Below are 56,401 nucleotides of genomic sequence, written 5' to 3'. Positions count from 1 at the left end.
CAGCGCTGACCGTGCCTCGTCGAGCCGGCCGAGCCTCCTCAACAGTTCGCCCAGGATGGCCGGCAACAAGTGCGACCCGTTCAGTTCGCCGTTGCGCGCCAAGGCCTCAACAAGTTCAAGCCCGGCGGCCGGACCCGTAGCCATGGCGACGGCAACAGCGCGGTTCAATTCGATAATGGGCGACGGTGTCAGGCGCCCGAGTGCTTCGTAGAGGATGACAATCCGCTGCCAGTCCGTTTCCGCCACTGACCGAGCCACAGCGTGGCATTCCGCAATAGACGCCTGGAGTCCATAGGCGCCCAGACCGCGCTTGGCCGCCACCGCCGTAGCAAGTGCAGCCCGGCCACGCCGAATCGCCGACTGGTCCCACCGTCGTCGATCTTGGTCTTCAAGAAGTACGGGCCGTCCGGCAGCGTCGAGCCTGGCCGGAAACCTGGCCGCCGTCAGCTCCATCAGGGCCAGCAGGCCAAACACTTCCGGCTCCGGCGCCAGCCGTACGAGCACACGGGCAAGCCGGCGTGCTTCGCCCGCCAAATCGGTGCGCATCCACGAGTCTCCCCCTGAGGCGAACGAACCTTCCGTGAAGATCAGGTAGATCACATTCAGGACCGAACCGAGTCGCTCAGGCACTTCGTGCGCCTCCGGGATGGCGAACGGTATATGGGCGGCAGCAAGCGTCTTCTTGGCTCTGGTGATGCGGGCCTGGATGGTGGGCACGGGCACGAGGAACGCTTTGGCGATCTCGTCCGTGCCGAGACCACCTACAACCCGCAGCGTCAACGCAATCCGCGCTTCCTTTGCCAGCACAGGGTGGCACGCGATGAACATCAGCGCCAGTACGTCGTCGTCGATTGCGTGGGGATCGAAAAGTGCATCCACGCCCGGGTCCTCCTCAGAAAGGTCACGGGCCAGCAGCGCATATTTCTCGTCGCGGGCGGCGCGCCGTCGGAAGGTATCGATCGCACGACGACGGCCGGCAGTCAGCAGCCAACCCACCGGTTCAGCGGGGACACCATTCACAGACCAGGAAACGAGGGCTTCAGCGAGGGCCTCCTGCGCGAGATCCTCGGCCAGCAGAAAATCGCCGGTGTAGCGGGCAAGGGCGCCGACGATGCGGGCGGATTCACTGCGCCACACCGCTTCGACGGCGGCCCTTGCCTCGTTGTTGCTCACGGACAGTCAGATTTTTGCCTGGCTCAGAGCTGGCCGGTCTGCTCGCGCCAGGCCCGTTCCTTCTGGATCCACTCATTGTCTTGCGGGAACTCGTCGATGCTGGTGACACGGCGGATTTCGGTCTTGGTGCCTGAGGTCATCGGAGCCCGTTTGGCCCACTCGATGGCTTCCTGCTTCGAGGCGACATCCAGGATGTAATAGCCAGCGAATAGTTCCTTGGTTTCTCCGTAGGGGCCGTCGGTTACAACGGGCGTTTCGCCAGTGAAGTCCACAACCACCCCGTCTTTGGCATCGTCGAGTCCTTCGGCCGCCAACAAGACCCCGGCGCGGATGAGCTCGTCGTTGAACTTGCCCATAGCCTCAAGGATTTCGTTGAAATCGATGTTCTCGAACTTGGCGAACGACTCGTCGGTTGCCCGCATGATCAACATGTACTTGGCCATTTCAATCAATCTCCTGTGTTGTGGAAGGTCGCCCTTCGACCTTCTCACCCACAGGTCGAACAGAGCGAGCAGAAATCGACAACCGTCCAAAAGAATTTTCCAAGCTCTTTCGAAAGGGTGTGGGCGTATCCTGAGGGGACGGTGGGAAACGATTCTGTTGATCCCCCTTGCATCTGGTTCGAGGCATCATGGCAGCACAACGCTCTTCCGACGAAAATTCTCCGGAACGCGGTGCCGCGGCCCGGACGGTTAACACCTACGCAACCCTGCTCAAGTCCGTGCGCACTGCAGGATTGCTCAAGCGGCGCCGGGGGTTCTACATCACGCTCTTCGTGTTGCTCATGGCCTCTTGGGCCGGTGTGTGGAGCGGGCTCCTTCTTCTGCAGGACACGTGGTTCCAGCTTCTGATAGCGGCGGGGATGGGGGTGGTCCTCACGCAGTTCGCGTTCCTGGCGCATGAGGCGGCGCACCGTCAGGTCTTCAAATCCAAGGGCATGAACGAATGGTCCGCCCGACTGATTGGCACTGGGCTGGTGGGCATCAGTTACGCGATGTGGGCGCAGAAGCACACGCGGCACCACAATTTCCCGAACGTTGTGGACAAGGATCCGGACATCCATACCGGCGCGATCGCGTTCCATCCGGACGCGGCGGCATCCAGACGCGGCGTCATGGTCAAGGTGACGCGCCAACAGGGGTGGCTGCTGTTCCCTTTGTTGTTCTTCCTGGGCATCAGCCTTCACGTTGACTCCGTGAAGTATCTGCTTCGTCAGCGGAAAGCCGATCACCGCTGGGTGGAGATACCTATCCTGGTGTTGCGCCTGGTGGCGGTGCCGCTACTGGTGTTCTCGCTGCTGCCCTTGGGCATGGCCTTCGCGTTCCTTGGCGTGCAGCTGGGCGTGTTCGGTTTCTACATGGGTGCTTCCTTCGCCCCGAACCATAAGGGCATGCCCATCCTGCCGGCCTCTGCCCGGACGGACTTCCTGAACCGTCAGGTGCTCACTGCACGCAATATTTCGGGCGGCCTGTTCATGGACACGCTCATGGGTGGCTTGAACCGTCAGATTGAGCATCACCTGTTCCCGGACATGCCCCGGCCCTATTTGCATCGGGCCGCTGGGATAGTGCAAGCCTGCTGCCGGGAGCTGGATATCCCTTACACAGAAACCTCGCTGACGAGGTCCTACGCGATCGTGGTGAGGTACTTGAACAGCGTGGGCCTGTTTGCGGGTGATCCCTTTGAATGTCCCGTCGTGGACCAATTCAGGCCGCATTGACTCGTTCAGATGTATCGCATTCAGATGTACGCAGCGAAAGAAAAGGGTCCCAGGACATGCCCTGGGACCCTTTCTTAGCCGTTTGCCGGCGTTGCCATCGTTGGCAACGTCATCGACACTGCAGGGTCATCGACACTGCCGGCGCCTCGACGCTGCCACCGCCTCGCCGCCGCCGGCGCCCCGACGCTAGCGGCCGCCTCCACCAATGACTCCGGCCTCAACAGCCTTGGTGACTGCATCAGCTTCAGCCTGGGTGAGCTTGCCGTCAGTGACGGCCTTGTCCAGTTTGGTCTTGAGGGCAGCGGCGCGCTCTTCTTGGGCTGCAGTGCGGATCTCTTCCAGGGCCGCGGTGACCTTGGCTTCATCGATGCCCAGCGCCGCAGCCAGAGACTTGGCCAAGGCGGCGTCTTGTGCAGTGCGGTCCGGCTTGGTGCCTTCCGTGCCTTCCGCAGGCGGGGTGGCGGGTTTGTTCGCTTCGCGGAACGCCTTCAGCGCTTCGGTCACTTTGGCTTCGTCGACGCCCAGCTTTGTGGCCAGCTCTGCGGCGATCTGGCCCCGGTCGCGGCCGTGGCCTCCGCCGAATTTGCCGTGCCCCTCAGCGGGAGCGGTAGATTCGGCCGAAGACGTAGCGCTCGGCGTCGGCGTCGTGGTTGCGGAGGCAACGGTGGTGATCCCGAGCCCCGCGCCCAACGCCAGAGCTCCGGCCGTGACGCACAGCGTGATCTTCTTGGTCTTTGACATGGTGCCTCTCCTGAATCCGCCGTTGGAACGGCTGCTGCGCCGAACGAACGGCTGGTGTCGTGGGGACGGCCAGAAACACCGCCCTGTTACTACCATGAGTCAGCGACCCCAGCCCACGCTGTCGGAAACCTGTCATTCACCTGTGAAAGCGGGGCTGAAGCTGTGAGACACGGAAAGCGCGTTTCACTCAATGAAACCGGCAGGTTCTTCGCTCCTTGAATGCGCCAAGCTGATTTGCAGCAAGTCCGTACGACGATGAACAGGAAAGAAGGAACCATATGTCCCTCAGCGTCGAGGAAATCAGCCAGCAACTCCCTGTAGCCAACTCGCTGCCGGGCGAAGCTGTCCCCTATTACATGGCCTCCGGCGAAGGTGCCCGCTACGAGATCAACGGCCAACTGGTGACGGTTATTGCCCGGGCGGCAGACACCGGAGGCATCTTCAGCGCTGCCTACATCTCTGGCGGCATGGGTGCTGAATCGCCGTTCGTTGCGCACGCGATTGAGCACAAGACCTTGTACGTCTTCGACGGCATCCTGCACGTCTGGCTGCCCGGCGAGAGCCGCATCTTGACTCCAGGGGACTCGGTGGTCATTCCGCCGGGAACTCCCCACGCATACCGGATGGCCGCCCACTATACCCGCTTCCTGAACTGGATGACCCCGGGTGGGGCGGAGGCCTACTATGAGCGCGCGGGTACACCTATCGACTCACATGTGCACCCCGCTCGCGGCAGCCACACACTGACCCTTCAGGAGCAGGCGGAAGTTGGCGCCCAATTCGGCATCACTTTCCCCGACGTCGAACGTGTCCAGCCGAGCCTGCAGCAGAACGCCGGATTGCCGACGTCGCTCAGCCCTTACTTCCTCTCCGCCGGGGAGGGCGAGCGCCTGGTGAGCTATCAGACGATGTTCACGTACCTTTCCCACCCGGCGAACACAGGTTCCAACTACTTCGCCGTGCACACCAAAGGCGCCAAATCCCCATACATCCCTTTGCACTTCCACTCCGAGCACACCGAGAATTTCCTGTGCACTGAAGGCCGCATGTGGCTGTATGCCAACGGGCGCGAAATGCTGCTGACGAAGGGCGATTTCGTTCATGCCCCGGCCGGCACCATCCACTCCTTTGCGTTCGATTCCCACAACACGCAAATGGTCGGCTTCCTGACACCGTCAGTGTTCAATGGATTCTTTGAATACTTCAACAAGCCCACCGATGACTACATCTACACAGAGGGCGGCGAACCCTATATGGATATGGAAGGCTTTGGTCGCGCGCAGGCCGAGATGGACCTGACGGTGGTGGGTCCTCCCCCGCAGCGGCGAACAGCGTTGGACCTCTAGCTCAGCTGCGAAGGCCCGGACTCCGTGAAAGGGGTCCGGGCCTTCTGTCTGTGGTCACTGTTGAGACGCGTTCGATTCAGGACAGGCCCGACGGCGGTTACCTCGCCTGCCGTAGCAGCGCCCGGCCGTAGTCGTTGCCATTGGGTGTCCGCACCACGGTGTGCATGTGGAATGGCGCCGGTGTGTGGTTGTTGAGGAAAACTCCCGTGTGGTGGTCGAGTTCCAGGATGACCACTGGGCTTTGGATCCGGAAGTAGAAGGCATCCTCTCCCTGCCAACCGCCGATCCACGAGAACCACGTTTCGGCGTAGTGTTCCCGGATTTCCCGAAAGCGTGCGGCACGGGGCCCCGACGGCAAGTAGGCAATGGAGTCGTTCACGATCTCGTCCAGGAGCGCTACCGCTGCGGCAGGCAGTGAACTGACCGGGATGCCTTCGTAAGGAATCACCCGGTTGTCCTGGAAACACCCGGCCAGGTGCCGTTCGTCCCCGGGGTGGAGCCGGCCCTCGGGCATGGCGGGGTCTTGCATGTGTTCAAAGACCACGGCGTCAGCGCGGAGCATGTCCGGTAAAGCGGCCATCAGTTCGCGTGCCCATTGGATGCGTTCCTTGAAGACCTTCACGCCTCGGTGGGGGCCGTGGTCGATGACGTCCGGTTCGGCACCAAGAAACACCGGGGTGACCACCAGCTGGCTCCCCGCGACCAAGCAATTCAACGCCACGTGGTGCCCGAACAGCTGCCACCCCCACGGTTCCGACTCGGAGGGAACGCCATACATTGCGAAGTTGTAGCTATATTCATTCATGAGCAAGGGCAGGTCCACCAGGTCACCCAGGAAGCCGTTGATACGCATCAGGTTTCTGGCCAGCGCATAACCTTCCGGGCTGAGGCTTGCCTCCACCACGGCCAGGGCGGCATCGCGGACTGGGGGTTCGAGTTCATCCAGCCGTAGCCCCGTATCGTGCTGCATGAATTCCGGGTTGGCCCAGCTTTGCCACTCATGGGCGTCCACTGCGTAGCTCAGCCGCTCCACCTGCTCAGCGGTCATGAGTGCCAGCAGCTTTTCGGCGGCGGCAACCATGTCCGACGTCGGAGCTTCCTCGCCCGGGCGGGCTGCGGCCAGGGGGAACAAACCGTCGCGAAGCACGCCATCGCTGGTCACACCTACGAAGGGCTCCGGGTAAAGCTTCTTCCAGCCCTCGATCATGGGCCCAGCAAAGGAATCGTCCTTGGCGGCTTCGGCATAGGACCGCGCATCCAGGCCGCGCAGCTTCGCTACCCGAGGATGGTCGGGCGCGTAAAGGTAATCACGAAATGACGGCGTCGACATGTGCGGGCTCCTTTGCTTCCTTCGATTCACTTGTTTCCTTTGCTCCAGTGACGGCCCATCCAGCGGCGACGCGGAGGGCATGCGCGGCGGCTTCGGCGGAACCACCCCGCCACGCCACGTGCTGATCCGGCCGGACCAGCACAGCTTCGGCGGCCCAGAGGTCCGCCATGGAGCGGCCATTGCCGTCAAAGCCAACCGCGGTGACGGTCAGCGGAATTCGCGTGGCAGCTGCCGCCTCCAGAACGGGTGCGTAGGCACGTTCCACGTCGGCTCCCGTCAGGGCTCCAGCGTCCACCAGCAACGTGAAGCCTTCGCCCAGGACGTCGTAGACCGATGTTGATTCGTCCATCCACGTATGCGGAAGAACGGCCCCCGGATTTGCCGACGGCGTGTAGCGGATGGGATCTTCGCCGGGAACGGTTGCACCGTCAGGGACCACCACGGGAGAACCGGCGTAGCTGTATCCGAGAACGAGCCCCAGTGAATCGAATTCACTGAGCTTCACCCCCAGGGCTTCGTGGGCGACGGCACGGGCAGTGGTGCCCTCCGGGCCGTCCGAGGCCAATGCGGGATCGGCAAAGTGGAAAGCCAATGCCTTGCCGTTGGCCGCGGCATCGTTGATGGTGCGTTCTGCAACGGGGCGCCGTTCCAGTTCGTAGCTTCCCAGGAGTGAAGGGCCGGCCCACCCGTCCAGCACAGCGGCGATCTTCCAAGCGAGGTTGGCGGCGTCACCGATGCATGTGTTGAACCCATGCCCACCCCACGGCGGGTTCTGGTGCGCCGCATCGCCCACGAGGTAAACCCCGTCCCGCCCGTACGACGGCGCCAGGAGCATGCGGGCTGTCCACGGATCCGTGGCGATGACGTCAACCTCGACGTCGACTCCCACCAAAGAGCGCACAAGTGCCACAGGATCGACGTCCTGACCGTCATCGGAACTATCGACGTCGATGCCCTGGATGATGGCCCACCACGTCCGGTCCAAGTCCATGCGGCCGACCATGCCGGCCGCACCTGGGCCGAGCACCCAGTACTGGACAGCAGGGTCGAGCCTGATGGTGTCGGCGAGATCGCCGGATCGGAACAGGATGCTGATGTTGGACAGTGCAGCGGACCCTCCCTCGAGCCGGAGCCCCAAGCCACGGCGGACGGTGGACGAACCGCCGTCGGCTCCGGCCAGGAACCTGCAATTAACCGTGCGGTGGTTACCTTCAGCGTCAGCAACGGTCACCCTCTGCAAGGCGCCGTCCGCCGAGAAAGCCTCCACCCGCAAACCGGTCATCAGCGTGGCCTGAGTCGATGCTGTCACTGCCTCACGAAGCACTGTTTCGAGCACCGGCTGGGGCACTTGCTGACCGCATTCGGGCTGTGGTTCGTATCGTCCGGTTTCCAACTGGAAGGCGTTGGGGAACCTTCGGATCTCCCGGCCCGTGAGGGACGAACAGAAAATGACGTCCTGTGCGAAGTCCACCGGAAGCGGTGCTGCGGACCGCAGACCATCGGCAAGGCCCAGGCGCCGCAAGTGCGTCATGGTTCGCGCATTGGTGGTCTTGGCGCGCGGCCTGTCGTGGTCGATGGACGTGCGTGGCTCGATGATGAGGCTGCGGATCCCGCGCTGGGCCAGATCCAGCGCAAGGAACAATCCGCTGGGACCGCCCCCTGAAATCAGGACAGGGACCTGACTGGGAAGGTCCTCGAGGCGGGCATCTGAAATCGCAGTCATCAGGCACTCGCCCGCAGCGAAGGTCCGCCAATGGGGGTCACCAACGTGCCGAGCTTTTCGATCTCGACCTCCACGGTGTCCCCGGCGTGCAACAGCCATTGCGGGGTCCGGGCGTAGCCGACGCCCTCTGGGGTACCGGAAGCGATCACGTCGCCCGGGTGAAGTGTAAAAGTCTGGCTGATCAGCGAAATGATGGCCGGCACGGAGAAGATCATGTCCCGGGTGTTGCCATTCTGGACTTCCATGCCGTTCACCAGGGTTCGCACCTGGAGGCCATCGCGGAGGTCGCCCACCTCGTCGCGGCTGACCAGTGGACCCATGGGTCCAGTTAAATCGCCGTTCTTTCCCAGCGTCCACTGCGATGTGAGCTTTTGGGCTCGGCGCGCAGTGAGGTCGTTGAAAGTGGAGTAACCGAAAACGGCATCCGCGGCAGTGGCCTCGTCAGCTGACTCCACGCGCTTTCCGATGTAGGCAGCCACTTCGCCTTCCCAATCCAAGCCGGCCTCGCCGCCAGGGACCGGAACCGGGACGTTGCCGACAGACAAGGATGCTGTCCAGCGGCCAAACAGCGTGGGATACGGCGGGAGCTCCTGATCCTTGTAGCTGCCTTCAGCCGCATGCGCCTTGTAGTTCAGTCCGACACAGATGACCCGTGCCGATGCCGGAACCAATGGAACTTCGGTGACGTCCGAGCGGTCATGGCCGCCCGACACACCTGCAACCATGGAGGACGCTTTCTCCTGCCACCGAGCGGCGCTGGCCCAAAAATCCGTGACGGACGCCAGCGGGAAGACCCTGGTGCCGCTCAGGGCTGCTACCCAGGTGCCGCCGTCGTGGTTGATGCCTATGTACTGCATGTTGGGGCCTTTCAGCTTCGCCCGAGGGCGGTTATCGGTAGGGGGCACGGCAAATAGACCCCCTGGGGGTGACGCCGATGCAGGGTGCCTCGGAAATTTATGGGAGTCCGGGCTGCTGGCGGAAGAACGAGACCGTGGCGGCCAGTGCTTTCTCAGCCGCCGCGGAACTGCCGTCCGGCAGGGACCACATGTGGTCTGCGTCGTCGATGAGAAGGAGTTCGACGTCGGCACCCACCTTCTCAAGTTTGGTCGCCAAGGATTGGGACTGGGCTGCGGGAACGAACCGGTCTACAGTTCCGTGGACCAGCAGGAACGGTGGGGCTGCCGGGGTGACATAACTGATGGGGCTGGCTGCAGCTGCCTTCTCGGGGTCTTCGGAAAGGACCGCGCCCACCAGCAGCTCTTCGCGGGAGCCGGGATCGCTGGAACGGGCAACGGCGTTGTCCAAGGCCTGCTCCCCCATGTGGATCAAATCAGTGGGCGGGTACCAGGCCGCCACCGCTGCGACACTGTTGCCGCTGGTTCCAGTGAGCCCGACGAGGCTCGCCAAATGCCCGCCTGCTGAGTCGCCCCAGGCGTAGATGCGCCCGGCGTCCACGCCGTACATTGCCGCATGCGCTCGCAGCCACACGACAGCGGCCTGTGCGTCATACAACTGCGCAGGGAACTGCGCCTCGTCGCTGAGCCGGTAATCGGCCGAGACAACCACGAACCCGGCATCGGTGAGGACATCAAACGGCTTCAGGCCAAAGCCGTCGCACACCGGCCCCAACGACGACCGCTCACCGACGCGCCAACCGCCGCCATGAAAGTGGACGACGGCGGGGCGCAGCGATTCGTCCTTGCCCTGAAGCTGCGCTGGTTCCGGCAGATACAAGTCCAGCAACAGTGGGCGCGAGCCGTCGCCGCCGGTGTGGGCGAACTCGATGCCCTTGAACACGCGACCCTCGGTCATCGTTGACTCCTTGTTTGTTGCTGCTTGTCTGTTGCTGCTTGCCGGACCATCAACGGCCCCCGCCTTCCCTACAAGATTGTCGGATGTGGGCCCTGCGCTGAACCGAGTATTTCAATCATTGACATGGCTTCGCCGATGCCAGCTCCCCGGCCAGAAACGATAATCCACGTTGAACGATGCCCATTGCCGCCGAGTGGTCGAGGTATCCATGCGTTGCGCCTTCCTCCATCCGAAACGAAACGGCGACCCCGGCTTCTCTGAGGCTGTTCACGTAGAGCTCAGCGGAGCCTCGCAAATCATCGAGTTCGCACGCCAAAACAGCAGTGGACGGCATCCCGGAAGGGTCCGCATTTCCGGGTACAGCGTAGGAGGAGGCCATGCCCACGGGACCCCCAACATAGTTCTCCACCATGCCTCGGCAATCATCGGCCGTGAATCGCAACAAGCGTGGAAGGGCGGAGAGCACGGGATGTGCATTCGCCAGGACGGGAAGCTCGGCGTGAAGGAAGGGGTAGGCCAGGAGCATCTTGGCAGGCAACGGCTCCCCAATATCGTTCAAGTACATGGCCGCCCCCACCGCAAGGTTCGCGCCGGCACTCGCCCCGCCGAGACACAGCCTCTCCGGATCCACGCCAAAATCTCTTGCGTGCTTAGCCGCCCAAAGCCAAGCCGCCAGCGCGTCTTCATGCGGCACGGGAAAATGCACGCCATCCCGCGCCAAGCGGTAATCCACGGAGAAGACCACCCCGCCGGAACGCTGCACCAGTTCGCGGGCCAACTGATCTGCTTCGCGCATGTCCAGATCGCCGCCCGCAAATCCGCCGCCATGCAGCCACACCAAACCGGGCACGCCGTCGTCGGCGTTTCCCGCGTCGGACGCGTCAGGTTCGAATGATCCGTCGGTTCCGTAGACCCGAAGAGGCACCGCGCCGTTGGGTCCCGGCGCGTTGACTGAGGTGACACGGACGTCGGGAGGCGAATACGAAAGGTGGCTGCCGCTGAACGCTTCGAGCCGCTCGGGCCCGGCAGGATCAGCGAGCAACTCGGCGAAGGACCCTGCTCCGGCCACATGCTCCATGACAGCGAGGAGTTCTGGATCGAGGCTCATTGCTGCGTCCTGAGTGTCATGCTTTGCTCCTGGAATGTTGGCGATGCTGTTCAGGCGTCGATGCTGTTCAGATGTTGTGAGGCGCCGGTCAGGCGTAATGGCAGGCGACGTCGGATGGGCCGACCCGGCGCAATGCGGGCCGTTCAGTGGCGCACAATTCGGTGGCCAGCGGGCAGCGTTGCTGGAAGGGGCAACCGCCCGGTGTTGCCGCTACGGCCGAGGCCGTGCGTACTCCCAACGACTCCCGGACTGCCCGGCGCTCGGCCTGTTCAGCCGGGCGGGGCACCGGAGATGCTGCCACCAGCGCCTGGGTGAACGGATGCTTCGGCGATTCCGTGACCGCGGCGGCCGGACCCGACTCCATGACCTGCCCGCGGTAGAGAACTACGACGCGTTGGGCCAGGAACTGGACCACAGAGATGTCGTGGGCGATGAACAGGTAGCTCAGGCCGCGCTCGTCCCGCAGGTCGGCCAGGAGGTTCAGGACTTGAGCCTGCGTTGAAAGGTCCAGGGCGCTCACGGCTTCGTCGCACACCACGAGTTGCGGTTCGCAGATGAGGGCTCGGGCCACGGAGATCCGCTGGCGTTGGCCGCCGGAGAACTGGCTGGGATACCGGTCCACGGCTTCCCTGGGGAGGCCTACGCGTTCCAGCATGTCCTCCGCTTTGGTACGGGATTCTGCGGCGGAGATGCCGCGTACTCGCAGTGGTTCGGAGAGCGAAGCTCCGATGGTCTTGCGGGGGTTCAGCGAGGAATTGGGATCCTGGAAGACAGCCCGCAACTGCTTGCCGATGGCCCGGCGGTTGCCCGCTTTGGCGGCTGTGATGTCCTCGCCTTGGAAACCAACGGAACCACTCGAGACCTTCTGCAGTCCCAGGATCGCCTTGCCAATAGTGGATTTACCCGAACCGGACTCCCCCACCAGGCCAACAGTCTCACCTGCCTGGATCGTGAAGCTAACGCCGTCGACGGCGGGTGGTGCTGCGGCTGCCTTACGCCCGCGGCCGTAACGGACCACCAGGTCCTTGACCTCGAGCATGGGCTGCTGCTGCACAGTGTGGTCTTGCTCGAGCCGAAGCGGGGTTTCGATGCTCATGCCATGTCCTTTTCAGTGATGTCCAGCAGGTGCCGGGCAGGGACTTCCGCCGGAACTGTGTGCTGCAAGGAGGTGGGAACGTCCGTAGGTAGCCAGGCGAGGCCTTCCACGGCCAACTCGTCGGCCTTGACGCAACGAACCAGCCCCACATCAGAACCGGAAGGCAGCAGCGGTACCGGCACAAGGCACGCAGAGCCGGCGAACTGGCAGCGTGCGGCAAACCGGCACCCGATGGGCCAGTCCTTGGGTTGCGGCACCTGGCCCTTGATGGTGGCAAGGCGCTCGGGCATTTCGTGGGCCGTGGTGGCGTGCGGATCCGCAGCAAGCAGAGCCAGCGTATACGGATGCCTCGGGTCGTCCAGGATGCTGGCGGTGCCGCCGTTCTCCACCACCTGGCCGGCGTACATGACGGCGACCTGGTCGCAGATGTCGGCTACGACGCCGAGGTCGTGGGTCACCATGACCACGGACATGCCGGTGTCTTTCACCAACGATCGCAGCAAAGAAAGGATTTCGGCCTGGACCGTTACGTCGAGAGCCGTGGTGGGCTCATCGGCGACCAAGAGGCGCGGCTTACCGGACAGGGCCAGGGCGATGGCCACTCGCTGGGCCATGCCGCCGGAAATCTGGTGCGGGTAGGCCTTCAGGATGCGCCCGCCGTCAACAATGCCGACCTTCTCCAACAGGCTCAACGCCTCGTGGTTGGCTTCGGTTTTCCCCACTGAGCGCAGCCGCCTGATGGCCGAGGTGAGCTGATAGCCCACGGTGAACATGGGATCCAACGCCCGCATCGGCTCTTGCGATATCAGGGCAATGTCCCGCCCGCGGATGGCTTCCATGTCCGTGTCCGTGGCGGCAGCCAGATTCTTGCCGTTCCACAGGATCTGGCCATCGGTGACGGCGACGCCTGAGGGCAGCAGTCCCATGAGCGAAAGCGCGGTCATCGTCTTACCGCAGCCTGATTCGCCCACCAGTCCCAGGACTGTGCCGGGTTCGACGTCGAACGAGACGTCCGTGACCAGGGGCGTTCCGCCGTCGACCCCTACTGAGAGTCCGCGAACGCTGAGCTTGCCTGCCATGGGAGGATCCCCGACGACGGGAGTAGCCGTGGCAGCGGCCGCAGCCTGCGCGGCCCGCTTGCGTCGGATAGCGGCCGATGGCAGATGCGAGGCTGTGGCGTTGGGTGCTTTGCCCAGGGCGTTGCCGATGGCGTTGGCGGCAAGGACCGTGAGTGCCAGGACCACGCCCGTGGGAACCATGAGCCACGGGGCGTCGTAGACGTGCTGCGAGGCGCTCTGGATCATGCCGCCCCAGCTCGGCTGCGGCAACGGCGGACCGAAACCGATGAAGGCCAGGCCTGCCTGGATCAAGAGGCCGACGGCGAAAATCAGCGCGGACTGCACCACGATAGTGGTAGCCAGGCCCGGCAGGACGTGGCGCACACTGATCGCCAACGGACTCAGGCCGTCCACCTTGGCGGCATCCACGTACAGCTGGGACTGCAGAGACTTGGCCTGTCCAAGCATGACGCGATAGATTCCTGCGGAAATGAGCACGCCCAGGATCGCCATGATCAGCGGGATGTTCGTGCCAACAGCGCCAATGACGGCCAGGATGATGACCGTGCCTGGCAGCGACATCATGATCTCGGTACCGCGGCTGATGATTCCTTCGGCGCGTTGGCTGTTGGCCGCTGCCATGGCCAGGACGGTACCGAGCCCGACGCCGACCATCACCGTAATGAACGAGGTCCCCAGGGTTTCGGCTGCTGAGGAGAAGATCCGGCTGAGGATGTCCCGGCCCAATTCGTCCGTTCCCAGCCAGTGGGCAGCGGTGGGACCGGACAGGACCGCGGTAAAGTCCTGGTCTTCAGTTTTGAAGGGCAGCCACCACGGCGCGGTGAGGGACGCCGCGACAATGACGGCCAGCCACAGGGTTCCGGCCAGGCCAGCCGAAGAGGAGACCAGACGGTGCCCGGAAAGTTTGGTGAGCGCAGTTTTTCGTGGGGTTGCGGGGAGTGTGGGAATCATGAGGCACGCAACTTCGGGTCAAGGAATGTGGTGGCGAGTTCGAGCACCAGATTCACGGCGACCACTACAACCGTGGCGATAACCACTACGCCTTGGACTGCGGGGGCATCGTGCGTGCTGACTGAGATCTGGACGGCCTGGCCGAGTCCGGGCATGGCGAAGAGTTGCTCTGCGATGACCGATCCGCCGAACAGGCCAATGAACTGCAGTGCGATGCCGGCCACGATCGGCAGGCTGGCATATCGCAGCGCGTGGATGTACAGAATCTTCCAGGTGGGAGTCGCTGTGGCCCGCAGGGTCCGGATGTGCTCCTGCTGCAAGGCTTCGAGCATGGAGGCCCGGGTTTGCCGGGCGATGAACGCAGCACCGCCGACGGCGAGGGTGATGACCGGCAGGGCAAGGGACATCGCCCAATCCTGCGGAGAAACCTCAAACGGCACGTATCCGGTGGCGGGGAAAACGGATGACTGGACAGCGAACAAGTAGACGAAGATGACGCCGATCCAGAAGGCCGGGAGAGCCACGAGGAGTCCCACGAATCCTCCAATTAACTGATCGAGGAACCCTCCGCGAACAGCGGCCGTGACGCCCAGGAAGATGCCGAAGACCGCGCTGAGTAGTGTGGCACCAGCGGCAAGGGATGCTGTGACCGGAAGCCTGGTGGCAAGGTCGGAGCTGACGGAGCGCCCGTCGATGAGTGAGTTGCCGAAGTTGCCTTGCACGGCCTCGCCCAGCCAGCGGAAAAACTGGACCAGGAGCGGATCGTTCCAGCCGAGCTTGTGGTTGAGCTCATCGATGGCCTCCTGCGAAGCGCCTGCGCCGAGCGACACCGCGCCCGGGCTGCCGGGCATGGCGTGGACCAGCAGGAATGCCAGCACCGCCACCACCAACACGGTGGCAAGCGCCATCAGCAGGCGCTTGGTGACGAACATTGCCATGGTGACCTCCATTGGTCGGGGGCCGGACGCCAATCCTTGAGGAATGGCGTCCGGCCTCTGTGGATCAGTTGGTGGGTGCGTAGGAGGAGAGCAGCGGGTACACGTTGGTACCGGCGAACGTCACCTGCTGGACCTTCTTGGTGTTGTAGCCCTGGTTGGTGAGTGACTCGTACAACGGGATCATCCAGCCGGACTCCACCAAGCGGGTGTTGACTTTGGTCAGCGCGGCCTTCTTGGCGGCGTCATCCTTGGCTGCTGCGGCTTCGGCAGTTGCGGCATTGAGTTGCTCATCCGTGGCCTTCTGGACATTGGTGAAGCCGCTCAGGATCGCTCCGTACATCAGTCCAACCGGGTTGTCCCAACCCAGCGGGGCGTACCCCAGCGGAGTGGTTGCCACCGCGGCGAATGCTTCATCAGTGGAGGCCGCCAGCTTGACGTTCATGGTGATGCCGACGGCGGCCAGGTCCTTCTGGACTGCCTGCAGATCCGTTTGGGTCTGCGTACTGGCGATGATGGTGAACTCGAAGCCATCCGCGTAGCCGGCCTCGGTCAGGAGGCTCTTCGCTTTGGCGGGATCGTAGGCGTACGTCGTGTTCAGTTCTTCTGAGTAGCCAGCCGAATCCTTGGGCAAGGCATTCCATGCCGGGATATCGCCCTTGTGAAGGGCATCCACCAGTGCCTGCCGGTTAATGGCGTACTGGAATGCCTGGCGGACCTTCTCGCTGGCAAATGCCGGCGCAGTCTTGCCGATCTTGTCGAACGAGATCATGGTCTGGACGGTGCCGCCGATCTGTGACACACCGACACCCTTGGACTTGGCGAAGTCAACGGTAGGCGAGGTCAGCGAGGCTACATCTGCCTGGCCGGACACCAGCGCATTGGCGCGGGCCTGCGGGTCCATGATGACGCTGAACGTAATCTTGTTGTACGGGTACTTGGAAGCATCCGCGCTCTTATCGTTCTTGGTGAAGACGTACTTATTGCCCTTGACCGTTGCTCCGCTGTCCAAGGTGTAAGGTCCCGAGCCGTCCGGTGTGGTCGCAAGGCTGGCGCTGTCCGTCACCGCGTTCTTGCCGACAATCATGCCCAAGGTGGAGGTGAGATTCTTTTCGAAGCCCGGCTGTGCCTTCGCGAACGTGATGGCTACCTGGGTGGGACTGACAACGTCCACGGACGTGACTTCCTGTGCCCCGCCCTTGGCGATTGCCGAGTAGGCGCTGAGCGCGGTATCGCTGCGGCGGTCAAGGTTCGCTTTGACCAGTGCGGCATCCAAGGTGGAGCCGTCCGTGAACGTGACCCCTTCCTTGAGCGTGAGCGTCAGGACGGTGTTGTCGGCGTTGTAGCTGAACTCCTTGGCAAGGCCCGGGCCCACGGTGCCGTCTGGCTGAAGCGTCATCAGGTTCTCGTACAGGCCTTCGAAGAACTGCCGCTGCGCATCCGAAACGCGTAACGGGTCGTAGCCGAAGGAAGCACTGTCGCTGTCGGTGGCGATGGTCAGTGTGGTCTTGTCCGCAGTGGATGCTGCGGTGCTGCCGCCACCGCAAGCGGTCAAGGAGCCGAGGATGAGGGCCCCGGCCAGGACGGCCGCGCTGCGTCGTGCAGGGGAGGTCAGGAATTTCATGTGCTGCGCCTTCGCATGTGTAAGGGAATCGGAGTCGAGATAGGGACCGGCGGCCTGAACGTGGGTCGGCTGTGACCCGTCCGGGCCGATCCGTCGGCGCCCTCTCGTCAGATGGCTTCCGGTAACCGGCTCCCTCAAGAATCGTCGGCACGCGTCCCGCGGCCACCTGCGAATTTCATTGGTTGAAACAGTATTGTGGTGGGGATCACTCCGTAGGAATCGAAAAGGAGCCCTCCGATGGCGCCCGAACAAGGCAACGACGCCGATAAACCGCAGCGTGGCAAGCGGCCCAAACAGGGCGAACCGGTCATTGACCGCGCCTTGAGCCTGCTCGCCGTGTTCACCGACCGTCGTCGGGCGTTAACTTTGTCCGAGATGGCCCGGCTGGCCGACATGCCCGCCCCCACGGCCCTGCGGCTGATCGCCCGGCTTGTTGCGTGGGGCGCCCTGGAGCGCCTGGAAGACGGCCGATATGTGGTGGGTGTTCGGCTCTGGGAAGTCGCTTCGCTGTCACCGCGTGGCCACGGCGTCCGCGAAATCGCGCTGCCCTACCTCGAGGACCTGTTCGCCGTCACCCGCCACCACGTTCTCCTGGCGGTCCGCGACAAGCAGGAGGCGGTCCTCATCGAGCGTCTTTCGTCCAAGGAAGCCACGGAAGTGGCCTACCGGGTGGGCGGACGAGCCCCTTTGAGGTCGACGGCGGTGGGACTGGTTCTGCTGGCCGGAGCAGACGTGGAATTCCAGGAAGCCGTCATTAACCAACCACCCGACATCGAAGCGGGCGTGGATTCCATGCCGGAAGGTCAGCTGCGGCGAACCCTGTCCGATGTGCGGCGTACCGGGGTGGCCATGATCCGGCGCTCTGCGCCTTCTCGCACCGTGTCAGTCGCGTCGCCGATTTACGGCGCCGAGGGCACGGTGGTGGCCGCGTTGTCCATCGTGGTCCCGGACGGCGCCACGCCTCCCAACGTTCTGGCCCCGGCTGTGCAGGCCACGGCAAGGGCGGTATCGCGAAACCTCGGCTACAACGCCGGGCCGAGCGAAAGCGTGCGGATGCGCTGAGCACGCTCTCCCACATCCCGCCGCGTTCCCCGGAACGCTCTCCCACATCCCGCCGCGCTCCCCGGAACGCTCTCCCACGTCCCGCCGCGCTCCCCGGAACGCTCTTTCACGTCCCGCCGGGCTCAGAGCCTTTCAGCCTCGGCCGCATGTTCGGAGGCCAAGAGTGACCGCGCCAAACGGCGGGCGTAGTCCCGGATTCCTTCCACCAAATCCAACTCCCCAGCGGAGATCGCCCACTGAAGCTGCAGTCCATCGCTCACGGCAATGATTTCGCGGGCGCACCCGTCCACATTGGTGTCGCGCCGAAGGTATCCGCGCTCGACGCCGGCAGCCAGCAGCTGAGCGGTCTCCCCCACAGCGCGTTCGTACCACGCTGCGTACAGCTGATGGGCCGGAGTTGATGCATCGGCCGCCTCGGCGGAGATCAGCACGAACAGCTCAATGAGCCCCGGCTCGCGGACGAGCTCACGCGTGGACTCCACCATGTTCCTGAAAACTTCAAGGGGATCCTCGGCGCTATCCTGACCCTGCGAACTCCACCACAACGCCGTCTGCTCAAGCCGCCGCTCCGCCACGCCCAGCAAGAGGTGCTTCTTGGAGCGGAAATGATGCATGAGGCCACTTTCGCTGAGTCCAACGTCCGCTGCGATCTGCGACAGCGGCACCTTGTGGTAGCCGGACGCGGCAAACAGCCGGGTGGCCGCATCCAGGATTTCAGCACGCTTGGCGCGCCCTACTTCATAGCTTCCAGTGGTTCGCCGCGTTCGCACGTACTCAGGGTAGCTTCGCATCCCAGCAATAAAAACAGTGCGTCCGTTGTTTTTATGATCTACCATGGGCCCATGACCCACCACCCTCACATGACGCCACAAGATGCGCTGCGCCTGGCCTCGTGGATCTCGCCCGCGGAGGAACAACCAAGGGAGCCAGGCCACCGACCGGCCTACTGGCTTCGTGGATCCTTTACGTGGACCCCGGCCGACGGCGTGGCAACCGTTCATGCCACAGCCCACGGCGTCTATGAGCTCTTCGTCAACAGCAAACGGGTGGGCGAGGAAGAGCTGACACCCGGATTCACCTCGTACCGCAAGCGCCTTCAGGTGCAGGAGTGGGACATCACGGAACACCTTGTGAGTGGTATGAACGTGGTATCCGTGCTGCTTTCAGACGGCTGGTTCCGCGGCCGTCACGGATTCGAACGCCGAGCCAACGGCTTTGGTACGGAGACGGCCTTCCTCGCATCAATCTCCGCCGACCACGCACCATTGCTGACCACCAATGAGGCATGGCAGTCGCGCGAAAGCCACATCACGCGGGCCGATCTGATGGACGGGCAAGCGGTCGACTTTCGTCGTTGCGAGTCGCGGGAACAAGCCGCACCAAGGGCAGAAACCACGACGGCGGATGGCTGGCGTCCAGTTGTCACGCGCCAAGGCGGGCTCTACGACAATCGGGAAAGACTGGCCTGCCCTGTTGCACCGCCCGTGCGGCGAATCCAGGAGCTGGTACCCGTCAGCATTAACACACCAAAGCCGGGGATCACCGTGGTGGACTTCGGGCAGAACATCAATGGCTGGATCCGGCTGGGCAAACTCGGCCCCGAAGGTACTCGCATCACGCTCCGACACGGCGAGATCCTGGACGCTTCCGGGCTGGTGGCAACGGAAAACATCCAGGCCTTTGACTTCGCCACCAAGACGCCCCTGCCTGCAGGCCAGGTAGACGAAGTAATTTCAGCGGGACGCGAAGGCGACGTTTTCGAGCCCCGGCACACCACACACGGCTTCCGATACGTGCAGCTTGAGGGCAGCGCTGACGTGCTCCCGCACGGTGACATCACCGCCGTCGTAGTTCACACAGACCTGAACCGGACCGGCCACTTCGAGTGCAGCGATAAGCGACTGAACGCCCTGCATGACGCCATCATGTGGAGCTTCCGCGGCAACGCCTGCGACGTACCCACGGATTGCCCGCAACGGGAGAGGTCAGGATTCACTGGCGACTGGCAAGTCTTCGTCGACACTGCGGCCCTGATGTTTGATGTCTCCGGCTTCAGCGCAAAATGGCTGCGGGACCTGGCGGCTGATCAGTGGCCGGACGGCCGTGTGCCAACGGTGGTTCCGAACCCGGCCGGCGACGGCCCGTCAGGAAGCGTCTTCGAGGACCTCGCCACTGGATCTGCCGGCTGGGGAGATGCGGCCGTTTTCGTTCCGTGGTCGCTATGGCGGGCTTACGGTGACAAGCCAGCGTTGGCGGAGGCCTATCCCTCCATGCGGGCTTGGGTTGACTACGCCGCCACCACGGCGGCCGTTGGCCGACATCCTGACAGGGCAGTCGAGCGCCCGTCTCCCCTGCCCCACGAGCAGTATCTGTGGGACACCGGGTTCCACTTTGGCGAATGGCTTGAACCGGACACCCCACCGAACCCCGACCCTGCACGGGATCACGGCATCGTGGCCACGGCCTACCTGTACCGCTCGGCCTCACTGCTGGCGAGGACAGCCGCCGTCCTCGGTGATGAGCAAAACGCTGCACGGTATGAGTCGTTTGCCGCCAACGTTCGCCATGGGTGGCAAACAGAGTATCTGGGCAGTGAAGGGCGGCTGAGGGAAGAATCCCAAGGGCACTATGTGCGCGCCTTGGCCTTCGGATTGGTGCCAGAGGGGCTCACGCAGCAAACAGCCGCCCGGCTGGTGGAGCTCATTCGCCTCAACGGAAACCGCTTGGGTACCGGATTCCTCGCCACCGGAATGTTGCTGCCGACGCTCGCCGACCACGGATACCTCGATGTCGCCTTTGAACTGTTGCTCTCCACGGGTGCGCCTTCCTGGCTGGGAATGCTCGACGCCGGCGCAACCACCATGTGGGAATGGTGGGATGGCGTGACCACCACAGGCGCCCGAGGCTCACTCAACCACTACAGCAAGGGCGCCGTGGGCTCATTCCTCTACACGCATCTGGCCGGCATCCGCCTTCCTGCGAACCCCGATGACCAACAGGCCGCTTATCGCACCGTGACCATTGCCCCGCAACCTGGCGGCGGCATCACCTCGGCGAGTGCCGCCGTCAAGACCGCCCACGGCCTCATCAGCACGGACTGGACGGTGGAACGCGGAAAGTTCACCCTTCACGTCGACATCCCGGATGGCGTTCGAGCCACCGTTGAATTGCCGGACGGGACCAGCCGAACGGCAACACAGGGGTCACACGACTTCACTGCAGCCATTTCCTGAGGCAAAACTCCAGCGACCGCTATTGCAAAGTCAGCGAGTCATCTCCAAGGCATCCAGCAGTCGCTTCACGGACCCGCCAAGGTTCCACTCCGTGGCGAGCTGCTCGAGCTCGGCGCGGGCCTCCACCGTGACGGGGCGCAGCTCAGCACCGGCCTCTTCCAGTGTCGGAACGGTCAGGTCCCGCACAACTTTCACGACGGCGGGGGCCACCTTGAGGTAGTCGGCCGCGGCGGCCAGCTTGGCCCGCACGGAAGCGGATAATCCGCCGTCGGGATCTGCTGCCGCAGCGAGCAATCCGTCCAGTGAACCGTGCTCCGCAAGCAACGAGGCGGCCGTCTTTTCACCAATGCCGGCGACGCCGGGCAGGCCATCGGAGGCGTCGCCGCGCAGGGTAGCGAAATCAGCATATTGCTGGGGCAGCACGCGGTACTTGCCGACAACCACGACGTCGGTGAGCACCTCCAGGTTCTTCATCCCGCGGGCAGTGTAGATGACGCGGATCTGGCGCTCGTCGTCGACCAGCTGGAAGAGGTCGCGATCCCCTGTGACCACGTCCACCGGGAAATCAGTGTGGCTGGCGTAGGTACCGATGACGTCATCGGCTTCATGATCGTCAACGCCCACGACGGCGATCCCTGCGAGGTTCAGCACCCGCAGGATCATCGGAATCTGCGCTTCAAGCGGGTCGGGAACGATCTCGACGTCGGCTCCTCCAGGAACGATCTCGGCTACCCGGTGGGACTTGTAGCTCGGGATCAGCTCCACACGCCAGTTGGGGCGCCAGTTGTTGTCCCAGCAAGCGACAACATGAGTCGCTTCGTAGTCGGTGGTGAGCCGCGTGATCATGTCCATGAGTCCGCGAACGGCATTGACCGGCGTGCCGTCAGACCGCCTGATTGAATCCGGAATGCCGTAGAAAGCACGGAAATACAACGAGGCGGTGTCCAGAAGCATCAATCGAGGCATACCTGATCCTGACATGAAACCGCCTGGATCCGGAGCGTGAGCAACTACGACGCGCCATGCTCCGCCGAAGGCGCGTTGTTCTGGACCCACGCCGATGGCCCCTTGAACACGGATGTGAGCGGCATTACGATGATGTGAGCGATAGTTGAACTGTGTGTTCTATTATCGAACAACATCAACGGCGATATACAGCCGCACAACGAAGTGAGGAAAGCCCGTGCAGTTCCACCATCACGGTTACGTATCCGGTGACCCGCGAATCGAGCCGGCTGCCGGCGTCGGCATCGACCGCCCCAGCGAACTCCCCGACGAAGTCGACGTCCTCATTGTGGGCACCGGCCCGGCCGGCATGCTCGCCGCGGCACAGCTCGCCCAGTTCCCCGACGTCACCACCCGCATTGTCGAGCGACGCCCCGGCCGGCTCGCCATCGGCCAGGCGGACGGCATCCAGGCACGCAGCGTGGAAACCTTCCAGGCGTTTGGTTTCGCTGAGCGCATCATTGCGGAGGCCTACCGCATCACGGAGATGGCATTCTGGAAGCCGGATCCCGCGGACCACTCGCGCATCGTCCGTAGTGCCCGGGCCGTGGACGACGCCACCGGCATCAGCGAGTTCCCGCACCTGATCGTCAACCAAGCACGCGTTCTGGACTACTTCGCCGAGTTCATGGCCAACTCCCCCACCCGCATGACACCGGACTACGGCTACGAATTCCATGGCCTCAACGTCAAAGGTGAGGGCGACTACCCCGTCACGGTGACTCTCGCCCACACCTCCGGTCCGCACGAAGGCCAGGAGCGCACCATTCGGGCCAAGTACGTCGTCGGTGCAGACGGTGCACGCAGTAAAGTCCGCGAATCGATCGGCTGCCATCTCGCCGGCGACCAAGCCAACCACGCCTGGGGTGTCATGGACGTGCTCGCAGTCACCGACTTCCCGGACATTCGCACCAAGTGTGCCATCCAGTCCGGTTCCGGCGGCAGCATCCTGTTGATACCGCGCGAGGGCGGCCACCTCTTCCGGATGTACGTGGACCTCGGCGAAGTTGCTGCGGACGATCACGGAGCCGTGCGCAAGACCACCATTGAGCAGATCATCCAGAAGGCCAACGACATCCTGCACCCGTACACGCTGGACGTTCGCAACGTCGCCTGGCACAGCGTCTACGAGGTCGGCCACCGCCTCACGGACAGGTTCGACGACGTCCTTCCGGAGGAACGTGGAACGCGGACTCCACGTGTGTTCATCACCGGCGACGCCTGCCACACACACAGCGCCAAAGCAGGCCAAGGCATGAACGTCTCGATGCAGGACGGCTTCAACATCGGCTGGAAGCTCGGGCATGTCCTGGAAGGCCGCAGTCCCGAAAGCCTGCTGGACACCTACTCGGCGGAGCGCCAGGTTGTAGCGAAAAACCTCATCGACTTCGACAAAGAATGGTCCACCCTCATGGCCAAGAAGCCCGAGGAGTTCGAGGATCCCACCGAACTGGAGAACTTCTACGTCAGCACCGCGGAGTTCCCGGCCGGCTTCATGACCCAGTACGCACCATCCATGCTGGTCTCCGAGCCGAAATACCAGGACCTGGCCACCGGATTCCCGATTGGCAAGCGCTTCAAGTCCGCACCCGTCCTCAGGGTCTGCGATACCAACCCGATGCACCTCGGACACCATGCCAAGGCTGATGGCCGCTGGCGCATCTACGTCTTCGCCGACGCGGCAGCCGCAGGCGCGGCGTCACCGGTAGCCGACTTCGCCGAGTGGATCGCGAACTCGCCGGACTCGCCGCTGGCCGCGACGCCGTCGGGCGCTGATATCGACGCGTGGTTTGACGTGAAGGTGATCTACCAGCAGGACCACACGAACGTCGACATCAATGCTGTTCCGGTGGCGTTCAAGCCGACGGTCGGACCGTTCAAGCTGACCTACTTGGAGAAGGTCTTCGGCACCGACCCAAACGCGGACATCTTTGACCTTCGCGGCCTCAGCCGCGACGGCGTAGTGGTTGTGGTGCGCCCCGACCAGTACGTTGCGAACGTCCTGCCATTGAGTGCGACGGCGGAACTCGGCTCATTCTTCGCGGGACTCCGTCCCGCGCGGCGACCTGAGCCGGTCACCGCAGAGGCCGGATTGGTCAGCAACCAAGCCTGATAAGAAGGCAAAAGTGCCGGGGAGTCCTTCGCAGGGCTCCCCGGCACTTTGTTCTTTTGCATCTGGTATTCGCCACAGTCTGAGCGTAGAACAGCCGTATGGGCCATCGTGGAATGGGGTGGCGGGCCGCTGTCCTGGCCGTGGTCGTTGGCGGGTGCAGCGCCCTTTCCGGGTGCACCGGCGAACCCTCTCCTGCACCCACGAAGACTCCAACCCAGGTGCCCACCGCTTCGCTCGAGCGCACCATCCAACACTTCATGGACGTCGGTGCCGTTTCGGTTGTGGTCCAGATCCGCTGGCCTGGTGGTCAATGGTCCAAGGCCTACGGCGTCCGCAGCGTTGATACGGAAGACCGGGCGTTGCCCCAGGACAGGTTCTCGATTGGGGACATTACCGAGTCCATGGTGGCAGTTTCGGTGCTGAAGCTCGTAGACGATGGCCTGATCGGCCTCGACGATCCGGTCAACCCCATCCTGGAGAGCTTCTCCTCTACCCTGCACCCACCCGGGCCCATCACCGTCCGTCAATTGCTGAACCAAACGTCCGGCCTCCAGGACTTCGGCGACGAACGTGATGCCACGGGAACTCCCGCCCTGGTGGTGAATACACGGCTCAGCACGCAACACGGGCTTGAATTGGCTGCCAAACTTCCTTGGGTTTCCCGACGCGTCGGGACGTTCTCCGACTCCAGTTCGAACTATCTCGCGTTGGGGCAACTGATCGAAAAACTGCGCGGCAAGCCCCTTGGCGAGGTCCTGAGGCATGACATCTTCGAGCCGCTGGAACTGGAACGGACGTCGTTCGCAGTTCTCGACCGGGAGGCGCCGGACAACCTCCGCGCGTACATTCTGGACGGCAAGGCAAGCGTCGATGTCACCCAGGCGGAGTACCTCTTCGGCTCACCGGCCGAAGGCGTCATCTCCACCACCAGGGACATCAACGATTTCTACTGGGGGCTTCTCTCCGGTCGTCTCCTGACACGGACGGCCACCGATGAGATGAAGAAGACGTTGTCGGCCCGCAATGGGTTGGGATTGTTTCGCTGGCGCGACGGCTGTTCCTCGGACGGTTTCCGGTTTGGTCACAGCGGAAAGGTCTACGGTTACCTCACCACCTCCATTTCGAGCGCCGACGGCAGAAGCCAGCTGACCATGGCCATGTCACTGCCGCTTCTGCAACCCGAGTCCGAGGCGCCTTACGTGGGGCGCATCGTCGGGCTCTATGCGTCCCAAATGGAATCGGCCGCGCAGGAGACCCTGGACCGACTCTGCGGTTGACCCGGGGGTCCTCAGATTGGAGCCGCTTCTACGACGCAGCCAGCTGCAGGTCAACCACTCCCCTGATCCACGCATTCAATTCGGCCCGCTCTGCCGCTTGCCGAACCAGCGCTTCCTGGAACTGCGCCGGATCGTTGAGCTCCACGGCGTCCAGGAACAGCAGCACCTTCTTCTCGCAAAGCCGCATCGCCTCAACGAAGTGGGAATGGACTGCTTGGACGTCGCCCGTACGTGGCTTGTAGGCCTCGGCTTTGGTGCGGAGATCGTGGACGGCTGGGATGGTCACGGACCGCATGGACCGGGAAAACGCATCGAGGTCACTGCCGACCGTTTGGCCGGCCATTTTGAGCTGGCTGTCCATTTCCTCATAGTCGGCCAGGAATTCCTGCGCGACTCCCAGGGCGTAGAGCTGTGCTTGGTCGTCGTTGAGCCGGCCCGCGGACGTGGGCGACGTTGTGGGAATGGATACCAATCCAGGTGCGGTAACCACGATGCCCGCTGCGAAGCTCAGCGCCACTGCACCGGTGACCAACGGCATCAGGAAGTGTGGCCATTGTGAACGTTTCGGCGCGGATAGCTCCGGTATGGCAAACAGCGCCGATGTGGCCAGAACCAGCACGAATCCAAGGCTGACGGCAGGCCACAGTATCAGGGCGATAAAGCCAGCGGAGAAGTCGCCTCCCCGGACCGTGTTCAGGACGGCGAACCCCAGGACGCTCACGACCACGGCCACCGGTCCAGCGACGAGCGACCATGCAGCGCCCGCAGCCGGCCGCACCAAGGCCGCAGCAACGTTCACTGCGGCCCACGATCCTGCGGCGATCCACACAACGGTAAAGAACAACATTTCCTTGTCCGTATCGGTCTCGGCAGGACCGCTCACTACGCGCCACACAACGATGACCGCTGTCGTGAGGATTCCCACCAGCGACCCCACTGCCACGGCATGCAGCCCGCCCTGCCTCAACCTGCCCGGATCCACCGGCGGGGTTGCGGCTGGCCAGTGGTCTGCGCCCGCCAACCAGGATGGAAGCGGCCGACGCCCCGCCGACGAAGCAAGGAAAAGACCGACGACGGCGGTCAGCAGCACGAGTCCGACTGTCACCACTAGTGGAGGCCAAGCCAGCGCAGTCACCAGCCAGAGGCGAGTGCCCTCCCACCCCAGTTTCTCCACGGAGAACTGCAATGAAATCCATACCCACGCGGACATGGTGAACAGCACCGTGTTGGCCATGAGCCCAAGCACCCAGGCTGGCCGAGCCGTCCCCGCCAGCCGGACCAGGCGCGCGTAGAGGCCCGACAGTCCCACAACCAAGCCAGTGGCGCCCATGCCGAACAGGGCGGGTACAAGGACGGCGGGACCGGCGTCCAGGCCGGTCAGATCAATTCCGGTCTGTGCAAGCGACGCCAGCTCTCCCACCGTCAGGCCACATCCGACACCCAGGATCACAACCCACGGCCTCATCCGCGACTTTGCGGATCCAGCAGCCTCGCTCATAAGTCTTTCCCGCCACACAGCGAAGCCCACAGTGAAAGCCAAGACCGGTCCGATAAGCAGTGCACCCACCACGAACGATGCGAGCCCTTGCCCGAGCCCCGTGGTGATTGTGGTGACGATCGTGACCACCAGTGGGACCGCAATTGACGCCAGGAAGGCGGGGGCCGCCGCGTCAGTGAACCGCACTATGGCCGCTGTTGCCGGCGCATGGATGACGCTGATCCGTTCCGCTGGCTGTGGATGCCTGGCAACCCACGTCCGCCATCCCGACGACGGCACAGCCGGCCGGATTCGCATTAAGCAGTTTTCGAGGTCAGCCAGGTCCGAAGGCCGTTTCGCGGCCGCGAGATCCGCATCGCGTTCGCGCGAACGCAACAGCGCCGCCGTCGTGAGTTCGATAACCAGGGCCAGCAGAACCGCACGCCACACATACGTCGGCAGCAGCGAAAAGTCGCCTTGGAGGAGGGCCCACAGGATGGGAAGGAGCAAGAGAGGGCCGGCGACGAACCAGACGCTTCTGGCAAGCCACGCCAAGGCAACATCGTGGTGCCGGATGTGGGCAAGCTCGTGCCGAAGTAGGGCCTCAAAGATGCTCGGGCGCTGGGCCAACGCGACGAGCTTGCGCGGCATCGCCACCGTGTAGCCTCCCGGCGCGCCAAAACAGAATGGATCGCGCATCCCGCTTGGCCCCACCATGACCCGGGGCGGCTCCACCAAACCCGCTTCACTGGAAAGCAGCGAGAATCGCTCCAAGGAAACAGCCATCAGCGGCGTCGGCTGGCTCAGTCCGCGCCGCTTTCGCACCAGCAGCGGCCGCACAAACACCAGCACCAGGGCCGCCATGGCCACGGTCGCCGCTCCTGCCACAGACCACACGACCCGTACCAGTTCCGCTGGGTACTGACAGAGTTGCACGGCGCTAAGGCGGGCGAAGATCGCGGTGTCTCCTGCCCCGGCATCCTCCGAGGGGACGTTCACTTCACATTGCAATACTGCCTGTGTCCAGGCCGCGCCAACTACCTCATTGTGCAGCCAGTTCCCCACGAAGGAGCCAGCAGTCAGCAGGGCAAGGATGAACGCCACATAGTGACCTGTGGAAGGCGGCGGGAACGCCAGTACCTGAACCCGGGAAAGGCCGTTGCCCTGCCGTGCTGCCGGGGTTTCCATGATTCTGGCTCATTCAAGGCGGAGCGTGGGTTCAGCTGGTCTGAACATCGAGGGCGCCCACCACCGCGTGTGCCAACAAGGTGGCGGTCGAGGTCTCGAGGCCGAGCCGCTGACCTTCTGCCACCGCGGCCTCGTAGACGCGCTGCCGCTGTTCGCGCGTGAGGTCCTGCCCGGTGGCAACGTCCTTGGACGAGGTCGCCGGCATGAGCTTGCTGAGCACAGCAGCTATCCGCGGGTTGGCGACGTCTTTCACGGCATCGGCTACGAGATCGCCAATGAGCCCCACAACGTACTCGGCCACAGCCAACGCAAAGGGAGCCAGCAGGGCCAACTCGATGCCAAACCCCAATGTTTCATCGCGTTTCCCGGCACTCAACGCCTTGCCACGATCCGCGAAGTACTCAGCCGCGGCGTCGTCGAAGAACATCAGTTCGTCCGGGGCGGCACGTTCCAACGCGCGCCGGGCAAGCGACGCGCTGAGGGCATGTTCGTCCTCCTGCCCGGAACGTGCGGCCGAAAATGCCATCCGGTGCTCCTCTCGCCCTTGAGCACACTGCGCCAAAACGCCAGATCAAATCATTGGAATTATGGACCCGGTGGGATCGGGCGGCAAGGTTTTCCGGAAGATTGGTGCACCCCGCGGGTGGGGGCGTCGCCACGCCGCCCGCCTCCTCTACAGCAGCCCGTGCCACGTCAGCTGGCGCGGCCGGGCTGTAGTGCCGGAGCGACTTCCCGGCCATGATGGCAGCTGCGATCGAACGCAGGGATGTCATCGATTGGGCGGCATCGCAGGACATCCCTACCAGCCACGAAACCTGAGGCCTTCATTCAGGTCTCAGGTTCCTCTGGTTTGCACACTCGAACGGGGCGAGAATGGGCACGTGGTCCATCCTCGCAGTGGCGGGGGCGGCGACACCATGAACGACGCCGCCCGAAAGATCCAACGCGTCTACCTCACCTTGACGCTGGGCAATACCGTTGCGGCCTCCTTCATCTGGGGTATCAACACCCTCTTCCTGCTGGACGCCGGACTGAGCAACCTCGAGGCCTTCGCGGCGAACGCTTTCTTCACGGCCGGCATGGTTCTTTTCGAAGTGCCAACCGGGGTGATCGCTGACGGCTGGGGACGCAGGGTGTCCTTCCTGCTCGGCACGGTGACCCTGGCGGCCTCGACGTATCTCTATTACGTGCTCTGGCAGATTTCGGCACCGTTCTGGATGTGGGCGGTCGTCTCGGTTCTCCTTGGCCTCGGCTTCACGTTCTTCTCCGGCGCCGTGGAGGCGTGGCTCGTGGACGCCCTGCGGTATTCCGGATATGAGGGCGGGCTGGAATCTGTCCTGGGCCGCGGTCAGATGGTGTCCGGAGTGGCAATGCTCGTGGGGTCGGTGGCCGGCGGCGTGATAGCCCAGGCAACGAATCTGGGTTTGCCATTCCTGCTGCGCGTCATCGTATTGGTTGCCATGTTCGCCGTGGCCTTCGCTCTCATGCACGACGTCGGGTTCACGCCTGAGCGTTCCACGCACCCCCTTCGCGCCACGCGCACGGTGTTGTCGGCGTCGATCGAAAACGGTTTGAAAAACCCGCCCGTCCGGTACGTGATGCTGGCCGCGCCCTTCAGTGCCGGCGTCGGGATCTATGTTTTCTACGCCCTCCAGCCGTACCTGCTGGACCTGTTCGGCGACCCGAAGGCCTACTCCATTGCGGGCTTGGCTGCGGCCATCGTTGCAGGCTCCCAGGTTCTGGGCGGGTGGCTTGCGCCGCACGCCCGGCAACTGTTCCACAAGCGGACGTCGGTGTTGATCCTGGGCGGCGTCGTGGGCGGAGTGATTCTGCTGATCCTCGGCGTCACGCGCGTGTTCTGGGTTGCCCTGTTGCTGCTGGCGGTCTGGGGCGTGGTCGGTTCCGCGGCCATGCCGGTGCGGCAGGCGTATGTGAACGACATGATCCCCTCAAAGCAGCGGGCAACGGTACTGAGCTTCGACTCACTGATGGGATCCAGCGGCGGCGTGGTGGTGCAGCCCCTCCTCGGCCGGAGCGCGGACCTCTACGGTTACCCGGCCTCGCTGGCAATCGCCGGCATCATAGAGTTGATTTCCGTTCCGTTCCTGTTCGCCAGCCGAAAACAGGGCGCAACAGCGGACCGAGCCAACGCACCAACGGACGCCGCCAGCGACGAACCCAAACTGTGATCGGACCGAGTGTCCACGGCGGCCCGTGGAATGACGGCCGTAAATGCGCCAGGGCTAAAACGATGGGACGGTGACTCCGAGCCGTAGCAGGGTGCACTCAACATAGGCAAGACTGGAGGCTACCAACTTTGAAAGCGCAGACTCGCAATGATCTCTCTTCAGCAGGACACCCAAGGCTTCATCCGCATGAAACGGCATTTCCCGGCCAGTGTTTCAGTGGCCGTCACGTTCAACGACGGCACCCAAGAGATCTTCTCCGGGCAGCGCCTCAACGAAATCTATGACCAAGCCCTCGCGGCGTATCGAGCGGGTAATCATCTTGATGCCAAGGGATATGAGCGGGGACCGAAGAAAAAGGTCCAGCAAGCCATCGAATTTGTACCGGTGCAGCCCGGAATGGCGAACTAGCGGCAGGGGATCATGCCCTGCGTGAGGCGTGCTTGACGCAGAATGGCGTCCAGGGCCTTGCCTCCAACCGGCCTTCCGGAATGTCGATTCCGCACTCGGCACAAGTACCGTAACTTCCGTCGGAAATCCGCTGCAGCGCCGCTTCAATGTGCTCCAAGCCCGAGCGGCTTTGTTCAAAGAGCGCCGACGCTTGGGAAAGTTCGAAGGCAATGGTGCTGCCCTCAGGATCGTGCTCGTCATCCACGTTGGAGTCCTGCCGGGCCAGGTTCACTGACGTGATGTCGCTGCGCAGCGCCCTCAGCAGGGCAACCTTTCGGTCGCGCTCCACCTCGAGCAGGGTACGGAACCGCTCCACGTCAACCATGGTCTGAAGGCTACTGCACCAGTAGGATTACGGCGGCCTTGAGGGCTCGTTGGCCTTCGCGGCTGGCCGCCGTAGACCTTACCTGCGCTTGGTTTCACTGTGCCGGGTTTCACTGTGCCTGGTTTCACTGTGCCGGGTCAGCGGCCAGGTTCCGCGCCACAACTGCCAGAGTGCGCTCGAGTTCCTCCGTGGGGCTGAACTCCACCAGCACCGTCCTGGGCTCGAGCTCATCCGTGTGGCCCGGTGGCGTGTAATACGCCTCTCCGGCTTCAACAACTTCGTCCCCCGCGGGCATATGCATGATGAGCCGGCCCTTCACGACGTAACCCCAGTGGTGGCTTTGGCACAGGTCATCGGGCAATCCTTTGTAGTAGGGAGTGAAGTCGCCACCTTCTTCGAATTGCTCGAAGGCGATGGTGTAACCGTCTGCGTCCCGGTATCGGCCCTCGTAGCCTGTCATGCGCTCCACACGCGCAGTTTCGTCACTTATCGACAGCTTTGCCATGGTCTTCTTCCTTCTCTTTCACTGGCACAGGTTCGCCCTGCGCCATGGTTTCTGCTGCGGCGATGAGCCGCCGTAGCCCCGAGCGGCTGGCCCTGGCCCACACATACGTGGCCAGTGATCTCAGCACGGGGAATCGCAATATCGTCAGTGCTCCCGGCAGTCCGGTCGCGCTGATCAAACGGCACGTGTAGCTGATGTCGCCCTGGTGCCCATGTTCGGAAATATCGTAGTGATGCACCAGCAGCCAGTCCGCCGTCGCTCCGTTCTTCGTCTGCTCCACAGTGGAATCCGTGACGCATTCGAACCTCAACGGACGAATTGCTTCTGTAATCACGGACGAATCCCGCAATCTCCAGATTCGGACTTCGGCGGTGGACGTAAACTCCGATCCAACCGTGAGCTGCCCCTCGGGAGCCTCCACGGACAGCAGAACAGCGGCCTCTGCGCCGCCCCAGCGGAGCCGGCCAGTCACGTTGGAAAGGACGTCATAAACAGTGAGGACAGGTGCCATAGTGTGTTCGCGGACGCTGATCATCGCTTCCCTGGGAAGGACGTTGCCCGGCGCTTTGTGCATCTTCATTCCGCACCTCCTGACGTTGTTCCCTCCGGACAACTCAAGGATGCGGCGGCGAGAGGCGGAAAGGATGGGGGGATCCCCCTATTTCCGGCCTTGTTCTGAGGGCCTGCCCTGGTCCGGGTGCAGGCTGCGCAGGTCCGAGTGCAGGCTGCGCAGACCGAACGCTGCTGCTTCGCCGCGGGTACGAAGGTGGAGCTTGCTGAGAATGCTGCTGACGTGGTGCTCCACCGTCTTGGCACTGATGAACAGTCGCTCACCGATTTCGGCGTTGGACTTGGCTTCGGTCAAGAGCTCCATCACTTCGCGCTCCCGCCGCGACAACAAACCGAGAGCCTTTGGACCGGTGCGCGCTGGACCGCCGAGCACGCGAACCAGAGCGGCCGCCCTGTCGGCCATCCCGGCCGCACCTGCTTCCTCGAACGCAGCCAAGGCGACCCCGGCCTCGTAGGCAGCAACGTTGCCGTTTGAATCGCGGAGCGCTTCGGCCAGCGAGAGGTGTGCACGGGCTGCCGCAAGAGGCATGTTGAGTTCCGAAAAGACCGCGATCGCCGAATCGAGCCGATCGTGGGCTGAGGCGAGGTTCCCGCCAAAGGCGGCCACCCGGCCCGCAGTCAGGTGCGAGGAACCGATGGCCGGCTGCCATTGCGTCCCGGCAGCAATCTCGTCCAAGCGCCTGGCTGTTTCGAACGCTTCCGCTGCGTCCCCTTGCGTCATCTGTACCTCGGCGAGCAGCGCGAGCAACGGGACAGCGAGCAGGCCGCCGGTGACGTGATTGATACGCCGGTGCAGGAGCGAAGCCGCCACGGCTGTGTCACCTGCGGCGAGGCGAACCGCCGCCGTCGCGAGTAAGGCGTCCGGGCGATCCTCAAAGCCGTCCAATAGTCGGCCAGCCTCCTCCACGCGACCTTGTAGAAGGCGCAGTTCGGCAAGTTTGGCTGCCGGGTGGACGCATCGCGCCCGGTGGCCGGACCGGCTCAGTTCCTGCAGCGTGCCGGTGAGCCACCCCTCGGCACCAGCAAGATCACCCGCCGCCAGAGAAATCTCGGCGCAGCACGTGCCGCAGAATTGAAGCAGTGCGGGGTGCCCTGTGCGTTGCATGAAGCGCTGCAGGATCTTATTCCACTGGCTGAGCCGGGAGGCATCGCAGGCCTCTTCGCTGGCACGCGTCACCATGCAGCACACGTCGCCGAAAACCATGGCGTCGCTGGCTTCCCCTGCAGTGACGACCACCATTGCCTCGTCCACCAGCCTCATGCCGTCCTGGACGGCGCCCGCGGAAATCGTGCCGAGCCCCAGGAGCGCCAAGGCAGTCGCCTCGAGGTCGCCGTCGCCATGGGCTTGGGCAGCTTCGCGCGCAATCCGGGCGTCCTGACGTGCCGCTGATGGGTCCGGCCGCAGCAGTCCCCGCGTCACCGCCAACCAGCCGCCCTCCACGCCGTCAGGAAGCCTGGCGGCAATTCCTTCGGCACGGGCCAACCAACCCCGGCTGACCGGGTCACTGCCCAAAGCCTCGGCGTACTCTCGCGCCAGCCACAGCGCGGACCGGAAGGCGAGAGCGTCTTGTCCGGAGCGCCGGTAACCTGCGTAAGCTGCGGTCCGCTCGGCAAGGGCCCGGTCCACATCGCGAAGCCACCAGGACGCCCGACCCAAACCATCGTGGGCCGCCGGTTCGTCGCGGAGCTTCAAGACAGACTCGAACGTCGAAGCTGCCGCCGCCCATTCAGTAGCAGCGAGGAGACGCTCACCCTCGGCAAGACGTTCAGACACAGCCGCATCCACCATGAGTTCATTCTGCTCTTCCCGCCGACGGCAACCCATAGCACCGGAGAGATCAGCGGGCTGGCCTTCCACTGAGTCAACTCCGCCAACAGCCCGCTATCCGCCGCCTTTGCGGGGGCAAGCGCCGGCACACTGATCGGCACTGTGGATTGCCGCCACTGCCATCGGGATGGGTGCCGGCAGCGCCCTGGATGCCGGCGTCAAGGAACCGTCGACGTCGGTGGGCGCCTTGGCCGCGGTCGACGGTGATGATCCTGCCAATGACGCAGTCCACATCACACCCGGAGCACCCGGGTGATCTGGACAAAGGCCACTGTCCAGTGACCTAATAATTTGATGGGCAACTACACGCGGCACCCCGGCGTTGACGCCTACCTGGAGGTGCTCCCCGAATGGCAACGCACCATATGTGCCGAGCTTCGCGACCTCATCCACGAAGCTGAACCTGGCATCGAAGAAACCATCAAGCGGACCGTACAGCCCTACTTCGTGCTTGAGGGCAACGTCTGCGCGCTCCTCGCCACCAAGGATCACGTCAACCTGTTCCTCTACGACGGCGCGATCGTCCCGGATCCGTCCGGGATCATCACTGCAGGGCACAACAACAAGACCGGCCGAATGATCAGTTTCTATCTCAACGACCCCATACCGTCGGGGCCACTGGTCGCCATGCTGCGACACATCGCCTCGAACAACCGCGCCGGAGGCTGGCGGAAGATCAAGGCCGCAAGCGGGAACAATGCCGGCCCGCTGCCCGTTTCCCCAGATGACGACCTGCCTCCTGCAGGCACCTGAAAACGACAGCAAGTTTGGGGACTGGCCATGACGTTGAACGAAACAATTGCGCGCTTACGGGCCGGACATCTTATGGTCCGGGAGGCACATGAATGGGACGAACTTTCCGGTGACCTCGCCCAGGCCTACGCCAGCAATGACGATGACCTCATTGAACAGTTGAGGCCCCCGTTCCTCCAGTCATGGCGGACAGTGACCAGATACGTGCTCCGCGATACTTTTGACGCAGCAGGCATCTCAGTCACCGAGCCCGGACACCCGTGGGGAATCGCAACACTCACCGCGAACGGTGCCAGCTGCGAACCGCTCCTCTGCGGCGCAGACACCCTCAGCCCGTTGGCGCCTGAACCTGGGGGCCTTCAACTGCTCACCTTTGCAGAAGCCATGACGCACTACGCCGATTGCCTGGGTCAGTTGCTCGACGAGGGGAAGTGACGGATTCTGATGGCCGGCTGGTTCGGCCTTGGCATGGCTAGGTCCTTCTGCTCCCCGGAGGTCCGCTGAGCAGCGTGGGGATGTATTCGAGCAACTGACTCCTGCCGTCAAAGACCCTGCTGTTGATCATCTCGAGTGCGACATCCGGGTAGCCGTCGTAGATTCGTTCGCTGCCCGTCTTCCCGGTGATCACAGGGAAGACCACCAAGCGGAACCTGTCCACGAGGCCGGCGGCCAGCAATGACCTGGAGAGGCTGATGCTGCCGAGGGTGCTCAAAGTTCCTGTCCTGGTCCGCTTCATCTCCCGTACGGCCTCTACAGCGTCTCCGGCAACCAATTCCGAATTCGGCCAGGCCAGGGGTTCCCGGAGTGTGGACGAGAAGATCACTTTGGGCATGGCGGCCAAGCCGGTCAGGCTGGCTCCCTCCTCCTCGGAGAACCCCGAGTCTTCACCTGCGGCCTGATCGGACAGGCTGGCCATCACCCGGTAGGTATTTGCGCCCATCAGCATGGTGAGCTCTTTCTTTCCCTCTTCCTCAAGCCACGCCAAATATTCCGGCCCCTCCAACCCCCACCAACCGGGCCAACCCTCTGCCGAGGCATACCCATCCAGGGAAATGATCAGGTCGATCATCAGTTCAGCAGACGACGCTTCAGTATTTGTCCCGCCCATGGCAATCTCCTCGATTCGGCTGTGCGGGCCCATGCTAGACCCGGAGCAATCGGAGGTTCAAGGGTGTGCGCGTTCAAGGGTCCGGCACTAAAGGACCAGCAAGACCAATCCGCCAAGGGTGCTGAGAATGCCAACCGATGTCAGGATCCAGCCCAGGATCAGGACCGTGTGGTCGTGCCTCGGTGGGCCCAGCGAATAGCGTGAAGAATGACAGACGTCGTAGTGAACGGTCACGGCTCCGGCAACGGGGCAGCCCTCAACGGCTGCGGGACTCAGCAGGACCTGACGTTGCACGTCTTCCTGATCAGTCCAGCGAAGCCCGGCGTAACGGCCGGCTTGAAAGAGCTCGCCGTCTGCAGCCGCCCATACGCATCGTCGTTTGGCAATGACCCAAGCCCACACCAACAAAGGGACGCCCGGAACGAACCCCACCCAGGTCATCATTTCCAGGATGGGGCCAAGTACGTCCACAGAGCCGGCCATGCACACGATCCTAACCTCCAACTCGTGCGAGGCTGGACCCATGGATCTGGAAGTATCGCGTTCCCTGAAGATTCCCGCGGCGGAGCTCGGGTGGCGTTTTTCGCGGTCTTCCGGGCCTGGCGGCCAACACGTCAATACCTCGGACAGCCGCGTCGAGCTGTTGTGGAATATCGCCGACTCGGCAGCACTGACGGACGGCCAACGGCTGACACTGCTCAGCGGTCTGCAGCATCGTCTTGTTGGCGGTGTCATTACCATTACGTCTTCGGAGCAGCGCTCGCAACTGCGCAATCGCGAAATCGCCTTGGCCAAGCTCGCTCAACTTGTGGCTCAGGCGCTAACCCCGGAAAGACCCCGCCGCGCGACCAAGCCCACCCGGGGATCGACCCACCGGCACCGCACAGCAAAGGAACAGCGGTCTGTGACAAAACAGCAACGACGCCGGCCGCCCGCCGACTGAGTCCGCTCTACAGCTCGAGGCAATGCAGCACTTTCTTGTCAAGGCTCGCCGGGGGCCGCTGGCAGTGGCATCATGCAGGGATGGCAAACATAGAGCGAATCCGCCCCGAGGGGCTCATCTCCAGCCCGGCCTTCAGCCACGTCGCCATCGTGCCGCCCGGCGCGACCACCATCTATGTAGGTGGGCAGAATGCCGTAGACGTTGACGGCAAACTCGTCGGAGCAGGAGACGTTGGCGTGCAGTCGGTCCGCGCCCTTGAAAATGTGGGGACGGCGCTTGCCGCTGCGGGCGCGAGCCTCAGCGACGTCGTTCAATGGACCGTCCTCTTCGTCGACGGCGTAGACCTCAACGCCGCCTATGGTGCGATCGCATCGCAACTCGTCGCGGACGAACCAGCCCTGGTGACCGGGGCACGCGTTTCCGGGCTAGGCGTGCCAGGCGCGCTGGTGGAGATCAGTGCGGTAGCCGCCGTCGTGAGATGACTTTGTTGAGGGGCAGCATTGGTCTCAGAACGTCCAAGGATCATGGGGACGATGCGGACTTTACGGCTGTCGCAGGATTCTTGGCAGCGGTCTCCGCGTAGGTGGCCGAGACCCGGCGGTACACGGGTGTCAGGAACGCTAACAGCGCGGCCGCCATCATGACGATGCCCGCGATCAGGAACACCAAGGCAATACCGCGGGAAATGCCTTCGCCCAGCAGTGGCTCCAGCTGAGCGGCGCCTTCCGCGGACCGCGCGTAGGGGATGATCCAGAACTGGGCCAGCGGGGCGATGAGGAAGGCGGTAATGGGGGCTGCCGCGGACTCGAACGCCATGGCGAAGCCGAAGACCCTCCCCTGCCGGTGCAGGGGCACTACCTGTTGAATCACTGTCTGCTCAGCTGCCTCAACCACCGGCACAAGGACCAGGTACAACCAAATCCCGACGATATAAAGCCACGCCCATTCCCTGATGGTGAACAGTGCCCCAAGGGCGCCCATCAGCATCACCGCGAACAGCAAGGTTCGCAGCGGGTTGGCTCCGAGTCCGAACTTTCCTACCAATGCGCCGCCAATAATGAACCCGGTGGAACCGACCGCAAAAACGGTCCCCCAGATCTCCACGGAGAACATCTCCAGACCATAGGGGTCCATCAGCGCCATGTAGACGCCGCCGACAAAGTTATTGAACGTAGAGAAGAGAATCAGCGCAAACAATCCGGAAATGGCCAGCACTGCGGCCAGCGAGCCACGAAGGTCGAATCCACCGTGGGCATCCGTGGCAGCTGCACGGACCTCTTCCGGCATCCGCAGCGTGAGGAGGTGCACGAAGGCCAGCGCCGTGAGCGCAATCGCTACCACAATGGTCCAGCCCATGCCCAGGAGGCCCACCGACAACCCTGAGAGCACCGAGGTGACGATGAACGTCAGCCCCTGCACCATGCCTACCATCCCGTTGGCGTTGGCGCGCCTGTCCGGCTCGATCAGGATGGTCACCGTGGTGGACAGGGCGATGTTACGCATGTTCTCCACCACTGCGCCGATCAGTATGACCAACGTGAAGATCCAGAACCACGGCTGGCCCAGGTCCAGGAGCCAGGGGGTGGGGGTCAACAGGAACATGACCCCGGCCAGGATGAACATCACCAAGGTAAAGGCGGCGGCGAACCTCATGACGGCAAGTTTGCGGTAACGGTCCACAAAAGTGCCAAAGCTGATGCTGGACAGGGCAATCAGCAGCATGTAGGCACCGCCGACCACCCCGGTGGCAATCACGTTGCGCGTCTGGAGATACACCCAGAACGTCAGCGCAAACCACAAGTAGCTGGTGGTGATGTTCGCTGCAGCAGTATTGACCAGGATCCCGGTGAACGTCCGCGACCGTTGTACAGGACTTCGCAACGACTGCTCGGTCATGCGTCCCAGTTTACTGAAAAGCAGGGCAGCGGCCACCTCTAAAATCCTCGTCAGGACCCGCCTTATGGCGCCATGGCGATGGTGGCGGTAGCTTTGGACTACTTTTTCTTCGAAGCGGCCTAGGTACCGGAGGTACCGCTGATGCAGGGCTTGTCCACGTCCTTGGTTCTGATCGCGCTCCTTGCCATCGCTGCGCCCCTTGCGGTCCGATTCCTTGATCGGGTGGTCAAGGTACCAATCGTGGTGTTTGAGATCGTCCTTGGAATCGTGCTCGGCCCCAGCTTGTTGGGATGGATCCAGTCCACCGACTTCACGGATACGCTGGCCGATTTCGGGTTGGCCATGCTGTTCTTCGTTGCCGGCAACGAGATCGATTTCGCCGCCATCCGCGGCCGCCCCGCCATCCGCGCATCCGCCGGCTGGCTGATCTCTTTGGCGGCAGGGATCGGCGCCGGGCTTCTCCTGGCGCCCACACCAGAGGCCGGGGTGATTATCGGCGTCGCGTTGTGCTCTACTGCGCTGGGTACGTTGCTGCCGATCCTTCGTGACGCCGGGGAATCGAAATCGCCACTGGGTATTGCAGTCACCGCGCTGGGCGCCGTTGGAGAGTTCGGGCCGCTGATTGCCATCTCGTTGTTCTTCAGCGGCAGGCAGTTGGGACCGGCAACAGCGATACTCCTCGGATTTGTCCTCTTGGCCGGTCTGGCCATCTATCTCGCGTCCCGGGCACGGCACACACTGTTCCACTCCCAAGTCACCAGAACACTCCACACCAGCGGTCAGTTCGCCGTCCGGTCCATCATGTTCATCCTCACGGTGCTCGTGGTCCTCAGCATGGTGTTGGGGCTCGACATGCTGTTGGGTGCCTTCGCTGCCGGAGTGCTATGGAAAGTTGCCATCGCCCGCGCTCCTGAAGAAGACCGAAAGGTCATCGAGACGAAAATCGATGCGCTCGCGTTCGGTTTCCTGGTGCCGATCTTCTTCATCGATACAGGCATCGACTTCGATCTTGCCGCGCTGACTGCCAGTCCGATGGTTCTCGCGCTGGTCCCGCTGTTCCTGTTCCTCCTGTTCATCGTCCGCGGAGTGCCATCCTTGCTCGCTGCTCCGGCCAGGTCCTCCCCCGCCGACAAATGGGCGGTCATGCTGTTTGGCGCCACCGGGTTGCCGATCATTGTTGCAGTGACGGGAATCGGCCAGGATCAGGGGCTCATCTCCGACGGATTCGCATCGGCTCTTGTTGGGGCGGGAATGCTATCGGTACTGCTGTTTCCCCTGCTCGCATTGCATCAACGTCAGCGCACAGGATCACGGCCGACGGCGGTCCCTGAGTGAATGTGCCTGATCGGGTCTGGTTGCGTCATCCGATCATTGCTAGCGTGGCCGCATGAACCCGTCCAAGACTCCGGCCGAGATCATCGATGCAGGCGGCGCGGAGGTTCGCATTTCGAATCCGGACAAGGTGATATTCGCTGAGCCCGGGCTGACCAAACTCGATCTCGTGCGCTACTACCTCGCAGTGGCCGATGGCGCGCTCCGCGGCGCAGGTGGCCGTCCCATGGTGCTCAAGCGGTTCCCCAAAGGCATCAACGCTGAGCCCTTCTTTCAAAAACGCGTTCCCGAAAACCACCCCGACTTCATCGACACAGCAACGTTGCATTACTCATCAGGAACCTCGGCCGAAGAGGCCGTCATCCGGAATGCTGCGGGCTTGGCATGGGTGGTGAACCTCGGATGCCTCGACCTCAACCCGCACCCCGTACGCGCGGAGGACCTGGACCACCCGGACGAGCTCCGGGTGGACCTCGACCCGATGCCAGGGGTCGACTGGTCCCAGATCGTGGATGTCGCCTACGTCGCGCGCGAGGTGCTCGACGACGTCGGGCTGGTGGGGTGGCCGAAGACAAGCGGCTCTCGCGGACTCCACATCCTGGTGCGCATCGCACCTCAATGGTCGTACAGGGATCTGCGGCTCGCCGCCGAAACCCTTGCCCGCGAGGTCGAAAACCGCGCTCCCGGACTCGCCACCGCACGGTGGCGGAAGGAGGAACGTGGCGAGAGCGTTTTCGTCGATTTCAACCAGAACGCCAAGGACCGCACCGTGGCCTCCGCGTACTCGATCCGGGCCCTGGCCGATGCCCGGGTCTCCGCTCCGCTCACGTGGGATGAGCTGGCCTCAACCCGTCCCGAACACTTCACGGTGCGCACAGTGCCTGGACGTTTCGCCGATATCGGCGATCCCCATGTCGGAATCGATGACGCGGTAGGCTCCCTCACCGGGCTCCTCGATCTGGCCGCTGAGCTCGGTCCTGCCGAGAAGGCGCCGCGGGCCGGAGACGGCTCAGGCCGCCGGATGTCCTCGATGCCGCTCATCGAGGTAGCCCGCACCAAGACCAAGCCTGAGGCACTCGCCGCACTCGAGGACTGGAAGACCCGGCATGCGGACCTCGCCCCGGCCCTGCACCCGGCCGATGTGCTGGTGGACGGGATGCGCGGATCGAGTTCCCTCTGGTACAGGGTTCGCGTGAACCTGCAACACATCCCTGAGGCCGAACGTCCGCCGCAGGAGAAGCTCATCGCCGACTACGATCCCTGGGCCGGCAAGGAATGGCCCGGGCGACCGGGGTCTACGATGTGAGTCCGCGGGGACCTGCTCCTGATGGAAGAGGAAGGACCACTTTGCCTGGGGTGCACTGACCTGGACCACCTCACCTATCTGCCCGCTGGGATACCACCCTGACGCGCCGGGCCCGCAAGGCCAGCGGACTGTCGGCGGTGGTTGTGAGGTTCAGCCGGGCCCGCAAGGCCAGCGGACTGTCGGCGGTGGTTGTGAGGTTCAGCCGGGCCCGCGGGCGCTACGAGCGAAAAGGCCTCCTCGTCGAAGAGCAGGCTCTGGCAGATGCCGAGGCGTCGTGCCTTGTGGACGCGGAGGGGCGCAGCCGCCGTCGAACCCGTGATGAGGATCGACGGCGCAAGGCTGCGGGACATGGCTCGAGGCGAGGTCAGCGGGAAGGTCGACGAAGTGCTCCATCGCTGGCGCCGGGGTTGACCGTCCCCGCCAGTTCTACACATCCGGCCACTGCCAAAAAACAGGGGGGCGTAGGGTGGAATGTGGACGAAAGGAGCACTTCATGAAGAAAATTCTCATGGTACTAACCAGCGTGTCCGAGCTCGGCGATACGGGAGAGAAGACCGGCTACGACGTGGCCGAGGCTGCACATCCTTGGAAAGTCTTCAAGGATTCCGGGCATTTCGTCGATTTTGCGTCCATCCAGGGCGGCCAGCCTCCTCGCGACACTGTGGACTCGGACGATCCCATACAAGTTGCCTTCACGCAGGACGAGGCAACGCGTGCCGGGCTCTACAACACAGCCCGCGTGGACGTCGTTGATCCCGAACAGTACGATGCCGTCTACCTCGTGGGTGGCCACGGCACCATGTGGGACTTCCCGGACAGCGAAGGCCTGCAGAGCCTTGTGGCCAGTGTCTACAACGCTGGCGGATTGGTGGGCGCGGTCTGCCACGGCCCGGCCGGCTTGTTGAACGTTGAGTTGGAGAACGGCTTCCGCCTCATCCAAGGCAAGGATGTGGCAGCCTTCACCAACGCCGAAGAGGTAGCCGCCGGCAAGGACAAGATCATCCCGTTCTTCTTGGCGGACCGGCTGGAGGAACAGGGTGCGACCCATGTTTTCGCCGATGTTTTTCAGGAGAAGGTCGTGGTGGACGAACGACTGGTGACCGGCCAGAACCCGGCCTCGGCCGCGGGCGTGGCCAAGGAGATGGAGAAGCTGTTCGCGGAAGTCATCCATAAGGAAAAGGCCGCGGAGCAGCACGAGGCGGAAGTTCTGCGAGCCGAGAAGAACGCAGAGAAGGACGCCAAGAAGAAGGCTGCGGCAGAGTCGGAGCACTAACGCCAACATCCCCAGCGTCGAGCGCGGCAGTCTGGCTGCACCGGGGCCCGCCGCCGGCTCGCTTTGCCCAAAATGCTTGCAACCCAGACACCGCAGGTCTTACCGTCACACCAGGCGGTTGCAACCGACAAGCGGAAGGTATCCCATGCTGAAGGAAGTCGCCGAGGACGTTCTGGTCCATGAGAGTGAGTTCATCCAGAGCAATTCCGTTATTGTGCAGGGCCGTCATGGTGTGTTGCTCATCGACCCCGGCATAACGGCCGGCGAAATGGCGGACATCGCGAACGACCTTCGCGAGCTGGGGCAGCCTGTTGTGGCAGGCTTCTCCACGCATCCTGATTGGGACCATGTGCTGTGGCACCCCACCTTCGGCGATCCACCCCGCTACGGTACAGCCCGTTGCGCGGCTTCAATCCGGGATGTCCTGTCGAACGTCGACTGGAAGGACCGCGTAGCGGAGGGGCTCCCGCCGGAATATGCCGAAGAGATCCCAATGGACCTGCTTGGCCTCATCACCGGCTTGCCCACCGAAGCTGCGCAGATTCCGTGGGATGGTCCCACAGTCCGGATCATTGAGCATCAGGCCCACGCCCCAGGCCATGCGGCGCTGTTAATCGAAGAGAGCCGGGTCCTTGTCGCCGGCGACATGCTTTCTGACATCCTGATGCCGTTCCTCGACCTTGAGGCCACGGATCCGCTCAACGATTACGTTGCCGCGTTGCGGCTGTTCGAGAGCGTGGCCGACGACGTCGATACCGTAGTTCCGGGGCACGGCTCAGTGGGCGGAGCTGGGCAGGTACGGGCACGAATTGATCTGGATCTGCGGTATGTGCAGGCCTTGCGGGACGGCCTGGATCCGGGTGATCCCCGGGTTGGCCCATCGGCCCCGTTGGATTGGCTGGTCGACGTGCATGGTTGGCAACTCCAGCGGCTTGCCCAGCGTGAGAAGGACCGGCCGTCCGAATAGCGGTTCCAGCGCCACCTTCTCCCCTGGCTACCATCGCCCCCGCAGCCACTGTTGCCTTCCTGAAGACTTTCCCGTGCCATAGTCTGGGCCCACCCCACCCTGCGGACGAACGACGACATGGCAAGACCGAACTCAGGAGGAACCACCCATGCTGATTTGCGCAACCTGCGCCGTCGAACGCGACGAACCCGTCCCGGAGCTCTGCCCGATCTGCACCGATGAGCGGCAGTACGTGCCTGAAGACGGTCAAAAGTGGCTCACACTGGACGAGCTGGCCCGCGTCGGTCAGCACATTAAGTTCAAGGAGAACGAGCCGGGACTGATCGGGGTCAGTACCCAACCACACGTCGGAATCGGGCAGACCGCCCAGCTTGTAGTGACACCCCAGGGTTCGTTGCTATGGGATCCGGTCGGATATGTCGACGAAAACGCAGTTCAGTCCGTGCTCCAACACGGCCCGGTCCTGGCGATCGCTGCCAGCCATCCACACATGTTTGGTGTGCAGGTGGAATGGTCGCGGCGGCTCGGAGGCGTCCCTGTCCTCGTGGCGGAAGCAGACCGGCAATGGCTGGGACGCCACGATCCGAATATCAACTTCTGGTCCGGCATTGAAACCATCACCGAAGGGTTGGCACTGCACCAGACAGGCGGACACTTCGTGGGCAGTGCGGTGGCACACTGGGCCGAAGGTGCGGGTGGCAAAGGTGTACTGCTGACTGGTGACAGCGTGTTTCCGAATCCGGATCGCCGCTCCATCGCCTTCATGCGCAGCTACCCGAATCGCCTGCCGCTATCCGGCGCAGTGGCACTGCGGATAGCCGCGACGCTGGACGAGCTCGAATTCGACCGGATCTACGGCAACTTCAACAACGTCATCGCCGCCGGTGCGAAGGCAGCTTTGAAGGAATCGGCCCAGAGGCACGCTGCTTGGACACGTGGAGACTTCGATCACTTGACCTGAATACGGGGCCGTAGCCGGCGCCGTCAACACTCATGGTTTTAGGCCCTCATTACGCAAGGAACTGACCTAGACGAATGCGGATTTGCCGGTGACGGCACGCCCGACAATCAGCGAATTGATCTCGTAGGTTCCCTCGTAGGTGTAAAGGATTTCCGCGTCCCCCAGCAGTTTGCCCATTTCGAAGTCGCTGCTGACACCATTTCCGCCCAGGAGGGATCTGCCCATGGCCACCGAAGCCCTTGCCATCCGCGTGGTAGTTGCCTTGCTCATGGCGGCCTGCGCCATCTCCAGCTTTCCCTCAGTCTGGATCCTCGCGAGGTGGGCCATTAATGCGAGGGATGCTGTGGCGTTGCCAAGGATCTCGGACAGCTGGTGCTGTACCAGTTGGAACTTGGCGAGTTCCCGGCCGAACTGCTGACGCTGCAAGGAATACGCGCGGGCGATATCAAATGCTGCGAGTTGAATGCCCGCCGCCTGCCAGCCCACCCATGCCCGGGAATCCCGCAACAGCTCGTTTGCCTTGGAAAAGTCGGTCGCTCCCGGCAGGAGGTTTGCTTCGGGAATACGAACGGAGCGAAGCTCAATGTGGGCGTTTTGCATGATCCGCAACCCGATCTTGTTGCAGATCTTCGTCGCTGTATATCCGGGGCGATCCGTCTCTACGATAAAGCCCTTGATCTGCCCATCCGCGACATCTCTCGCCCATACCAGAGCGAAGTCGGCAATGGTACCCGAGCCTATCCAGCGTTTTGCGCCATCAATGATCCACTCCCCACCTTCAAGTCTGGCCGTAGTCTCAAGTCCGCCGGCAATGTCCGAGCCGTGGTCCGGTTCTGTGAGGGCAAAGGCGCCGAGCTGACGGAATGAGGTCAGGCCTGGGAGCCAACGGTCTTTTTGGTCCTGCGACCCCAAAGTATTGATCATGCCCACAATGAGTTCATTGTGGATGCCTACCAAGGCCGACAGTGAGACATCCGCTCGCGCGACCTCAACGTAGACGAGCCCTTTAAACAGGACTGATGTTCCATCTGTTTGCAAACCTCCCAGACCGTAGGCGCCAAGCATGGTCAGAAGCTCGAACGGGAATTCCTCCCTGTTCCAGTAGTCAATGGTTGCTTCCCGGACATGTTCCTGAAGGAATACACGGATGTCCAAGAGTCGGGAACGCTCAGCGGGTGAGAGCAAATCCAGGACATACATCAAGTCCGCATCAGGAAACGGCGGCGCTATCGCAGGCGCTGCTTGGTCGGGCCGGTTGCGAACACTTTCTTTCAGTTTCACGAGCGCGTGTCCCTTCATCCTTGACAGGAGTGGCTTGGCTGGGCTTACTGGCAGCAGAAACGCACCAGGCTCTACATACTAGGACTTCCTAGTATGTACTAGGAAGTCCTAGTATGTTCCTTAAAAGGCAGACATAGTGTGCGTTGATGCACAGGAGGTGAACGTTGGATTTTAAGGGACTTCCAAGCGCAGACGATCTTCTCGTCCTGCTCACCGTTGCCCGTTTGGGAAGGTTCAATGCAGTCGCTGAAGCGCTGGAAACAACGCACACCACCATTTCGCGGCGGATCCTCGCCTTGGATAAGCGTCTGGGGGGCCGCACTTTGGAACGCACGCCCTACGGATGGGAGCTCACCGAGTTGGGACGCAAGGCGGTGGCGGCGGCAGAGGGCGTTGAGCGAAGTTTGGGCGGCCTCTCGGCAAGTTTGGAGCGCACGTCCGAATCCCTTTCGGGGTTGGTGAGGATCAGCACCCCTGACGTGTTCGGACCCATGTTTGTGACGCCCGCACTTGTACGGCTTCAGCGCAGAAACCCCCTGCTACGGGTCGAAATGCTCAACGCCACGCGCAAGCTCAGCCGGAACAGGTCGGGCGTGGATCTGGAGATTGTTGCCGGCGCCGTGGAGGCGGGGAGAACGGAGACGATCTTCCTGGCCGACTACGTGCTCCGCCTTTACGCCAGCCCAAACTATCTGAAAGAGCGCGGGACGCCCCAAACGCTTCCAGAGTTACAAAGCCACAGCTTCGTGTCCTACGTGGAATCCGTTCTTCAGGTTGTTGAAATAGGCCACCGATCGCAAACCCTGACAGACAGTCCGGCCAACTTTCAGGCAACGAGCCTCTTTGCCCAGCTGGAGGCGGTTCGACACAACGGCGGCATCGGCCTCCTGCCCTCCTTCATGGTCTACGGCCTTCCCGGTTTTGTCCCGGTACTGCCGCATGGTTTTGAGCGTCGGCTCAGTTTCTGGGCTGCGGCCAGACCGGAATCGCTTCGCTCCCCCGCGGTCCAGGCAGTCATCAAGGCCGTTCTGTCGGAAGTCCGCGGCCGCCAAGACGAGCTGATGTCTTAACGGTCGGAACAAGGCCAACCCTCCACTGATGCCATGTGCACGTATGCACATGGCATCTGCTTTAACTGCCCTTGTTTGCACTGTCGAGGCGGTGGGACGCTGAATCAACGGCCCAGCAGAAAGCTGGATTCCCCCAGACCTTCGACCAGATGATGGATCACCCGGCCCGCAGAACCACGGCCCGTAATCCAGAAGCAAAGGAGCATTTAATGGTCAACGTACTCACGCATTACATTGGCGGAACACGCACGGAGGGCACGTCAAAGCGATTCAGTGACGTCTTTGACCCTTGCACTGGCCACGTGCAGTCACGTGTCCCGCTTGCCACCCCTGCAGAGGTAAGTGAGTCTGTAGCCAACGCCGAAAAGGGCCACGCTGAATGGTCTGCCATGAACCCGCAGCGCCGGGGCAGAATTCTTTTGAAGTTTGTTGCACTCGTCAACCAACATTTGGACGAGCTCGCGGAAATGCTCTCCTCCGAGCACGGCAAGACCTTTGCTGATGCGAAGGGAGACATCCAGCGTGGCCTTGAAGTTGTGGAATTCTCAGCTGGAGCGGCTGCGCATTTGTTGAAGGGTGAATTCTCCGACAGCGTGGGGACGGGAATCGACGTACATTCCCTGCGCAAGCCGCTCGGCGTCGTTGCCGGCATCAGCCCCTTCAATTTTCCGGCCATGATCCCGCTGTGGCAGGCCGGCCCCGCACTGGCCGCCGGCAATGCCTTCGTCCTCAAGCCCTCGGAACGCGATCCCTCCGTACCTCTGCGTTTGGCGGAACTGCTCACCGAAGCCGGGTTGCCGGACGGGGCGTTCAACGTGATCAACGGCGACAAGGAAGCCGTTGACGCACTCCTTGAGGACCCGCGCGTCAAGGCAGTTGGCTTTGTTGGTTCCACTCCGATCGCCCAGTACATCTACGCGACGGCCGCCGCACAGGGCAAGCGTGCCCAGTGCTTCGGCGGAGCCAAGAACCACATGGTGATCCTTCCGGACGCCGATCTGGATATGACCGCTGACGCCTTGATCGGCGCGGCCTACGGCTCCGCGGGCGAACGCTGCATGGCGATATCAGTTGCGGTGCCGGTGGGCCAAAAGACGGCCGATGCGCTGGTTGCCAAGCTCAAAGATCGCATCAACAAACTCACCGTCGGCCACAGTCTGAATAAGGACAGCGACTTCGGTCCGGTCATTGCTGCATCAGCGAAGGAACGCATCGAGTCCTACATTGCCGCGGGCCAGGACTCAGGAGCCACGCTGGTGGTGGACGGGCGTGGGCCAACCGTAGAGGGTTATGAGGGCGGATTCTGGGTAGGCCCCACCCTGTTCGACCACGTGACGCCTGACATGAGCATCTACAAGGAGGAGATCTTTGGCCCCGTGCTGAGCGTCGTCCGCGCCGAGGACTACGACGAAGCACTGCGTCTGTGCAACGAGCACGAGTTCGGCAATGGCGTCGCAGTCTTTACGCGTGACGGCGACGCAGCCCGCGACTTTTCCAGCCGAGTCGAAGTCGGCATGGTCGGCATCAACGTTCCGCTTCCGGTTCCCATTGCGTACTACACCTTCGGCGGCTGGAAGGCGTCGGGTTTCGGCGACCTTAACCAGCACGGACCGGATGCGTTCCGCTTCTACACCAAAACCAAGACCGTCACCAGCCGCTGGCCCTCGGGCATCCGCGCGGGCGCCAGCTTCGTCATGCCTGCCGGAAGCTGACCATGCCCACCGATCAAGTCCTCTTCGAACGTCGAGGGCAGCTCGGCGTCATCTTGCTCAACCGGCCCCGGAACATCAACGCACTGACGCCACAGATGGTGGAAGCAATGCTCGCCAAGCTCAGCGAGTGGGCCCACGACAATGCGGTCAAGACGGTCCTGGTGCGTGGAGCCGGGGAACGCGGCCTCTGCGCCGGAGGCGACATCGTGGCGATCTACCGGGACATGGTCGACGGCGACGGCGACGCCACCGCGCAGTTCTGGGCAAGGGAGTACCGTCTCAACTCTCTCGTCGGCCGCTACCCCAAACCGTACGTGGCATTCATGGATGGCCTGGTTCTGGGCGGCGGTGTAGGCATATCCGCCCACGGCTCCCACCGAATCGTCACTGAGCGCACACGGATGGGCATGCCCGAGACGACGATCGGGTTCGTTCCCGACGTCGGCGGTACCTTCTTGCTCGCAGCAGCACCTGGTGAGTCCGGGACTCATGCGGCCATGACGGGCGCCCACCTCGACGGCGCGGACGCCCTGCATCTGGGCCTCGCCGACCATTTCGTTCGGAGCGACAGGCTGGACGCACTTGCGACGGCGTTGGAAGAGGAAGCGGCGGACGAGGCCCTTGCGGACTTCGCCGTCGAGCCGCAGTCCTCCCGCCTCGCGGCCGAGCGGACCTGGATAGACCAGGCCTACGCGTCCAACGACGTCGCCGAAATCGTGCGTCGTCTACGCTCCGCACCTGTACCGGAGGCAGCCCAAGCAGCGGACACCATCGAGGCAAAATCACCCACGGCGCTCAAAGTCGCACTTGCGGCGCTAAGACGTGCGCGGCTGCGTGACCTGACACTTGAGGATGCACTGGACATGGAGTACCGCATCGGTCTCCGGCTTCTTGCCGGCCATGACTTCCGTGAGGGCATCCGCGCGCAGGTCATCGATAAAGATCGGAGCCCCCGCTGGAACCCGGCCACCACGGCCGACGTGACCACAAACATGGTTGCGGATTGCTTCGCCTCCCTCGGCGGGCGTGAGCTCGGGCTCGCCGAGGGCGTCGCAATCGGTTGACGACTCCGAAGCCACCAACTATCCAATGTCCAACTTATTCAGGAGTGTGAAGCATTCCATGTCCGCATACGCTGACGCCTACGCACGCAGTATGGCCGACCCACAATCGTTCTGGCTAGAAGCCGCCGACGCAATCGACTGGTTCGAAAAGCCACACCGCGCGCTCGACACCTCCGAGGCGCCGTTCTTCAACTGGTTCCCGGACGGGGTACTCAACACCTGCTACAACGCGCTGGACCGGCACGTCGTCCAAGGGAAAGGTGACCGCCTGGCCCTCGTTTGGGAATCGGCCATGGCACATCGAACGGAGCGCTACACGTACACCGAACTCCTGGATCGAGTGAGTCGGTTCGCTGGCGCCCTTCGCGACCGAGGCGTCGGCCGCGGAGACCGCGTACTGATCTACATGCCTATGGTTCCCGAGGCAGCCATCGCAATGCTGGCATGTGCTCGGCTCGGTGCCGTTCATTCGGTGGTCTTTGGCGGATTCGCCGCTCCTGAACTTGCCGCGCGGATTGACGACGCCGAGCCCAGAGTCATCGTGGCTGCGTCCTGTGGTCTGGAGCCAGGCCGCGTTGTTGAATACACGCCGCTCATCCGGGCCGCGTTGGAAAAGACCCGCCATCGTCCTGATTCCACGATCATCCTCCAGCGGGAACAGGCAGCGTCGGAACTGGGAGAAGCCGAGTTCGACTGGGATGACGTCATTTCCGCTGCCGAACCTGCCGACTGCGAACCGGTCATGGCCACCGATCCCCTCTACATCCTCTACACCTCTGGAACCACCGGAAAACCCAAAGGTGTAGTCCGTGACAACGGCGGCCACGCCGTCGCCCTGGCGTGGTCCCTGCCCAACATCTACAACGTTCATCCAGGGGAAACCATGTGGGCGGCCTCAGATGTGGGATGGCAGGTGGGCCACACTTACACGGTGTACGGGCCACTCATCGGCGGAGCCACTACTGTCATGTTCGAGGGAAAGCCGGTTGGAACCCCCGACGCCGGTGCGTTCTGGCGCATCATCGAGAAGTACAACGTCAAAGTGCTGCTCACGGCACCCACCGCCATACGGGCGATCAAACGGGTTGACCCCGAGGCGACATGCTTGGACGGGCACGACATCAGCAGCCTTGATGCCTTGTTCCTGGCAGGCGAAAGGCTTGATCCCGACACCTACGCATGGGCTGGCGACGTCCTCGGCGTTCCGGTGGTCGATCACTGGTGGCAAACGGAAACCGGATGGCCTGCTTGCGCGAACCTCCGAGGGCTGGAACCGATGCCCCTCAAACCGGGATCGCCCTCGGTTCCCGTTCCCGGGTTCGACATTCGGGTGCTCTCCTCGGACGGCAATCCGGTAGAAGCCGGCACCGAAGGGATGCTCTGTATCAAATTGCCACAGCCCCCTGGCATGCTGAGCACCCTTTGGCAGGACAAGGAACGCTATCGCAAGGCGTACCTGAGCACCTTCGACGGGTACTACCTCACTGGCGACAGCGGCCTGATCGACGAGGACGGATACGTGTATGTCATGGGCCGCACCGATGACGTCATCAATGTAGCCGGACACCGTTTGTCCACCGGGGTCTTGGAAGCGGTGCTGGCTGCCCACCCCGCAGTCGCGGAATGCGCGGTCATCGGTGTGCCGGACGAATTGAAAGGGCAAGTGGCCCGAGGCTTCGTGGTCTTGAAATCCGGGGCCAACATTACCGAGGACGCCTTGAGGGAACAGATCATCGCCTCTGTCCGTGCAGAGGTGGGGCCGGTGGCGGCATTTCGGGAGCTCTACGTGGTGGACGGCCTCCCCAAGACGCGCTCAGGGAAGATCCTGCGCCGCAGTATGCGGGCAATCGCCGAAGGGCGCGATGAAGCGCTGCCGGCGACCATCGAAAATCCCGAAATCTTCACTTCACTGAGCCCAATACTTCAAGGTAAACGCGCCAACTATTGATCGATCGAGCCTGCTGGCTCTTTCGATGGTTCGAGGGCTCAGCCCCCAATGCGCAACCAATCAATCAATCGAAACGCGAGGAAAACTTATGACACCACGAATCGCTTTTATCGGACTTGGCCACATGGGTGGTCCAATGGCAGCCAATCTGGCGAAGGCCGGATATGAGGTAACCGGGTTTGACCTGGCAGCTTCATCCCTTGATCAGGCCCGCGACAACGGAATCAGGATTGCGGAATCCGCCGTCACGGCCGTTGAGGCAGCCGATGTGGTCATCACTATGCTTCCAGCAGGTCGCCATGTTCTGGAACTCTACTCAGGAACAGCTGACTCTCTTGGCCTGTTGTCGGCAGTCTCCCCAGGGACGCTCTTCATTGACTGCTCCACCATCGCCGTGGCAGATGCCCTGTCCGCACACGCCTTGGCGGCTTCGGCGGGCCAGCGGTCTTTGGAGGCTCCCGTTTCCGGTGGGGTTGCCGGCGCCGCTGCGGGCACCTTGACGTTCATGGTTGGAGGACTTGATGCTGACTTTGCCCAAGCCGGACCGATTCTCGACACCATGGGCAAACGAAAGGTGTATTGCGGCGGTTCCGGCGCGGGCCAGGCAGCCAAAATTTGCAACAACATGATTTTGGGAATCACGATGATCGCGGTAAGCGAAGCCTTTGTCCTGGGCGAGCAGCTTGGGGTTAGCAACGATGCACTGTTCGACGTGACGTCACATGCGTCCGGCCAATGCTGGGCGCTGACCTCCAACTGCCCTGTACCGGGTCCGGTGCCTGGCAGCCCGGCGAACCACGATTTCCGGCCAGGTTTCGCGAGTGCGCTCATGGCCAAAGACTTGGGCTTGGCGGCCGATGCATTGGCTTTCGCCGGGCTGCAGGACGTTGGTCTGGGAGGAAGGGCGACTGACATGTATCGCGCGTTTTCCGACGACGGCGGTGCAGACAAGGATTTTTCTGCCATCATCAACGCCATTCGGGCCCAGACGGCAGAATCCAGCATCGCTGATCAGCGGGCGGCTACTGCCACAGACGTCGCATAATGGACTACAAGAACATTCTGCTACTCGCCGGTCGCATGACGGGCGCAGAAGAAGCTGGCATCCGTTGTGAGAGACGCTTCTTTCACCCGCTGTTTTCCACGAAGGACCAAAAAGAAGGTTTTCATGCCTTTGTTGAGAAGCGTCCGCCGAGATTCCTTCACCAGTAGCGTGTATGGTTATGCAGCCTAACGACTACTACCGCCCCGACGACCGGGAGTTGCTCCGGGCCGCGATGCGTGAACTGGCCCAACGGTTCCGCCCCGCGGTGTTGTTTGGCGGGATGGTGGCCGGGAACAGTCTCCAGCTCTCGGATTTCATCGGCGCGGCCACGGCTAGCCTCCGCAACGTCAGTGTCCCTCCTGGGGCTGGGCTGGGTGGGCGGGTTTTCAGCCAGTGCCAGCCCCTTCTGGTGACCGACTACATCGCTTCCGACCGGATTACCCACGAATACGATGCTGCCGTCAAAAACGAGGGCATAAGATCGCTGACCGCTGTGCCGGTCATAGTTCGCGGCGAGCCTCGCTCCGTACTCTATGTCGGAAGCCGGGAGGGCATCCCCCTGGGTGAGCGCGCCATGGAAGATGCCATGTCTGCGGCGAAGGCCATCGCTTCGGAACTGCGCGTCAGGGATGAGGTGGACCGGCGAGTGGCCGTCATGCACCGTGTCCATGATGAATCTTCCATGACATACGATCACAACTGGCTGGAGGAAGTCCGGCAGGCGCACGCTGAGTTGCGGTCACTGGCCAGCACGGTCACCGACGTGCAACTCGCACAGCAGCTCGATGGGATCGGCGCGCGCCTGGCCCCCTCCCCCGCCAGCGGGTTGCAGCCCGCTGTACGGCTGGCACCCCGGGAACTGGATGTGCTGGCCCAGATTGCTTTGGGTTGCTCCTATGCCGAAACAGCAGACAGGCTGAGTCTGAAGCCAGTCACCGTGAAGAGCTATCTTCAAAACGCCATGGCCAAGCTTTCCGTGCATAACCGGCTCGAAGCGGTGTCGGCCGCACGGAGGCTCGGTCTACTGCCGTAGTAGGTCTTCCGAAACCGCCATGGAACGTCCTCCCGGATTCCGGGAGGACGTTCTCGTGTTTGCTCCTGATCGGCCCCTTGGGAATGCGGCGCTGCCGCGAAGTATCCCAGTAGCAGTAGGTGCGGGGCCGCCGATGGGTCGGCAGCCCCGCACCTTCCAGCGGCGGTCCTACGCCGCCGTCGTGCGGTCTTTCTTCATGGTTCCGCCTTCCAGGGGACGCTCTTCGAGTCGCGACTTCTCCCGATTGGGCAGGGCCATGGTGCAGGCGATGCTGAACACGCCAATGGCGGCGAGCAGAACGCCGATGCCCCAGCCTCCTGTGCTGGCAATCAGCTGTGCCGCGACGAGCGGAACAACGCCACCGCCCAGGACCCCGGCGAGGTTGTAACCCATGCCGGCGCCGGTGTAACGGTACTTTGTCTCAAAAAGCTCGGGAAGGAGCGCACCTGCCGGGCCGTAGGCGATCGCAAAAATTACGAGGGTGACGGTGAGGCCGATGCCGAAGGCCAGAACTGTACCCATGCTCAGCAGTGGGAACAGCACCAGGGACCATGGCACAGCGAAAATGCAGGACGCCGCAATGACCTTCTTGCGACCGAAGCGATCGGAAAGGATGCCGGAGGCCAAGGTGGCGGCGGCAACGAAGACAGATGCGATGATCCCAGTGGTAAGGACCTCCGGACGGCTCAATTGCATACCGGTGGGACTTGTTGCGTAGCTTGTCAGGAATGCCGTTCCAATGTAGAAGAGGGCAAACAAGAGCGTCAGGGAGCCGCCTGCCAAGAGGATCTCCTTGGGCTGGCCCTTGATGGACTCGACGATGGGAAGCCGGGCAGTGGTTTCAGGGCGGTTGGCGTTCCTGAACACCGGTGTTTCCTCGATGCTGGTCCGCACCCAGAAGCCCACCAGAACCAGGACGGCGCTGAGAATGAACGGCACTCGCCAGCCGATGGTGATAAACGCCTCCGACTTGTCGCCCAAGGTAAGGCTGGTGACCAGGAACGTGCCGCTGGCCAGCGCGAAGGCCACAGATGGACCGAGTTGCGGGAAAGAGCCGAACAGTCCGCGTTTGCCTTGGGGCGCGTATTCGGCTGTCAGCAAGGTGGCACCCGCCCATTCCCCGCCGACCGCCAGGCCCTGGACGAATCGAAGGACCACCAGCAATATCGGTGCTGCAATGCCGATGGTGCTGGCATCCGGGATCAGGCCGATCATCACCGTGGCGATGCCCATCATGAGCAGCGTGGTGATGAGTGTCTTCTTGCGTCCGATCCTGTCGCCGTAGTGCCCGAAGATGATTGCCCCCACCGGCCGGGCGATGAACGCGACGGCGAAGGTACCGAAGGATGCGACAGTACCGGCAGCAGCACCCAAGGCGGGAAAGAAAACTACCGGAAAGACCAAAGCGGCTGCCGTTCCGTAGATGAAAAAGTCGTAGAACTCGATGGTGGTACCGGCCGCACTGGCGAACGCTACCTTCCTGAGGGTCTTGCGGCTGTGAGGCGGTGAATAGGCAACGGATGAAGCTGAGCTCATGGGAATCTCCTTTGATGTCCGGCTCGTGTTTCTCACAATGTGATGCAGAGCACCATAGCCAGAAGCGAGGACATCCAACTACCTCCCAAAGGAGGTATCCCCCACCCAAGCCTTGATGTATACAAAGACGTGCCATTTTGGTATTTGATTGCTACTTTTCGGATGCTGTGCATACACTGTGGTTATGCGTGCGAGTGATCGGGCTTATGCGGTTTTGCGTGAGGATATTGTTCAGTGGCGTCTTCGGCCGGGTGCGGTGTTGGCCGAGGTGGAGCTGTCCGAGCGGTTGGGGGTGTCGCGGACTCCGGTGCGGGAGGCGTTGGGCCGGTTGACTGCGGAGGGTTTGACGAGGGCGGCCGGCGGGCGTGGGGTGGTGGTGACCGACATTTCGTTGGAGAGCATCGATGAGTTGTTCGAGCTCCGCGAGACCTTGGAGGTTAGGGCTGCGGGCTTGGCTGCGCAGCGGGGCGAGCCGGGGGTTTTCGCCGGGCTCCACGCCCTTTTGCTGGGGGCCCCTGCCTTGCTCGGTGATGGGGATCCTGCCCGGGGCGGGTATTACGCGTTGGTGGGCCGTTTGGATGAGGCGATCGATGCGGCGATCTGCAACGCGTATCTGGCCCAGGCCATGCGGGGGCTTCGGGTGCATCTGGTCCGGGTCCGGCGTCTGGCCGCGGATGATACCGCCCGGCTGCAGGCTGCCGCTGCCGAGCACGCCGCGATCGCCGAGGCCATCGCGGCGGGGAACCCGCGGGTCGCCGAGGCCGCCACTACCCTTCATTTGCACCGCAGCCTGAGCCATCTCAAGGCCACGCACACACCTGCCTAGAAAGCCCTGCACCTGCTGGGCAACAACACCTGTTGGGAAACCACTACACCTGTTTTAGAAGGAGCATCATGGTCAAGAACCATCACGTCCGTGTTTATAAGTCCGAGGAGAACCTGCCCCGTGAGGAGCAGTTGGCGCATAAGATCGCCGTGGTCGCTGCCGACCCTGTTCCCGTGACTGCCGAGGTCACGGAGATGGTGATCAACCGGATCATCGATAACGCCTCGGTGGCCATCGCGTCGTTGAACCGGGCCCCGATCGTCGCGGCCCGCGCCCAGGCCCTGACGCACGGCCCGTCGGCCAACGGCAAGGGCGCCAAGGTGTTCGGCGTCACTGAGCGGGTGTCCCCGGAGTGGGCTGCCTGGGCGAACGGGGTGGCCGTGCGTGAGCTGGATTACCATGACACGTTCCTGGCCGCGGATTACTCCCACCCGGGCGACAACATCCCGCCGATCCTGGCCGTGGCCCAGCATGTGGGTTCCACCGGGGC

At 62.9% G+C, this 56,401-nt stretch carries 52 protein-coding genes (1 of these 52 cut by a window edge); 26 read left to right on the top strand and 26 right to left on the bottom strand.

Going from position 1 to position 56,401, the window contains the following annotated elements:
- Both ACIQC5_RS23175 and ACIQC5_RS23170 read right to left on the bottom strand, forming a co-directional pair.
- Positions 1-1,173 carry the 5' portion of an RNA polymerase sigma factor gene (locus tag ACIQC5_RS23175; protein WP_400287448.1) on the bottom strand. 81 nt of this gene lie to the left of the window's left edge, so 1,173 of the gene's 1,254 nt are visible here — the first part of the coding sequence; the start codon lies at positions 1,171-1,173; its stop codon lies beyond the left edge, outside the window.
- Between the two features lie 23 nt (positions 1,174-1,196).
- Positions 1,197-1,616 carry a YciI family protein gene (locus ACIQC5_RS23170; protein ID WP_400287447.1) on the bottom strand — a complete coding sequence of 140 codons (420 nt, stop codon included), beginning with the start codon at positions 1,614-1,616 and terminating at the stop codon, positions 1,197-1,199.
- 188 nt (positions 1,617-1,804) lie between these two features.
- Between ACIQC5_RS23170 and ACIQC5_RS23165 the strand changes: the two genes are divergently transcribed.
- Positions 1,805-2,893 carry a fatty acid desaturase family protein gene (locus ACIQC5_RS23165; protein WP_400287446.1) on the top strand — a complete coding sequence of 363 codons (1,089 nt, stop codon included), beginning with the start codon at positions 1,805-1,807 and terminating at the stop codon, positions 2,891-2,893.
- A 186-nt stretch (positions 2,894-3,079) separates the two neighbouring features.
- On the opposite strand, the gene ACIQC5_RS23160 is transcribed toward ACIQC5_RS23165, so the two are convergent.
- The gene (locus tag ACIQC5_RS23160) at positions 3,080-3,634 is read right to left on the bottom strand and encodes a Clp protease N-terminal domain-containing protein (RefSeq protein WP_400287445.1); all 555 of its coding nucleotides are present in this window, start codon (positions 3,632-3,634) and stop codon (positions 3,080-3,082) included.
- A gap of 278 nt (positions 3,635-3,912) precedes the next feature.
- Here ACIQC5_RS23160 and ACIQC5_RS23155 point away from each other — a divergent pair, with 278 nt between their 5' ends.
- Positions 3,913-4,980, top strand: a complete 1,068-nt coding sequence (locus ACIQC5_RS23155; protein WP_400287444.1) for a quercetin 2,3-dioxygenase — start codon at positions 3,913-3,915, stop codon at positions 4,978-4,980.
- A 97-nt stretch (positions 4,981-5,077) separates the two neighbouring features.
- Here ACIQC5_RS23155 and ACIQC5_RS23150 read toward each other — a convergent pair whose 3' ends face one another.
- From ACIQC5_RS23150 to ACIQC5_RS23110, 9 genes are all read right to left on the bottom strand, one after another.
- Positions 5,078-6,310, bottom strand: a complete 1,233-nt coding sequence (locus ACIQC5_RS23150) for a DUF3500 domain-containing protein (RefSeq protein WP_400287443.1) — start codon at positions 6,308-6,310, stop codon at positions 5,078-5,080.
- A complete protein-coding gene (locus ACIQC5_RS23145) occupies positions 6,288-8,033 on the bottom strand; it encodes an FAD-dependent monooxygenase (RefSeq protein ID WP_400287442.1) in 1,746 nt (581 codons plus the stop codon). Before ACIQC5_RS23145 ends, ACIQC5_RS23150 begins: the two co-directional genes overlap by 23 nt.
- Positions 8,033-8,890, bottom strand: a complete 858-nt coding sequence (locus ACIQC5_RS23140) for a fumarylacetoacetate hydrolase family protein (RefSeq protein WP_400287441.1) — start codon at positions 8,888-8,890, stop codon at positions 8,033-8,035. Before ACIQC5_RS23140 ends, ACIQC5_RS23145 begins: the two co-directional genes overlap by 1 nt.
- A gap of 97 nt (positions 8,891-8,987) precedes the next feature.
- Positions 8,988-9,845: an alpha/beta hydrolase fold domain-containing protein gene (locus ACIQC5_RS23135; RefSeq protein ID WP_400287440.1), complete on the bottom strand. Its 858-nt coding sequence runs from the start codon at positions 9,843-9,845 to the stop codon at positions 8,988-8,990.
- Positions 9,846-9,960: 115 nt separating this feature from the next.
- Positions 9,961-10,953, bottom strand: a complete 993-nt coding sequence (locus ACIQC5_RS23130; RefSeq protein WP_400287439.1) for an alpha/beta hydrolase — start codon at positions 10,951-10,953, stop codon at positions 9,961-9,963.
- Positions 10,954-11,041: 88 nt separating this feature from the next.
- Positions 11,042-12,049, bottom strand: coding sequence for an oligopeptide/dipeptide ABC transporter ATP-binding protein (locus ACIQC5_RS23125; protein WP_400287438.1), 1,008 nt, complete (start codon positions 12,047-12,049; stop codon positions 11,042-11,044).
- Entirely contained in the window at positions 12,046-14,079 is a 2,034-nt protein-coding gene (locus tag ACIQC5_RS23120) for a dipeptide/oligopeptide/nickel ABC transporter permease/ATP-binding protein (RefSeq protein ID WP_400287437.1), read from the bottom strand. Before ACIQC5_RS23120 ends, ACIQC5_RS23125 begins: the two co-directional genes overlap by 4 nt.
- A complete protein-coding gene (locus ACIQC5_RS23115; protein ID WP_400287436.1) occupies positions 14,076-15,029 on the bottom strand; it encodes an ABC transporter permease in 954 nt (317 codons plus the stop codon). Before ACIQC5_RS23115 ends, ACIQC5_RS23120 begins: the two co-directional genes overlap by 4 nt.
- A 52-nt stretch (positions 15,030-15,081) precedes the next feature.
- Complete coding sequence (locus tag ACIQC5_RS23110; RefSeq protein ID WP_400287435.1) at positions 15,082-16,638, bottom strand: ABC transporter substrate-binding protein; 1,557 nt, start codon at positions 16,636-16,638, stop codon at positions 15,082-15,084.
- 237 nt (positions 16,639-16,875) lie between these two features.
- Here ACIQC5_RS23110 and ACIQC5_RS23105 point away from each other — a divergent pair, with 237 nt between their 5' ends.
- Positions 16,876-17,700 (top strand): IclR family transcriptional regulator, encoded by an 825-nt coding sequence (locus ACIQC5_RS23105; RefSeq protein WP_400287434.1) that lies wholly within the window; start codon positions 16,876-16,878, stop codon positions 17,698-17,700.
- A gap of 122 nt (positions 17,701-17,822) precedes the next feature.
- Here ACIQC5_RS23105 and ACIQC5_RS23100 read toward each other — a convergent pair whose 3' ends face one another.
- Entirely contained in the window at positions 17,823-18,470 is a 648-nt protein-coding gene (locus tag ACIQC5_RS23100; RefSeq protein WP_400287433.1) for a TetR/AcrR family transcriptional regulator, read from the bottom strand.
- Between the two features lie 72 nt (positions 18,471-18,542).
- On the opposite strand from ACIQC5_RS23100, the gene ACIQC5_RS23095 reads away from it, so the two are divergent.
- Positions 18,543-20,933: a family 78 glycoside hydrolase catalytic domain gene (locus ACIQC5_RS23095; RefSeq protein WP_400287432.1), complete on the top strand. Its 2,391-nt coding sequence runs from the start codon at positions 18,543-18,545 to the stop codon at positions 20,931-20,933.
- A 30-nt stretch (positions 20,934-20,963) separates the two neighbouring features.
- Here the strand turns inward: ACIQC5_RS23095 and ACIQC5_RS23090 are convergent, their stop codons facing one another.
- The gene (locus ACIQC5_RS23090; RefSeq protein WP_400287431.1) at positions 20,964-21,914 is read right to left on the bottom strand and encodes a 5'-3' exonuclease H3TH domain-containing protein; all 951 of its coding nucleotides are present in this window, start codon (positions 21,912-21,914) and stop codon (positions 20,964-20,966) included.
- A gap of 202 nt (positions 21,915-22,116) precedes the next feature.
- On the opposite strand from ACIQC5_RS23090, the gene ACIQC5_RS23085 reads away from it, so the two are divergent.
- Together ACIQC5_RS23085 and ACIQC5_RS23080 are read left to right on the top strand one after the other, a co-directional pair.
- On the top strand, positions 22,117-24,051 hold the full coding sequence (locus ACIQC5_RS23085; protein ID WP_400287430.1) for an FAD-binding monooxygenase: 1,935 nt from the start codon (positions 22,117-22,119) through the stop codon (positions 24,049-24,051).
- A 98-nt stretch (positions 24,052-24,149) separates the two neighbouring features.
- Positions 24,150-25,328: a serine hydrolase domain-containing protein gene (locus tag ACIQC5_RS23080; protein WP_400287429.1), complete on the top strand. Its 1,179-nt coding sequence runs from the start codon at positions 24,150-24,152 to the stop codon at positions 25,326-25,328.
- 28 nt (positions 25,329-25,356) lie between these two features.
- Here ACIQC5_RS23080 and ACIQC5_RS23075 read toward each other — a convergent pair whose 3' ends face one another.
- Both ACIQC5_RS23075 and ACIQC5_RS23070 read right to left on the bottom strand, forming a co-directional pair.
- On the bottom strand, positions 25,357-27,993 hold the full coding sequence (locus ACIQC5_RS23075; protein ID WP_400287428.1) for a M48 family metalloprotease: 2,637 nt from the start codon (positions 27,991-27,993) through the stop codon (positions 25,357-25,359).
- A 31-nt stretch (positions 27,994-28,024) separates the two neighbouring features.
- Entirely contained in the window at positions 28,025-28,519 is a 495-nt protein-coding gene (locus ACIQC5_RS23070) for a hypothetical protein (protein ID WP_400287427.1), read from the bottom strand.
- 391 nt (positions 28,520-28,910) lie between these two features.
- Here ACIQC5_RS23070 and ACIQC5_RS23065 point away from each other — a divergent pair, with 391 nt between their 5' ends.
- The gene (locus tag ACIQC5_RS23065; RefSeq protein ID WP_400287451.1) at positions 28,911-30,182 is read left to right on the top strand and encodes an MFS transporter; all 1,272 of its coding nucleotides are present in this window, start codon (positions 28,911-28,913) and stop codon (positions 30,180-30,182) included.
- Positions 30,183-30,329: 147 nt separating this feature from the next.
- Complete coding sequence (locus ACIQC5_RS23060) at positions 30,330-30,590, top strand: hypothetical protein (protein ID WP_400287426.1); 261 nt, start codon at positions 30,330-30,332, stop codon at positions 30,588-30,590.
- A 10-nt stretch (positions 30,591-30,600) separates the two neighbouring features.
- Here the strand turns inward: ACIQC5_RS23060 and ACIQC5_RS23055 are convergent, their stop codons facing one another.
- The 4 genes from ACIQC5_RS23055 to ACIQC5_RS23040 form a co-directional block, all read right to left on the bottom strand.
- Positions 30,601-30,954, bottom strand: a complete 354-nt coding sequence (locus ACIQC5_RS23055) for a TraR/DksA family transcriptional regulator (RefSeq protein ID WP_400287425.1) — start codon at positions 30,952-30,954, stop codon at positions 30,601-30,603.
- Positions 30,955-31,078: 124 nt separating this feature from the next.
- Positions 31,079-31,459, bottom strand: a complete 381-nt coding sequence (locus ACIQC5_RS23050; protein ID WP_400287424.1) for a hypothetical protein — start codon at positions 31,457-31,459, stop codon at positions 31,079-31,081.
- Entirely contained in the window at positions 31,437-32,039 is a 603-nt protein-coding gene (locus tag ACIQC5_RS23045) for a hypothetical protein (protein WP_400287423.1), read from the bottom strand. The genes ACIQC5_RS23050 and ACIQC5_RS23045 overlap by 23 nt, the downstream gene beginning before the upstream one ends.
- A gap of 78 nt (positions 32,040-32,117) precedes the next feature.
- A complete protein-coding gene (locus ACIQC5_RS23040) occupies positions 32,118-33,803 on the bottom strand; it encodes a LuxR C-terminal-related transcriptional regulator (RefSeq protein ID WP_400287422.1) in 1,686 nt (561 codons plus the stop codon).
- A gap of 181 nt (positions 33,804-33,984) precedes the next feature.
- Between ACIQC5_RS23040 and ACIQC5_RS23035 the strand changes: the two genes are divergently transcribed.
- From ACIQC5_RS23035 to ACIQC5_RS23025, 3 genes are read left to right on the top strand one after another with little or no spacing between them, the layout of a single operon-like run.
- On the top strand, positions 33,985-34,113 hold the full coding sequence (locus ACIQC5_RS23035) for a hypothetical protein (RefSeq protein WP_400287421.1): 129 nt from the start codon (positions 33,985-33,987) through the stop codon (positions 34,111-34,113).
- 38 nt (positions 34,114-34,151) lie between these two features.
- Positions 34,152-34,610: a DUF1801 domain-containing protein gene (locus ACIQC5_RS23030; RefSeq protein ID WP_400287420.1), complete on the top strand. Its 459-nt coding sequence runs from the start codon at positions 34,152-34,154 to the stop codon at positions 34,608-34,610.
- A gap of 27 nt (positions 34,611-34,637) precedes the next feature.
- On the top strand, positions 34,638-35,045 hold the full coding sequence (locus tag ACIQC5_RS23025) for a hypothetical protein (RefSeq protein ID WP_400287419.1): 408 nt from the start codon (positions 34,638-34,640) through the stop codon (positions 35,043-35,045).
- Between the two features lie 37 nt (positions 35,046-35,082).
- On the opposite strand, the gene ACIQC5_RS23020 is transcribed toward ACIQC5_RS23025, so the two are convergent.
- Positions 35,083-35,718, bottom strand: coding sequence for a dihydrofolate reductase family protein (locus ACIQC5_RS23020; protein ID WP_400287418.1), 636 nt, complete (start codon positions 35,716-35,718; stop codon positions 35,083-35,085).
- An 87-nt stretch (positions 35,719-35,805) separates the two neighbouring features.
- Positions 35,806-36,201 (bottom strand): hypothetical protein, encoded by a 396-nt coding sequence (locus tag ACIQC5_RS23015; RefSeq protein ID WP_400287417.1) that lies wholly within the window; start codon positions 36,199-36,201, stop codon positions 35,806-35,808.
- A gap of 40 nt (positions 36,202-36,241) precedes the next feature.
- On the opposite strand from ACIQC5_RS23015, the gene arfB reads away from it, so the two are divergent.
- Positions 36,242-36,661, top strand: coding sequence for an alternative ribosome rescue aminoacyl-tRNA hydrolase ArfB (gene arfB / locus ACIQC5_RS23010; RefSeq protein ID WP_400287416.1), 420 nt, complete (start codon positions 36,242-36,244; stop codon positions 36,659-36,661).
- Positions 36,662-36,741: 80 nt separating this feature from the next.
- Positions 36,742-37,143 carry a RidA family protein gene (locus ACIQC5_RS23005; RefSeq protein WP_400287415.1) on the top strand — a complete coding sequence of 134 codons (402 nt, stop codon included), beginning with the start codon at positions 36,742-36,744 and terminating at the stop codon, positions 37,141-37,143.
- 40 nt (positions 37,144-37,183) lie between these two features.
- On the opposite strand, the gene ACIQC5_RS23000 is transcribed toward ACIQC5_RS23005, so the two are convergent.
- A complete protein-coding gene (locus ACIQC5_RS23000) occupies positions 37,184-38,557 on the bottom strand; it encodes an MFS transporter (RefSeq protein ID WP_400287414.1) in 1,374 nt (457 codons plus the stop codon).
- Between the two features lie 141 nt (positions 38,558-38,698).
- Here ACIQC5_RS23000 and ACIQC5_RS22995 point away from each other — a divergent pair, with 141 nt between their 5' ends.
- Together ACIQC5_RS22995 and ligD are read left to right on the top strand one after the other, a co-directional pair.
- The gene (locus ACIQC5_RS22995) at positions 38,699-39,892 is read left to right on the top strand and encodes a cation:proton antiporter (RefSeq protein ID WP_400287413.1); all 1,194 of its coding nucleotides are present in this window, start codon (positions 38,699-38,701) and stop codon (positions 39,890-39,892) included.
- A 52-nt stretch (positions 39,893-39,944) separates the two neighbouring features.
- Complete coding sequence (gene ligD / locus ACIQC5_RS22990; protein ID WP_400287412.1) at positions 39,945-41,195, top strand: non-homologous end-joining DNA ligase; 1,251 nt, start codon at positions 39,945-39,947, stop codon at positions 41,193-41,195.
- Between the two features lie 74 nt (positions 41,196-41,269).
- Here ligD and ACIQC5_RS22985 read toward each other — a convergent pair whose 3' ends face one another.
- On the bottom strand, positions 41,270-41,545 hold the full coding sequence (locus tag ACIQC5_RS22985) for a hypothetical protein (protein WP_400287411.1): 276 nt from the start codon (positions 41,543-41,545) through the stop codon (positions 41,270-41,272).
- 143 nt (positions 41,546-41,688) lie between these two features.
- Between ACIQC5_RS22985 and ACIQC5_RS22980 the strand changes: the two genes are divergently transcribed.
- The 3 genes from ACIQC5_RS22980 (at position 41,689) to ACIQC5_RS22970 (ending at position 44,396) form a co-directional block, all read left to right on the top strand.
- Complete coding sequence (locus tag ACIQC5_RS22980) at positions 41,689-42,468, top strand: type 1 glutamine amidotransferase domain-containing protein (RefSeq protein ID WP_400287410.1); 780 nt, start codon at positions 41,689-41,691, stop codon at positions 42,466-42,468.
- A 145-nt stretch (positions 42,469-42,613) separates the two neighbouring features.
- A complete protein-coding gene (locus ACIQC5_RS22975) occupies positions 42,614-43,435 on the top strand; it encodes an MBL fold metallo-hydrolase (RefSeq protein WP_400287409.1) in 822 nt (273 codons plus the stop codon).
- Positions 43,436-43,583: 148 nt separating this feature from the next.
- Positions 43,584-44,396, top strand: a complete 813-nt coding sequence (locus tag ACIQC5_RS22970; RefSeq protein ID WP_400287408.1) for a hydrolase — start codon at positions 43,584-43,586, stop codon at positions 44,394-44,396.
- A 66-nt stretch (positions 44,397-44,462) separates the two neighbouring features.
- On the opposite strand, the gene ACIQC5_RS22965 is transcribed toward ACIQC5_RS22970, so the two are convergent.
- Positions 44,463-45,596, bottom strand: a complete 1,134-nt coding sequence (locus tag ACIQC5_RS22965; RefSeq protein WP_400287450.1) for an acyl-CoA dehydrogenase family protein — start codon at positions 45,594-45,596, stop codon at positions 44,463-44,465.
- Between the two features lie 245 nt (positions 45,597-45,841).
- On the opposite strand from ACIQC5_RS22965, the gene ACIQC5_RS22960 reads away from it, so the two are divergent.
- The 6 genes from ACIQC5_RS22960 to ACIQC5_RS22935 all read left to right on the top strand — a co-directional run bounded on the left by ACIQC5_RS22960 (position 45,842) and on the right by ACIQC5_RS22935 (position 53,549).
- Entirely contained in the window at positions 45,842-46,747 is a 906-nt protein-coding gene (locus tag ACIQC5_RS22960; RefSeq protein ID WP_400287407.1) for a LysR family transcriptional regulator, read from the top strand.
- 209 nt (positions 46,748-46,956) lie between these two features.
- Complete coding sequence (locus tag ACIQC5_RS22955) at positions 46,957-48,459, top strand: CoA-acylating methylmalonate-semialdehyde dehydrogenase (protein WP_400287406.1); 1,503 nt, start codon at positions 46,957-46,959, stop codon at positions 48,457-48,459.
- Between the two features lie 2 nt (positions 48,460-48,461).
- Positions 48,462-49,523, top strand: a complete 1,062-nt coding sequence (locus ACIQC5_RS22950; RefSeq protein ID WP_400287405.1) for an enoyl-CoA hydratase/isomerase family protein — start codon at positions 48,462-48,464, stop codon at positions 49,521-49,523.
- Between the two features lie 25 nt (positions 49,524-49,548).
- Complete coding sequence (locus tag ACIQC5_RS22945; RefSeq protein WP_400287404.1) at positions 49,549-51,471, top strand: propionyl-CoA synthetase; 1,923 nt, start codon at positions 49,549-49,551, stop codon at positions 51,469-51,471.
- An 88-nt stretch (positions 51,472-51,559) separates the two neighbouring features.
- Positions 51,560-52,516: a 3-hydroxyisobutyrate dehydrogenase gene (mmsB, locus tag ACIQC5_RS22940; RefSeq protein WP_400287403.1), complete on the top strand. Its 957-nt coding sequence runs from the start codon at positions 51,560-51,562 to the stop codon at positions 52,514-52,516.
- A gap of 178 nt (positions 52,517-52,694) precedes the next feature.
- A complete protein-coding gene (locus ACIQC5_RS22935) occupies positions 52,695-53,549 on the top strand; it encodes a LuxR C-terminal-related transcriptional regulator (RefSeq protein ID WP_400287402.1) in 855 nt (284 codons plus the stop codon).
- Between the two features lie 168 nt (positions 53,550-53,717).
- Here the strand turns inward: ACIQC5_RS22935 and ACIQC5_RS22930 are convergent, their stop codons facing one another.
- The gene (locus tag ACIQC5_RS22930) at positions 53,718-55,085 is read right to left on the bottom strand and encodes an MFS transporter (RefSeq protein ID WP_400287401.1); all 1,368 of its coding nucleotides are present in this window, start codon (positions 55,083-55,085) and stop codon (positions 53,718-53,720) included.
- 184 nt (positions 55,086-55,269) lie between these two features.
- On the opposite strand from ACIQC5_RS22930, the gene ACIQC5_RS22925 reads away from it, so the two are divergent.
- Together ACIQC5_RS22925 and ACIQC5_RS22920 are read left to right on the top strand one after the other, a co-directional pair.
- A complete protein-coding gene (locus tag ACIQC5_RS22925) occupies positions 55,270-55,911 on the top strand; it encodes a GntR family transcriptional regulator (protein WP_400285436.1) in 642 nt (213 codons plus the stop codon).
- Between the two features lie 68 nt (positions 55,912-55,979).
- Positions 55,980-56,401, top strand: a 422-nt coding sequence (locus ACIQC5_RS22920; protein WP_400287400.1) for an MmgE/PrpD family protein, incomplete at its 3' end; no start/stop codon positions are given.

It is taken from the genome of Paenarthrobacter sp. NPDC092416, from assembly GCF_044755025.1.
Lineage (GTDB): Bacteria > Actinomycetota > Actinomycetes > Actinomycetales > Micrococcaceae > Arthrobacter.
The sequence above is the reverse complement of the archived record's forward strand: the minus strand, read 5'-3'. Positions and strand labels throughout refer to the sequence as shown.

Excerpts from the sequence above, each read along its gene's own strand:
- ACIQC5_RS23170 (WP_400287447.1), bottom strand. The coding sequence starts at position 1,616 with ATGGCCAAGTACATGTTGATCATGCGGGCAACCGACGAGTCGTTCGCC.
- ACIQC5_RS23165 (WP_400287446.1), top strand. The coding sequence starts at position 1,805 with ATGGCAGCACAACGCTCTTCCGACGAAAATTCTCCGGAACGCGGTGCC.
- ACIQC5_RS23160 (WP_400287445.1), bottom strand. The coding sequence starts at position 3,634 with ATGTCAAAGACCAAGAAGATCACGCTGTGCGTCACGGCCGGAGCTCTG.
- ACIQC5_RS23155 (WP_400287444.1), top strand. The coding sequence starts at position 3,913 with ATGTCCCTCAGCGTCGAGGAAATCAGCCAGCAACTCCCTGTAGCCAAC.
- ACIQC5_RS23150 (WP_400287443.1), bottom strand. The coding sequence starts at position 6,310 with ATGTCGACGCCGTCATTTCGTGATTACCTTTACGCGCCCGACCATCCT.
- ACIQC5_RS23145 (WP_400287442.1), bottom strand. The coding sequence starts at position 8,033 with ATGACTGCGATTTCAGATGCCCGCCTCGAGGACCTTCCCAGTCAGGTC.
- ACIQC5_RS23140 (WP_400287441.1), bottom strand. The coding sequence starts at position 8,890 with ATGCAGTACATAGGCATCAACCACGACGGCGGCACCTGGGTAGCAGCC.
- ACIQC5_RS23135 (WP_400287440.1), bottom strand. The coding sequence starts at position 9,845 with ATGACCGAGGGTCGCGTGTTCAAGGGCATCGAGTTCGCCCACACCGGC.
- ACIQC5_RS23130 (WP_400287439.1), bottom strand. The coding sequence starts at position 10,953 with ATGAGCCTCGATCCAGAACTCCTCGCTGTCATGGAGCATGTGGCCGGA.
- ACIQC5_RS23125 (WP_400287438.1), bottom strand. The coding sequence starts at position 12,049 with ATGAGCATCGAAACCCCGCTTCGGCTCGAGCAAGACCACACTGTGCAG.
- ACIQC5_RS23120 (WP_400287437.1), bottom strand. The coding sequence starts at position 14,079 with ATGATTCCCACACTCCCCGCAACCCCACGAAAAACTGCGCTCACCAAA.
- ACIQC5_RS23115 (WP_400287436.1), bottom strand. The coding sequence starts at position 15,029 with ATGGAGGTCACCATGGCAATGTTCGTCACCAAGCGCCTGCTGATGGCG.
- ACIQC5_RS23110 (WP_400287435.1), bottom strand. The coding sequence starts at position 16,638 with ATGAAATTCCTGACCTCCCCTGCACGACGCAGCGCGGCCGTCCTGGCC.
- ACIQC5_RS23105 (WP_400287434.1), top strand. The coding sequence starts at position 16,876 with ATGGCGCCCGAACAAGGCAACGACGCCGATAAACCGCAGCGTGGCAAG.
- ACIQC5_RS23095 (WP_400287432.1), top strand. The coding sequence starts at position 18,543 with ATGACCCACCACCCTCACATGACGCCACAAGATGCGCTGCGCCTGGCC.
- ACIQC5_RS23090 (WP_400287431.1), bottom strand. The coding sequence starts at position 21,914 with ATGTCAGGATCAGGTATGCCTCGATTGATGCTTCTGGACACCGCCTCG.
- ACIQC5_RS23080 (WP_400287429.1), top strand. The coding sequence starts at position 24,150 with ATGGGCCATCGTGGAATGGGGTGGCGGGCCGCTGTCCTGGCCGTGGTC.
- ACIQC5_RS23075 (WP_400287428.1), bottom strand. The coding sequence starts at position 27,993 with ATGGAAACCCCGGCAGCACGGCAGGGCAACGGCCTTTCCCGGGTTCAG.
- ACIQC5_RS23070 (WP_400287427.1), bottom strand. The coding sequence starts at position 28,519 with ATGGCATTTTCGGCCGCACGTTCCGGGCAGGAGGACGAACATGCCCTC.
- ACIQC5_RS23065 (WP_400287451.1), top strand. The coding sequence starts at position 28,911 with ATGAACGACGCCGCCCGAAAGATCCAACGCGTCTACCTCACCTTGACG.
- ACIQC5_RS23060 (WP_400287426.1), top strand. The coding sequence starts at position 30,330 with ATGATCTCTCTTCAGCAGGACACCCAAGGCTTCATCCGCATGAAACGG.
- ACIQC5_RS23055 (WP_400287425.1), bottom strand. The coding sequence starts at position 30,954 with ATGGTTGACGTGGAGCGGTTCCGTACCCTGCTCGAGGTGGAGCGCGAC.
- ACIQC5_RS23050 (WP_400287424.1), bottom strand. The coding sequence starts at position 31,459 with ATGGCAAAGCTGTCGATAAGTGACGAAACTGCGCGTGTGGAGCGCATG.
- ACIQC5_RS23045 (WP_400287423.1), bottom strand. The coding sequence starts at position 32,039 with ATGAAGATGCACAAAGCGCCGGGCAACGTCCTTCCCAGGGAAGCGATG.
- ACIQC5_RS23035 (WP_400287421.1), top strand. The coding sequence starts at position 33,985 with ATGGGTGCCGGCAGCGCCCTGGATGCCGGCGTCAAGGAACCGTCGACG.
- ACIQC5_RS23030 (WP_400287420.1), top strand. The coding sequence starts at position 34,152 with ATGGGCAACTACACGCGGCACCCCGGCGTTGACGCCTACCTGGAGGTG.
- ACIQC5_RS23025 (WP_400287419.1), top strand. The coding sequence starts at position 34,638 with ATGACGTTGAACGAAACAATTGCGCGCTTACGGGCCGGACATCTTATG.
- ACIQC5_RS23020 (WP_400287418.1), bottom strand. The coding sequence starts at position 35,718 with ATGGGCGGGACAAATACTGAAGCGTCGTCTGCTGAACTGATGATCGAC.
- ACIQC5_RS23015 (WP_400287417.1), bottom strand. The coding sequence starts at position 36,201 with ATGGCCGGCTCTGTGGACGTACTTGGCCCCATCCTGGAAATGATGACC.
- arfB (WP_400287416.1), top strand. The coding sequence starts at position 36,242 with ATGGATCTGGAAGTATCGCGTTCCCTGAAGATTCCCGCGGCGGAGCTC.
- ACIQC5_RS23005 (WP_400287415.1), top strand. The coding sequence starts at position 36,742 with ATGGCAAACATAGAGCGAATCCGCCCCGAGGGGCTCATCTCCAGCCCG.
- ACIQC5_RS23000 (WP_400287414.1), bottom strand. The coding sequence starts at position 38,557 with ATGACCGAGCAGTCGTTGCGAAGTCCTGTACAACGGTCGCGGACGTTC.
- ACIQC5_RS22995 (WP_400287413.1), top strand. The coding sequence starts at position 38,699 with ATGCAGGGCTTGTCCACGTCCTTGGTTCTGATCGCGCTCCTTGCCATC.
- ligD (WP_400287412.1), top strand. The coding sequence starts at position 39,945 with ATGAACCCGTCCAAGACTCCGGCCGAGATCATCGATGCAGGCGGCGCG.
- ACIQC5_RS22985 (WP_400287411.1), bottom strand. The coding sequence starts at position 41,545 with ATGTCCCGCAGCCTTGCGCCGTCGATCCTCATCACGGGTTCGACGGCG.
- ACIQC5_RS22980 (WP_400287410.1), top strand. The coding sequence starts at position 41,689 with ATGAAGAAAATTCTCATGGTACTAACCAGCGTGTCCGAGCTCGGCGAT.
- ACIQC5_RS22975 (WP_400287409.1), top strand. The coding sequence starts at position 42,614 with ATGCTGAAGGAAGTCGCCGAGGACGTTCTGGTCCATGAGAGTGAGTTC.
- ACIQC5_RS22970 (WP_400287408.1), top strand. The coding sequence starts at position 43,584 with ATGCTGATTTGCGCAACCTGCGCCGTCGAACGCGACGAACCCGTCCCG.
- ACIQC5_RS22965 (WP_400287450.1), bottom strand. The coding sequence starts at position 45,596 with ATGTATGTCCTGGATTTGCTCTCACCCGCTGAGCGTTCCCGACTCTTG.
- ACIQC5_RS22955 (WP_400287406.1), top strand. The coding sequence starts at position 46,957 with ATGGTCAACGTACTCACGCATTACATTGGCGGAACACGCACGGAGGGC.
- ACIQC5_RS22950 (WP_400287405.1), top strand. The coding sequence starts at position 48,462 with ATGCCCACCGATCAAGTCCTCTTCGAACGTCGAGGGCAGCTCGGCGTC.
- ACIQC5_RS22945 (WP_400287404.1), top strand. The coding sequence starts at position 49,549 with ATGTCCAACTTATTCAGGAGTGTGAAGCATTCCATGTCCGCATACGCT.
- mmsB (WP_400287403.1), top strand. The coding sequence starts at position 51,560 with ATGACACCACGAATCGCTTTTATCGGACTTGGCCACATGGGTGGTCCA.
- ACIQC5_RS22935 (WP_400287402.1), top strand. The coding sequence starts at position 52,695 with ATGCAGCCTAACGACTACTACCGCCCCGACGACCGGGAGTTGCTCCGG.
- ACIQC5_RS22930 (WP_400287401.1), bottom strand. The coding sequence starts at position 55,085 with ATGAGCTCAGCTTCATCCGTTGCCTATTCACCGCCTCACAGCCGCAAG.
- ACIQC5_RS22925 (WP_400285436.1), top strand. The coding sequence starts at position 55,270 with ATGCGTGCGAGTGATCGGGCTTATGCGGTTTTGCGTGAGGATATTGTT.